Genomic DNA, 41073 nt, shown 5'->3' on the forward strand with positions numbered 1-41073 from the left:
CGGCATCGACACCTGGCTGTTCGACCTGGCCGTCTGCCTGAACGACTGGTGCATCCACCTGGCCACCGGCGAGACCGACCTGGAGCGCAGCGCCGCCTTCGTGCAGGCCTATGCCGCCGCACGCCCGCTCACCGCCGCCGAGCGCCAGCTGCTGCCGGCCATGCTGCGCGCCGGCGCCCTGCGCTTCTGGATTTCGCGGCTGTGGGACTTCCACCTGCCGCGCGAAGCCAGCATGCTGCAGCCGCACGACCCCACCCACTTCGAACGCGTGCTCAGGCAGCGCGTGCTGCACCCGCTGCACGCCGCCGAGCTGCTGGAACAGACCCCCGCATGAAACTCAATATCGTCCCCGCCCGCACCGGCCTGACCTGGGTCCGCGCCGGCCTGCGCACCTTCTGGCGCCAGCCGCTGGCGCTGGCGGGGCTGTTCTTCATGTTCATCTCGCTGATCTCGGTGGCCAGCCTGATCCCCTATGTGGGCAGCGTGCTGGCCCTGGTGCTGCTGCCCGCCGCCACCCTGGGCCTGATGGCCGCCACGCGCGAGGCCGCCCAGGGCAGGTTCCCCATGCCCTCCATCCTGATCAGCGCCTTTCGCGCCGGCCGCCTGCAGGCACGTGCCATGACCGGGCTGGGCGTCGCCTATGCCGTGGGTTTCCTGGTCGTGCTGGGCGCCTCGGCACTGGTCGACGGCGGTGCGTTTGCCCGCATGTACCTGGTGGGCGGCGAACTCACCCCTGAGCTGCTGCAGTCGGCGGCCTTCCAGAACGCCATGTGGGTGGCCATGGGCCTGTACCTGCCCTTCTCCATGCTGTTCTGGCACGCGCCCGCCCTGGTGCACTGGCACGGCGTCTCGCCGGGCAAGAGCCTGTTCTTCAGCTTCGTGGCCTGCACACGCAACTTCGGCGCGCTCTCGCTCTACGTGCTGGCCTGGATGGGCCTGTTCATGGGCGTGGGCATGGTCGTCGTGGTCCTCAGCATCATCCTGGGCCAGCCGGGTCTGGCCAACACGCTGATGCTCCCCACCGCCATGTTGCTGGCGGCCATGTTCTTCAGCTCGATCTGGTTCACCTTCAGCGACAGCTTTGTGGACGACGAAAGCGCCCCGCCTCCGGCTTGACGAAGGTCAAATAGCCGCTGTGCGCCCTGTCCTATGATGGACCGCACAAGCTGGACAGACATGGATGGCCATGTCTGGCGGCCCGGGAGTCGCGCCATGAACAGAAAACTCGTGAAATATGCAGGCCTCGCCGCCCTGCTGCTGGCCGTCGGAGCGGGCGCCTGGTGGACCACGCAGCGGCCTGACGACATCCCCGAAGGTTTTGTCCAGGGCAATGGCCGCATCGAGGCCACCGAAATCTCCATCGCCACCAAAACCGGCGGTCGCGTGGCCGACATCCGGGTCGGCGAAGGCGACTTCGTGCAGGCAGGCCAGGTGCTGGTGCGCATGGAGCTCGACAGCCTGCGTGCCCAGCGTGTAGAGGCTGTGGCCCGGCTGCAGCAGGCGCAGGAAGCCGTGGCCCAGGCGCGTGCCGCCGTGGCCCAGCGTGAAAGCGACCGCGCTTCGGCCCTGGCTGTGGTGACCCAGCGCGAAAGCGAACTCGAGGCCGCGCAGCGCCGCCTGCCGCGCTCGGAAAAACTGGCCCAGGATGGCTTCTATTCCGGCCAGGTGCTCGACGATGACCGCGCCCGCGTACGCACGCTCGATGCCGCCCTGGTGGCCGCGCGCTCGCAGGCCGAGGCCGCCAGGACCGCCATTGCCGCGGCACGCACCCAGGTCGGCGGTGCGCAGGCCAATGTGCGCGCCCTTGAAGCCACGCTGCAACGCCTGGACGTGGAGCTGGCCGAGGGCGAGCTCAAGGCCCCGCGCGATGGTCGCGTGCAGTTCCGTGTGGCCCAGCCGGGTGAAGTCATCGGCGCCGGCGCGCGCGTGCTCAACCTGCTCGACATAACCGACGTCTACATGACCTTCTTCCTGCCCGAGACCGTAGCCGGGCGCGTGGCCATCGGCAGCGAAGTGCGCCTCGTGCTCGACGTCGCCCCCGACCATGTGGTGCCCGCCAGGATCAGCTTCGTGGCCAGCAGCGCGCAGTTCACCCCCAAGACGGTGGAAACCGAGAGCGAGCGCCAGAAGCTCATGTTCCGCGTGCGGGCCCAGATCCCTCGTGAGCTGCTGCTCAAGTACCAGACCCAGGTCAAGACCGGCCTGCCCGGCGTGGCCTGGGTGCGGCTCGATCCGCAGGCCCCCTGGCCTGATCGGCTCAACCGCCAGCTGGTGCAGTAAGCAGGCACCATGCACACCGACGCCGCGCCTGGACCCGTGGTGCGCCTGCGGGACGTGGCCCTGCGCTACCGCAAGGCCACGGCACTCGACGGTGTCACGCTGGACCTGCCGGCCGGCCGCATGGTGGGCCTGATCGGCCCCGACGGCGTGGGCAAGTCCAGTCTGCTGGCCCTGGTCGCCGGCGCGCGCCGCCTGCAGAGCGGCACGGTGCAGACCCTGGGCGGCGACATGGCCCAGGCCCGGCACCGCCGCCACGTCTGCCCGCGCATCGCCTACATGCCCCAGGGCCTGGGCAAGAACCTCTACCCCACGCTCTCGGTCGAGGAGAACCTGCAGTTCTTCGCCCGACTCTTCGGCCACGGCACCGCCGAACGGCGCCGCCGCATCGACGAACTCACGCGCAGCACCGGTTTGCATCCCTTCCTGGAGCGGCCCGTGGGCAAGCTCTCGGGCGGCATGAAACAGAAGCTGGGCCTGTGCTGCGCGCTCATCCACGACCCCGACCTGCTGATCCTCGACGAGCCCACCACGGGCGTGGACCCGCTGGCGCGCGCCCAGTTCTGGACCCTGATCGCGCAGATCCGCGAGCGGCGCCCGGGCATGAGCGTGATCGTCGCCACGGCCTATATGGAAGAGGCCCAGGGCTTCGACTGGCTGGTCGCCATGAACGCCGGCCAGGTGCTGGCCACGGGCACACCGGCCGAGCTGCTGCAAGGCACCGGGCAGAACAATCTGGAAGCCGCCTTCATCGCCCTGCTGCCCGAGGAAAAACGGCGCGAGCACCGGCCGGTGCACGTGCCGCCCTTGAACGCGCAGGGTGAGGAGCACATCGCCATCGAAGCGCGCGGCCTGACCATGCGCTTCGGCGACTTCACCGCCGTGGACCAGGTGAGCTTTCGCATCCGGCGCGGCGAGATCTTCGGTTTCCTCGGCTCCAATGGCTGCGGCAAGTCCACCACCATGAAGATGCTCACCGGTCTGCTGCCGGCCAGCGAAGGCCAGGCCTGGCTCTTCGGCCAGGCCGTGGACCCGAAGGACATGGCCACGCGGCGGCGCGTGGGTTATATGTCGCAGGCCTTCTCGCTCTATGGAGAACTCACGGTGCGGCAGAACCTGGTGCTGCACGCGCGGCTCTTCCACGTGCCCGAGGCACAGATTGCGACACGCGTGGACGAGATGGCGCAGCGCTTCGACCTGCGCCAGGAACTGGACCTGCTGCCCGAGCAGCTGCCCCTGGGCATGCGTCAGCGCCTCTCGCTGGCCGTGGCCATGGTGCACCAGCCCGAGTTGCTGATCCTGGACGAACCCACCTCCGGTGTGGACCCGATCGCGCGCGACAACTTCTGGCAGCTGATGATCGAGCTGGCCCGCCGCGACGGCGTGACCATCTTCATCTCCACCCACTTCATGAACGAGGCCGAGCGCTGCGACCGCATCTCGCTCATGCACGCCGGCCGGGTGCTGGCCAGCGACACCCCGGCGCGCCTGGTTGAGCAGAAAGGCGCGACCACCCTCAACGAAGCCTTTGTGCGCTACCTTGTCGAAGCCGCCGGACCCGAGAGCGCAGCAGCGCCCCCGCTCCCCGTGGTGCCAGACAGGGCGGCGCCCGGCCACAGCCGCCGGCCCGGCTGGCGCGAAGGGCTGCGGCGCAGCCTGGGGCGCATCCACAGCTACCAGTGGCGCGAGATGCTGGAGCTGCGGCGCGACCCGGTGCGCGGCGCCATGGCCCTGCTGGGCTCGCTGCTGCTGATGTTCGTCATGGGCTACGGCCTGAGCACCGACGTGCAGGACCTGCGCTTCGCCGTGCTGGACCGCGACCAGACCCAGCTCAGCCGCGCCTACACCGACAACATCGCAGGCTCGCGCTACTTCGTCGAACAGGCCCCGCTGCGCGACGACGCCGACATGGACCGGCGCCTGCGCAACGGCGACATCACACTCGCGCTGGAAATCCCTCCGGGCTTCGCGCGCGACGTGGAACGCGGCCAGGCCGTGCAGATCGGCGCCTGGATCGACGGCGCCATGCCGCAACGCGCCGAGACCGTGCTAGGTTATGTCCAGGGCATGCACCAGCACTGGGCCCTGCAGCAGGCCCAGGCCGCCAGAGGCCAGGCCACCACCGGCTTGATGAACGTGGAGGCGCGCTTCCGCTACAACCCCGACGTCAAAAGCCTGCCCGCCATGGTGCCCGCCGTCATCCCCATGCTGCTGCTCATGCTGCAAGCCATGCTGACCGCCCTGGCCGTGGTGCGCGAGAAGGAGCTGGGCTCCATCCTCAACCTCTACGTCACCCCGGTCACACGCAGCGAGTTCCTGCTCGGCAAACAGCTGAGTTATGTGGCCCTGGCCCTGTTCAACTTTGCCCTCATGGTGCTGGCCTCGGTCACGGTCTTCGACGTGCCGGTGACGGGCAGCCTCTGGGCCCTGGCCTGGGCCGGCCTGCTCTTCAGCCTGTGCGCCACCGGCCTGGGCCTGCTGGCCTCCTCGGTCACGCGCAGCCAGATTGCTGCCATCTTCTTCACCATGGTGGGCACCATGCTGCCCACCATCCAGTTCGGTGGCCTGATGAACCCGGTCTCCTCGCTAGAAGGCGGCGCCCGCTGGATGGCCGAGGCCTACCCGGCCAGCCACATGTTCACCATCAGCCGGGGGCTCTTCAACAAGGCCCTGGACCTGGGCGACCTGCAGGCCGATTTCTGGCCCCTGCTGATCGCCGCGCCTGTGATCTTCGTCCTGGCCACGCTGCTGCTCAGAAAGCAGGAAGATTGATGATGCGACTGCATACCACCCCCGTTCAGGCTGAGCCTGCCGAAGCCCTTCGACAGGCTCAGGGCGAACGGATGAATCGGCACCCCGCATGATCATGCTGCGCCACCTGCACAACATCTTGCGCCTGGGCGTCAAGGAGCTCTGGAGCCTGTGGCGCGATCCGGCCATGCTCTTCCTCATCGTCTACACCTTCACCATCGGCGTCTACACGGCCAGCAGCGCCAACCAGGACAGCCTGCACGGCGCGCCCATCGCCATCGTGGACGAAGACGACAGCGCGCTCTCGCAGCGCATCCGCTCGGGCTTCTTCCCGCCGCAGTTCACCGCCCCGGTCGCCATCAGCCTGTCCGAGGTGGACCCCGGCCTGGACGCGGGGCGTTACACCTTCGTGCTCGTCATCCCGCCCGGCTTCCAGCGTGATGTGCTGGCCGGGCGTGCCCCGGCCGTGCAGCTCAACATCGACGCCACGCGCATGGGCCAGGCCTTCATCGGCAGCGCGGCCATCCAGCAGATCGTGCAGGGCGAGGCCAGTGAATTCGTGCAGCGCCAGCGCGGCAGCACGGCCCAGGCGGTCGAGCTCATGCCGCGCATGCGTTTCAACCCCACGCTGGACAACGCCACCTTCGGGGCGCTGATGCAGGTGGTCAACAACATCACCATGCTCTCCATCATCCTGACCGGTGCGGCCCTGATCCGCGAGCGCGAGCATGGCACCATCGAGCACCTGCTGGTCATGCCCGTGACGCCCACCGAGATCATGCTGGGCAAGGTCTGGGCCATGGCCCTGGTGGTGCTGCTCGCCGCCCTGCTCTCGATGCGCCTGATCATCCTGGGTCTGCTGGACCTCTCGGTCCAGGGCTCGCTGCCGCTGTTCTTCCTCGGCGTCACCCTGCACCTCTTTGCCACCACCTCCATGGGCATCTTCCTGGCCACCGTCACGCGCAGCATGCCGCAGTTCGCCCTGCTGATGATGCTGGTGATGCTGCCGCTGCAGATGCTCTCGGGTGGCATGACACCGCGGGAGAGCCAGCCCGCCTGGGTGCAATGGCTCATGTCGCTCTCGCCCACCACCCACTTTACCGAACTGAGCCAGGCCATCCTTTACCGCGGGGCAGGCCTGGACGTGGTCTGGCCCTGGTTCGTTGCCCTGCTGCTGATCGGCGCCGTGCTGTTCAGCCTGTCCCTGGCGCGCTTTCGCAAGACCATCGCGCAGATGGCCTGAATCGGGCAAGGTTCACTCGTGCCAGAATGACGCCCCGGCCTGCCTTGAAACCCCAGGCCCACCGATCACCAACCGGCGCGTACCAGCGTCACCGCATAAGGAAATTTCGACATGGGCGCGCAGTGGAAAGCAAAAGGCAAGGCACAGGCCGCCGATGCCAGAGGCAAGCTGTTTGGCAAACTGGCCAAGGAAATCATGGTCGCGGCGCGCGGCGGCGCCGACCCGGCACTGAACTCGCGCCTGCGACTGGTCGTCGAGCAGGCCCGCAAGGTCTCCATGCCCAAGGACACGCTGGAGCGCGCCATCAAGAAAGGCGCCGGCATCGGCGGTGATGCCGTGAACTTCGAGCACGTGATGTACGAAGGTTTTGCCCCGCACCGTGTGCCCGTGATGGTGGAATGCCTGACCGACAACGTGAACCGCACCGCCCCCGAGATGCGTGTGCTCTTCCGCAAGGGCCAGCTGGGCACCTCGGGCTCGGTGGCCTGGGACTTTGACCACGTGGGTTTGATCGAGGCCGAAGCCGCCAAGCCCGATGCCGACGTGGAACTGGCCGCCATCGAAGCCGGTGCGCAGGACTTCGAAGCCGCCGGTGAAGACGGCGTCACGACCTTCATCACCGACGCCGCCGACCTGGACCTGGTGAGCCGCGCGCTGCCGGCGCAGGGCTTTACCGTGTTGTCCGCCAAGCTGGGCTACAAACCCAAGAACCCGGTGGATCCGACCAGCCTGAGCGCAGAGCAGCTGGAAGAAGTGGAAGCCTTCCTGGCAGCCATCGACGCCAACGACGACGTTCAGAACATGTTTGTGGGCTTGGGCAGCTGATCCGCTCTGGTCTGGCGCGGCACTGCATGCCCGCTGCGGCATCAGCCATGATGCAGTACCAAGACCAGCGAGCGCGACGCCTTGCCGCGCGCGGGCCCGCAGCGTCCTATCGATCGACGACTTCTTTAGGCTGGTTGCGGTCCATCAATATTGGAGATCCGGTGACCGTTGACGCTGATACCGGACTCTGCCCAATTCTGTAGCTGGATGTCCGCAGTGCGGCCCAAAGCAGACACTTTAGCAATCGATCGCCACCACGTCATCCAACCGCAGATTTTTGCTCCGGATTATGGCAATACCCCCTAAGACCAATCCAAGACAAAGACCGAGAAGGCGTTTATTGGGTTGGAGGCGTCTTGTCATATGTGCTCCCATATCGGTAGATACGGGTTTCACCTTCTGTCGGTACGACAAACCTGTCCTCCGGAACTCCTTCTTGGGCTAGAGCTGTCTTCAAGTCAGCGGGAGGCTGATCAATCGATTCAGAAGACAACTGAAATGTTCCGAAATGCATTGCGATCGACTGCTTCGCACCCAGATCGTTATGTGCTTTCACCGCTTCAGCTGGATTCATGTGTATCGCTTGCATGAACCAACCCGGTTCGTAGGCGCCAATTCCCAACAAGGCAATGTCCGGCGCGCCCAAGCGCTCCTTGATCTCCGCAAAATGAATCGAGTAACCAGCGTCACCGCCAAAGTAGACGCGCTTCCCCCTCGCCTGAACAAGATAGCTACCCCAAAGGCTCTTCTGAAGGTCAAACAGCCCTCTTCGCGAAAAATGCTGGGTGGGGGTGAAGGTGATTTTCAGCCCCTGCCCGATTTCGATGTCTTCCCACCAGTCAAGCTCGCGGACATCTGTAAACCCGGCAGACTTCACAAGGTCCTTATCCCCAATCGGAACAAGCACCGTGGGAGAAAATTTCTCAGAGAGTCGTTTCAGCGTGTCCAAGTCCAGGTGGTCATAGTGATTGTGACTAATCAGGATCAGGTCGATCCTTGGAAGGTCGTCGAATGCAACTCCCGGATTTCGCACTCGGTCCGAACCGAGCCAGCCGAAAGAGCCAATGCGATCCGACCACACCGGATCGGTCAGGATGTTCAGACCTGCCATCTGGATCAGGAAGGTTGCATGATTCACGAATGTCACCGCGACTTCATTTGGCCCAAGTTTTTCATGGAGACGGGGAATGGCGGTGTTCTCAACCGGTCCCGGCCAGGCGCTGCGTTTTTCAGACATCATCCTGAAGGCATCTGAGATAGAGGGAGAGAACCTTTTTGGATACGTCGGGTTGAAGAAACGGCTGCCGTCGAAATGGTCAGAGACTGGACGGACCGGAGATGGCGAGCAACCCAAGAGTGCTAGCAAACTGAATACGACAATTACGACTTTCCTCAATTCATTCCCCCGGCCTTGACGTGCAAGATTTCTAAAAACAAGCGGCTAAACCTCAAGCCATCTGAGCCATGAATCACACCACCGGCGTGAGCTTCGCCACCGACAACGCCAGCCACTTGGTGCCATGACGCGGGAAGTTGATCTGCGCGCGCGCATCGTCGCCCGAGCCTTCGAGCGTGAGCACCTTGCCCTCACCGAACTTGTTGTGGAAGACCTGCATGCCCACCTTGAGGCCGGTGGCCGCCTCCTGGGCCTGCTGGACCACCTTGGTGCTCGACGCACTGGTGGCACCCGTGTCGCGGCCATAACCGCCTGAGTAGCCGCTGGTCGAGCCGCCCTGCCAGCCCTGGCCCCAGCTCTCGCGCTGGCGGTTGTAGCCTGAGGCCGGCGGCGCAAAGCCGCTGCCGAAACCCTGGTTCTTGGGCGTGATCCACTTCAGCGTTTCCTCGGGCAGCTCGTCGAAGAAGCGGCTGCGGATGTGGTACCGGGTCTGGCCGTGCAGCATGCGTGTTTGCGAGTGGCTCAGGTAGAGGCGCTGGCGCGCGCGCGTGATGGCCACGTACATCAGGCGGCGCTCTTCCTCCAGGCCGTCGAAGTCGCTCATGGAGTTCTCGTGCGGGAACAGGCCCTCTTCCATGCCGGTGATGAACACGGCGTCGAACTCCAGGCCCTTGCTGGCATGCACGGTCATGAGCTGTATGGCTTCCTGCCCTTCCTGAGCCTGGTTGTCGCCGGCTTCGAGAGCGGCGTGGGTGAGAAAAGCTGCCAAGGGCGACATCACTTCGCCGCTTTCGAAGTCCGGCGAGCCGGCCGTCTCGTTGCTCCCCCATCCCATCCCTTCCCCCGGGGGGAAGGGCGAACCCGCCTGGGCGGCGGGCGCGGGCGCACTGGCGCCCGGCGGTTCTTTGGCCTTCATGGCCTCGGCCTCGCGGCCGAAACCCTCGATGCTCACAAAACTCTCGGCCGCATTGACCAGTTCTTCCAGGTTCTCGATGCGGTCGGCGCCTTCGCGCTCGGCCTGGTAGTGCTCGACCAGGCCGCTGTGCTGCAGCACCAGTTCGATGATCTCGCGCAGGGTCAGGCCCTGGGTCTGCTCGCGCAGCACGTCGATCCTGGCGACAAAGGCGCCCAGGTTGGCGCCAGCCTTGCCCGGCAGGGCGCTCACCGCGTCGTGCAGGGAGGTGCCCGCGCTGCGCGCGGCGTCCTGCAACTGCTCGATGGAGCGCGCGCCGATGCCGCGCGGCGGGAAGTTCACCACGCGCATGAAGCTGGTGTCGTCGTTCGGGTTCTCCAGCAGACGCAGGTAAGCCAGCGCGTGCTTGATTTCGGCGCGCTCGAAGAAACGCAGGCCGCCATACACACGGTAAGGCAGGCCGGCATTGAACAGCGCCGTCTCGATCACCCGGCTCTGCGCATTGCTGCGGTAGAGCACGGCAATCTCCTTGCGGTTCATGCCTTCGCGGATGAGCTGCTTCATCTCGTCAATCATCCATTGCGCCTCGGCGAAGTCGCTCGTGGCCTCGTACACCCGCACCGGTTCGCCTGCGCCCTGGTCGGTGCGCAGGTTCTTGCCCAGGCGGTGCTTGTTGTGGCTGATCAGCGCGTTGGCCGTGTCCAGGATGTTGCTGTGGCTGCGGTAGTTCTGCTCCAGCTTGATCTGGTGCTTGACGTTGAACTCGCGCACGAAGTCGGCCATATTGCCCACACGCGCGCCGCGGAAGGCGTAAATGCTCTGGTCGTCGTCGCCCACGGCCAGCACCGCGGCGGCGCCACCGTCGTCACGCAGCGTGCCGGCCGGGCTGAAACCCGCGAGCAGCTTGATCCACGCGTACTGCAGCTTGTTGGTGTCCTGGAACTCGTCGATCAGGATGTGGCGGAAGCGCCGCTGGTAGTGCTCGCGCACGGCGTCGTGGTCGCGCAGCAGCTCGAAGCTGCGCAGCAGCAGCTCGCCGAAGTCCACCACGCCTTCGCGCTGGCACTGTTCTTCGTAGAGCTGGTAGATCTCGACCTTCTTGCGTGTGTCGGGGTCGCTGGCCTCCACCGTATTGGGGCGCAGGCCGTCTTCCTTGCAGCCACCGATGAACCAGGCCAGCTGCTTCGGCGGAAAACGCTCCTCGTCCACCTGGTACTGCTTGCACAGGCGCTTGATCGCGCTCAGCTGGTCCTGCGTGTCCAGGATCTGGAAAGTGGCCGGCAGGCCCACCGTGCGGTGATGCGCGCGCAGCAGGCGGTTGCACAGGCCGTGGAAGGTGCCGATCCACATGCCGCGCACATTGACCGGCAGCATGGAGGACAGGCGCGTCATCATCTCGCGCGCCGCCTTGTTGGTGAAGGTCACGGCCAGCAGGCCACCGGGCGAGACCTGGCCGGTCTGCAGCAGCCAGGCGATGCGCGTGGTGAGCACCCGCGTCTTGCCCGAACCGGCCCCGGCCAGGATCAGCGCGTGCTCGGGCGGCAAGGCCACGGCAGCGCGCTGCTCGGGGTTCAGGCTGGCCAGCAGCGGCGACTCAGTAGGCGCGGGGAACAGGGAAGAAGTGGAACCGGAAGGCGGCAAAACAGAGGACATGCCTCCATTGTAGGAACCCCGCTCAAACCAAGGGCGCGCGCGAAGAGCTCTTGAAATCCGCCGAGATCTTGTCGTGCAGGTCGCCCAGCGTCTGCAGCAACTCGACCTGCCGCGCCATGAGGTTCAGGAAAGCCTGGTTCGACGGTTCAGCACAGCGGAAGCGGGCCAACTCCATGAGGCGCTCGGCAAGCCGCTCCAGCTCGATGTGGATGGCACGGCTGGCAATCAGGTGCTCGTCGGTTTTCATTTTTTGAGCTTGTCTCTTCTTTGTCTCCACACAAGGCAAAGGGGCCTGAGCCCCTCGTCCTGTCCCAAATTTGGAGTGTAGTGGCGCAAGCAGCGCCAAGCGCCTGCAAGAGACTCAGGGACTTCCCCTAGAACCGGCGCCAGACTGACGCACAGCTGACTCCTGTCACATCAAACCTTGCCGAACACCAGCCGGATGGCCAGCTGGTGCAGGTGCTGCCAGGGCGCGGTCAGGTCTTCCAGCACGCTGAAGTGGTTGCGCTCGGGGATGGTCTCGCAGACCGGCACCACGGACTTGCCCCAGGCCTGCTGGATCAGCTTGTTGTGGCGAATGAACTCGGCGCTCTCCTGGGCACCGGCCACGGTGTAGAGCACACCCTTTTTGGGCGCCGGCAGCAGCGCCGGGCTGGCCAGGCGCACCTGCTCGGGCGTGAGACGCAGATCCCCCTTGAGGAAGGGCGTGTGCATGATGGGCTCCAGGTCGTACAGGCCGGAGATGGACATCGCGCCCTTCACCAGGTCGGCCGGCAGGTCCTTGGCATAGGCCGGCCAGACGCAGTCCAGCAGCATGGCGGCCAGGTGGCCACCGGCCGAATGGCCCACCAGGTAGATGCGGCTGGGGTCGCCGCCGAACTTCCTGGCGTTGCGGTACACCCAGGCCAGGGACTTGACCATCTGCAGCGTGATCTCCGGGATGGTGACGGCCGGGCACAGCGCGTAGTTGGGAATGAACACGCAGCCGCCCAGGTTCTTGAACGCCGGGGCGATGAAGGAATGATCGGACTTGTCGAGCGAACGCCAGTAGCCGCCATGGATGAAGACCACCACCGGTGCGCCCGGCTGGTTGCTGGGGAAGACATCCAGCTTTTCCATGGAGCCAGTGCCGTAGGCGATGTCGGTCTGGCACGGATGCGCCTCGCGCGCGTCCTCCGAGGCCTCGGCCCAGCGGCCAAAATGCATGGCGTGCTCCGGCACCAGGGCGCGGTTGTTGTACATGCGGTCCAGCCAGGCGGGATCGAACTTCTTCATGTCAGGGCTCCGGATGAAAGACAATGGTGCGTTTTCGCGGGGATACGGCTATCTTGGCATATCCGCAAACGCGTAGGAGGTCACAAGATGAACATCACCGTGTTGGGCACCGGCAAGATGGGCTTTCCAATGGCACGCCGCCTGTGCGAGGCCGGCCATACGGTGCACGTGTGGAACCGCTCACGCGCCAAGGCCGAAGGCCTGGCCGCCTTTGGCGCTTCGGTGCACGATACCGCCACCGGCGCCGTGCAGGGCGCGGAATTCGTCATCACCATGCTGGAACACGGCCCCGTGGTCGAGCAGGTGCTGTTCGAGGCCGGCGTGGCCGGCACCATGAAACCGGGCACCGTGCTGGTCGACATGTCCTCCATCAAACCGGCCGAGGCGCGCGCGCACGCCGAGCGCCTCGGCGGCATGGGCATCACCCACCTGGACGCCCCCGTCTCGGGCGGCACCCTGGGCGCCGAGGCTGGCACCCTGGCCATCATGGCTGGCGGCAAGCTCAGCTCCTTCGAGCGCGCCAAGCCGGTCTTCGCCCCCCTCGGCCGCGCCACCCTGGTGGGCCCCAGCGGCTCGGGCCAGCTGGCCAAGCTGGCCAACCAGATGATCGTGGGCATCACCATCGGCGCCGTGGCCGAGGCCCTGCTGCTGTGCCAGAAGGGCGGCGCCGACCCGGCCAAGGTGAAGGAGGCCATCAGCGGCGGTTTTGCCGACAGCCGCATCCTGCAGGTGCACGGCCAGCGCATGGTGGAGCGCGACTTCGCCCCGCGCGCCCTCATGACGGTGCAGCTCAAGGATATGCGCAACGCGCTGGACACCGCCAGCGGCCTGGGTTTCACGGCCCCGATCACGGCGCTGCTGGAGCAGCTGTATGCCGAAGGCGTGGCCCACGGCCTGAACGAGCTGGACCAGTCCGGCCTGTTCGTGGAACTGGCGCAGCGCAACGGGATGAAGTGAGGCACGCGTCGCCCCGAGCCTTTAACGGAAAAGCCGGCAAGGCAAACAAAGAGCCCGGCATGCCGGGCTCTTTCTGTTCAGGGACGCAAACGACTTACTCCGCCAGCATGTCCGACCCATTGCGGATGCGGTGCATGGTGGCAATCGGCACGGTCCAGACGATGCCGTCGCCAATCTGGCCGGTGCTGCAGATCTCGATGATGATGTTGCGGATCTCCTCCACCATGCCGTCGTCGGCCAGCACGGTCACCATGACCTTGGGGGTGTAGTCGGTCAGCTCCTCCTTCACGGTGCGCTTGCCCACGGCGGCCGGGGCGGTGAAGCCCTCGGCCTTGGTGAGCGTGAGGCCCGGGAAGTTGGGGATGCCGCGCAGTGCCTCGCGCAGCAGGGGCAGGCGGTTGGGGCGCACGATGGCGCGAATTTCCATCATCTGTTTCATGTCGTATTTCCTCAGGCTTCCAGCGTAGGCTCATCGAACCAGCGGTACAGGGCGGGCAGCACCACCAGCGTGAGCAAAGTAGACGAGATCAGGCCGCCGATGACCACGATGGCCAGCGGCTTCTGCACCTCGGAACCCGGCCCGCTGGCGAACAGGAAGGGCACCAGACCCAGCAGGGCCACGGTGGCCGTCATCATGACCGGGCGGAAGCGCGCCACGCAGCCTTCGCGCACGGCCTGCGCCACGGCCATGCCGTCATCGCGCAGGCGCCGGATGTAGCTCACCAGCACCACGCCGTTGAGCACGGCAATGCCCCACAGCGCGATGAAACCCACCGAGGCCGGCACGCTGAGGTATTCGCGCGTGACGGCCAGGCCGATCAGGCCGCCGATGGAGGCGAAGGGCAGCACCAGGATGATGAGCGAGGCCAGCTTGAGCGACTTGAACAGCATGAAAAGCAGGAAGAAGATGGCCGCGATCGTGATGGGCACGATGACGGTCAGCGTGGCCATGGCGCGCTCCATGTTCTCGAACTGGCCGCCGAAGACGAAATAGAAGCCCTCGGGCAGCCTGATGTCGCTGGCGATGCGCTGCTCCACCTCCTGCACGAAACCACCCAGGTCGCGGCCTTCGACGTTGGCACCCACCACCACGCGGCGCTTGGCGCTTTCGCGGCTGATCTGGGCCGGGCCGTCGCGCAGCTCGATCTTCGCCACCGAATCCAGCGGCACCAGGGCGCCGTCGGGCGCGCGCAGCAGCAGCTTGCGGATGGTCTCGACGGAGTTGCGCGCCTCCTCGGGGAAACGCACGGCGATGCCGAAACGACGCTCGCCTTCGTAGAGCTGGCTGACTTCCTTGCCGCCGACGGCGGTCTCGATCAGGTTGTGCACCTCGGCCACGTTGATGCCGTGGCGGGCGATGGCCTTGCGGTCGATGTCGATGGTCAGGGCCTGCTGGCCCGAGAGCCGTTCGATGCGGATGTCGCGTGCGCCGGGCACGCTGCGCAACAGCCGCGCGACCTGCTCCGACACCGTGCGCAGCTCGCCCAGGTCGTCACCGAAGATCTTGATGGCCAGCTGCGAACGCACACCCGTGACCATCTCGTCGACCCGCTCGGAGATGGGCTGCGAGAGCACGATCTGCACGCCGGGGATGGTGGACAGGCGCTTGCGGATGTCCTCGTCGATCTCGTCCTGGGTGCGCTCGGACTTGGGATCGAGCAGCACGATGGGGTCGGACTCGTTGGGGCCGGCCGGGTCGGCCGGCGATTCGCCGCGGCCCAGCTTGGAGACCACCAGGCGCACGCCCGGCACCTCGGCTATGGTCTTCATGGCGGCCATCTCCAGGCGGATGGATTCGTCCAGCGAGATGCTGGGCACACGGTTGATCTGCGGTGTCAGTGCGCCCTCCTTCATGGTCGGCATGAAGGACTTGCCCAGGAAGGGGAACAGTGCCAGCGAGGCCAGCAGCAGGCCCACGGCGGCGGCCAGCGTGGCCTTCTGGTTGACCAGGGCGCGGTCCAGCAGCTTGAGGTAGGCGCCCTTGAGCACGGCGATCACCTTGGTGTCGTGGTCGGCGCCGCCCTTGAGGATGTAGGAGCACAGCACCGGCGACAGGATCAGCGAGACCAGCAGGGACACGCCCAGCGCGATCACGATGGTCAGGGCCAGCGGCGCGAACATCTTGCCTTCGATACCCTGCAGCGTCATCAGCGGCAGGAACACCAGCATGATGATGACGATGCCGAACACCGTGGGCGTGGCCACCTCCTGCGTGGCGTCCAGGATCAGGCGGATGCGGGGCGTCTCGGGCCGGGCCTGGCCCAGGCGGTGGAAGACGTTTTCCACCACCACCACGGTGGCATCCACCATCAGGCCGATGGCAATGGCCAGGCCCCCCAGCGACATCAGGTTGGCCGAGATGCCATAGCGGTTCATCATGATGAAGGTGGTCAGCGGCGCGATGATGAGCGTGGCCACCACGATCAGGCTGGAGCGCACGTCGCCCAGGAAGATGAAGAGGATGACCACCACCAGGAAGATGCCCTCGATCAGCACCTTGCCCACCGTCCACAGGGCGGAATCGACCAGTTCGGTGCGGTCGTAGTAGGGCACGATCTGCAGGTCGCCGGGCAGCATGCCCTTGCTGTTGATCTCGGCCACGCGTTGTTTCACGCGTGTCACGATCTCCTTGGCATTGCCCGCGCGCATCATGAGCACGATGCCCGAGACCGATTCGGTGTAGCCGCCCTTGATGATGGCGCCCTGGCGCACCTCGTGGCCGATGGTCACCTCGGCCAGGTCGCGCACATAGAGCGGCACGCCGTTCTTCTCGCGCACCACGATGTTGCCGATGTCCTCCAGCGTGCGGATCAGGCCCACGCCGCGGATCAGGTACTGCTCGGAGCGCTGCGGCAGGATGCCGCCGCTGGCATTGGCATTGTTCTTGGCCACGGCCTCGTAGACCTGCTCGATGCTGATGTTGTGGTGCAACAGGCGCTCGGGTTTGGCCAGCACCTGGTACTGGCGCACGTAACCGCCCTGCGAGTTGATCTCGGCCACGCCGGGGATGGAGCGCAGCATGGGGCGCACCACCCAGTCCTGCACGATGCGGCGTTCGGCCAGCTCGGTCGGGGTGAGCGCGCGCTGCCCGTCATCGGGGTGGTCCAGGGTGTACTGGTAGACCTCGCCCAGGCCGGTGGACACCGGACCCAGCACGGGGGTGATGCCCGTGGGCATGCGCGGCGTGACCTCGATCAGGCGTTCGAGCACGAGCTGGCGCGCGAAATAGACATTGGTGGCGTCGGTGAACACCAGGGTGATGATGGACAGGCCGCTCTTGTTGAGCGAGCGCATTTCCACCAGGCCCGGCAGGCCGGTCATGGCGATCTCCAGCGGCACGGTGACGAAGCGCTCGATCTCCTCGGGCGAGCGGCCGGTGGCCTCGGTGGCAATCTGCACCTGGACGTTGGTCACGTCGGGGAAAGCGTCGACCGACAGGCGCGTGGCTTCGCGCACGCCAAAGGCGCACAGCACCAGGGCGAGCACGACCACCAGCAGCCGCTGGCTGAGCGCGGCGCGGATCAAAGAGGTGAGCATGGCTTATTCCAGTTCCGCGCGCTTGCGCTCGTTGTTCAGGTGAAAGGCGCCGTCCACCACCACGGGCGTGCCTTCGGCCGGGCCCTTGAGCAACGGGCGCAGGCCGTTCGATGCGGGCCCCAGGTCCACTGGCGTGAGGCGGAACTGGCCGGCCGAGAGCTGCACGAAGACGTGGTCGCGGTCGTTGTCTCGCACCACGGCGGCCTCGGGCACGGCCAGTTGCTGGCGTGCCTGGCCGATGATGCGCAGCGTGGCCAGCATCTGGGGTTTCAGCGCGCGGTCCGTGTTGTCGACCTGGGTGCGCACGACCAGGGTGCGCGTGTCGGGCGAGATGGTGTCGCTCACGAAAACGACCTTGCCGTTGAAACGGCGCTGGCCCAGGGCGGGCACCGAGATCTCGACCTTCTGTCCCAAAACGACCGAGGCGGCATCCTGTTCGGGCATGGCCCCCACGACCCAGACATTGGAGAGGTCGGCCAGGGTGAAGAGCGGGTCGCCCGGCTGGGCCACCTGGCCCTGGCTGATCTTGCGTTCGATCACCACGCCCGAACGCGTGGCGATGATGCCCGCGTAGGAGTTGAGCTGTCCTTTTTCGCGCAGGCGCTCGATGTAACCCTCCGGCATGCCCAGCAGCATGAGCTGGTCGGCAGAGGCGCGCAGTTCGGCGCGGGCGATGGAGAGTTCGGCCTCGCGGCGCTGCAACTCGGCCGAGCCGATCACGTCGGCCTGGATCAGTTGCCGGGCACGCTCGACCGCACGCTCGGCCTGGGTGCTGGCCGAGCTGGCGCGCAGATAGGCCAGCTGGGCATTGGTCAGCTCCGGGCTGGTCACGCGCGCCAGCACCTGGCCGGCCTTGACGCGGGCGCCGACCTCGGCAAAGACTTCGGTGACCCGGCCCGTGACCGAGGCGCCGATGCGGGTGACCAGCTGTTCGTTGGCTTCGATGCGGCCCGGCACATCGCGCTCGATGCTGACGGCTTGCAGGGCCAGCGGCGCCGCCCTGAAGTTGCGCGCCATCTCGGCGCTGACCACGACCAGGTTGGGATCGGCGGCCGGCACGGCCGCGGCCTTCGTGTCCTGGCCCTTGCCGCAGCCGGCCAGCACGGACGCCGCCAGCAAGGCGGCCAGCAGGGCCGGGCGGAAGTTCATGTGTTTGTCGTTCATGGTGTGGAGTCCGATGGAATCAGGGTTGGGCGGCGTCGCGCCCGGTCAGGAGGTCGATTTCGATGACGGCGGCCTGCTGCTGGAAGCGCGCCTGCAGCAGGTCGGCGCGCACGACGCGCAGCACACGCTGCGCGTCGAGCACGTCGAGGATGCCGCGCTCGCCAAAACGGTAGGCCGCCTGCGCCACGCGCAGCGCGGCTTCGGCGTCGCGGATGGCGCCGGTGCCCAGGGCCTCGACGCGCAGGCGCGCCATCTCCAGCGTCATGACGGCAGCGTCGAGCTGCAGCTGCAGCTCGACCTGGCGGCCCTCGAGGCGGGTGCGCGCACGCAGCTGCTCGGCCTGCGCCTCGTCGCGCGGGCCGCGCTTCTGGTCGAACAGGGGCACCTGGATGCTGGCGCCCACGATGTTCTGGCGGTTGTCGGGCTCGCGCGTGTCGGTGTAGCGCAGCTCCACGCCGGGCCAGCGGCTGGCGCCCGCCTCGCGTACGCGCGCCTGCTGGCGCTCCTGCTCGGCGCGCAGGGCCTGCAGCTCGGGGTTGTGCGCCAGCATCAGCTCACGCAGCAGACTGGGGTTGAGCGGCGGCAGGGTGTCGCCCAGGTCGGCGTTCAGGCTCCAGCCCGCGGGCAGCTGGCCGGCGGCGAGCTGGTTGAGGCGGATGCGTGCCTGCTCCACGGCCAGCTGGGCGCTTTGCTGGCGCTGGCGCGCGCTGATGAACTCGGCCTCGGCCTTGATGATTTCGTAGCGCGCGGCCTCGCCGCTGTCCACGCGCACGCGCACGCGTTCACGCGTCTGCTCCAGCAGGGTCAGTTCGTCGGCCGCGGCGCGGGCCTCTTCGATGCGCAGCAGCAGTTCGTAGGCGCGCACGCGCACCTGCGCCACCACCTCGCTGCGTGTCATGCCCACCTGGGCCTCGCTGCTGCGCAGGCCCTGCTCGGCCGCGTCGACGCGCGCGCTGCGCAGCCAGGGGTTCTCGATCATCTGCGAGACCCCCCAGGCGCTGACGTTGCCGCTGCTGCCGCCATTGCCGGGGCGAAAACGGCCGTCACCGAATTCGAGGCGCGGGTTGGGCAGGGCGCCGGCCGTGCGGATACCCGCCTGGGCCTGTTCGCGCGAACGCTGCGACATCTGCAAGCTGGGGTTGTGCGTGAGCACGATGTTCACCAGCTCGCCCAGGCCATAGGCCGGGCCAGACGCTGCCGCGGCGCTGGCGGGGGGCGTGGACGGCGCCGCCGTCTGCGCCATCAGGCTGGTCAAGGGCCCGAGCAACAGGCCGCCCACCCAGAGACGCAAGGTCGTCGATTTCATCAAAGGAATCCTCGGAAAATTTGGCTGGCGCGAGCCGACCCGGGCCTTTGCCCATGGCCGGTCGCGTCACCTACGGAACAGGAGTGCGAGAGCGTCAGCCCAGGCGGGCTGGCGGGCGCAGCAGGGGCTGCGGCTCGGTCTGCGGGAGCGCGGGCTGGGGGCCCTGCATCGGCACGGACTGCGCGGCGAGCTGCCACACCGGCTGGCGAGGCAGCACTTCCAGGTCCGCCACCTCATTGAGCACGCGCTCGACCGGCGTGCTCTTCACGCTCGCCGGCTTGCGACAGACCATGTCGGCACCTGGCGTGACCGCGCTGTCCAGCACGGCTTCGGCATCGTCCGGCAGCAGGTTGAAGCCGGCCAGTTCACTGCCCGCGCCGGGCAGCGGCATGGCGTGGGCCTGGCTCCAGGACCACAGCCAACCGCCCGCCAGCAAGAGGAAAGCCAGCACGCGCAGCAACCCCAGCCGGCGCGGGGCCGGACGTGAAATCGCGAGGGGTTGGCGGTGCATGGCGGGTTTCCTGTGGGTCAAGACATGCGCTTGATCTGCAAGAATTAGGCCACATCCGGGTTTTCCCGAAGAGGCGAAGGGACATGCCCTGCGCCTTCAGACCCCCAGATAACGATGCCAGAGGCCCGGATCGGCGGCCAGCTCGGCCGAAGGCCCCGCCCAGACCACCCGGCCGCGTTCGATGATGGTGTGACGATCCGCCAATTGGATGAGTCGCTGCACGTACTTGTCGATCACCAGGATGCTCTGGCCCTGCGCGCGCAATTGGTCCAGGCAGGCCCAGATCTGTTCGCGGATCAGCGGCGCCAGGCCCTCGCTGGCCTCGTCCAGGATCAGCAGCTGCGGGTTGGTCATCAGCGCGCGGCCGATGGCCAGCATCTGCTGCTCGCCACCCGAGAGCTGGTTGCCCATGTGGCGCCGGCGCCCCGGCAAGGCGGGGAAGAGTTCATAGACGCGCTCCAGCGTCCAGGGCTGGGCGGAAGCGCGGCGATCGGCCGCGAAGGCGCGCAGATTCTCCTCGACCGTCAGGTTGGGGAAGATCTGCCGGCCCTCGGGCACCAGGGCCAGGCCCATGCGCGCGATGCGGTCCGGGCTGAGGCCGTCGATGCGTTCACCGAGGAAACGCACCACGCCTGTGCGCGGCGGCGTCAGCCCCAGGATGGAGCGCACGGTGGTGGTCTTGCCCATGCCATTGCGGCCCAGCAGGGTGGCCACGCCCCCTGCCTCGACCGTGAAGCTGATGCCGAACAGCACCTGGCTGGGGCCGTAGGCGGTCTGCAGATCGGTGACTTCGAGCAGCGCGCTCATACCCGCCCCCAGCGCCGCAAGGCACGCCACTCCAGCCACAGGACCAGGAGGGTGAGCAGGAGGATGACCCCGCCGTGCCACTCCATGGCGCGCTGCGCCTCGCGGGCCGCCGCCTCGTAGCTGGCCTTGAACTCGGCATGGACCCGGTGCACGGGACCGCAGTGCAGCTCCCAGATGCGGAAACGTTCGTCCGACACCCAACGCATGGGCACACCCAGCACATAACCCATGCAGCCCGGCAGGCTGTCCCGCTCCCCGGCTTCGTCCAGCGGCGTGTGCGCCGTCGCGAGCAGGGCCGCCGACACCGGGAACTCCATGCTGCGCTGCGTCTCGTCGGCCAGCCGCACCTGCAGATGCGGCACACGCTCCCGCAGCTGCAGCACCTCGACCGGCATCTGCACCAGTTGCCCGGCTTCGGGCACCGGGTTGAACTGGTCCACGCACAGGAGATAACCCAGATGCAGCTGCAGCAGGAGACCAACGAGGAGGGTCAGGGGATGGAAACGCCACCAGGCGCGAACGGTGCGCGCCGCAGGCGGGACCATGGGTGTCGGGGCCGGGTGCAGCATCAGGCGCCCGCCTCGACTTCGTCGCCCAGGTAGGCCCGCCGTACCTCGGCATCGGCGCGGATGAGGTCTGGTGCCCCGCTGGCGATGACGCGACCAGCGACGAGCACCGAGATGGTGTCGGCCAGGCGGAACACCGCGTCCATGTCGTGCTCCACCAGCAGCAGGGTCAGCTGACCGCGCAGGCCCAGGAGCAGGGCCACCATGCGCTCGGACTCCTCGGGCCCCATGCCGGCCATGGGCTCGTCCAGCAGCAGCAGCTTGGCGCCGGTGGCCAGCGCGATGCCCACCTCCAGCTGGCGCTGCTCGCCGTGCGAAAGCGCGCCGGCCAGCTGGGCCAGCCGCTGGCCCAGGCCCACACGCTCCAGCACGGCCACAGCCTGCGCATGACGTTGCGCCTCGGCGCGTGCCGCGGCCCAGAAACGCAGGCTGCTGCCGCTGCGCGCCTGCAGGGCCAGGGCCACGTTGTCCAGCACCGAGAGGCGATGGAAGATGCTGGTGATCTGGTAGGACCGGGCCAGACCGCGATGCACGCGCTCGTGCATGGACAGCGGCGTGATGTCGGCCCCGTCGAAAGTGATGGACCCGGCGTCGGGTGCCAGCGCACCCGAGAGCTGCTGGATCAGTGTGGTCTTGCCCGCACCGTTGGGGCCGATGAGGGCGTGGATCTCGCCGGCGCGCACGCTCAGGTCGAGCTGGTCCGTGGCCACGAGGCCGCCATAACGCTTGAGCAGTCCACGAACCTGCAGCAAGTTCGGCGCCCCCACGCTTGCCACTTCGTGTGCTGCGCTGCCCCCCGAGGGGGCCTTCGCGTCTTGGGGCGGCCCGGCGACGCTCATGCTCATGCCCGCTCCTTGCGCTTGAGCAGGCTCATCAAGCCATTGGGCGCGGCCAGCACCACAGCCAGCAAGGCGGCCCCCAGCACGAACTGCCAGTAGATGGTGTAGTGGCTCAGCACCTCTTCGAGCAGCAGGAAGACCACGGCGCCGATCACGCCCCCCCACAGATGCCCCACCCCACCGAGGATGACCATGACCATGAGCAGGCCGGACTGGCCCCACTGCATCATGGACGGGCTGACAAAACCACCGAGGCTGGCCAGCAGCGCGCCGGCCAGGCCGGCCAGGGCCCCGGCCATGACAAAAGCGACGAGCCGGTGGCCGTAGACCGCGAACCCCACGGCCTCCATGCGCTGCTCGTTCTCGCGCATGGCCAGCAGGGCGTGGCCGAAGCGCGCGTTGAGCAGGCGCCAGACGAACAGCAGGGCCAGCGTCACCAGGACCAGCGTGGCCCAGTAGAAGGTGCGCTCGTTGGCCAGGTCCAGCCCCGCGCCCAGGGTGCCGCGCGCGGCCAGCGAGAGGCCGTCGTCACCGCCGTAGGCCTTGGTGGACAGCGCCAGGTAATAGAGCATCTGCGCAAAGGCCAGCGTGATCATGATGAAGTAGACCCCGCGCGTGCGCAGGCTGACGGCGCCGATCAGCGCCGCGAAGAGCGCTGACACCAGCATCGCAGCAGGCCACAGCAGCCAGGCCGAGGTCACCCCGGCCTGCAGCAGCACGCCGGCCGTGTAGGCCCCCACCCCCACAAAGGCCGCGTGGCCGAAGCTGACCAAACCGCCGAAACCGAGGATGAGGTTGAGGCTGGTGGCGGCCAGCGCAAAGATCAGGATGCGCGCAGCCAGGCCCAGGTAGAAGTCGCCACCGACCAGCGGCGTGATCAGCGGCAGGGCCAGCAACAGCGCGAAGAGTGGCAGGGCCCAGCGCCAGCCCAGGGCGTGGTCGAGCAGACCGCGTTGCGGCACGTGATGCACGACAGGATCAGCCATGGGCAGGGAAAAGACCGCGCGGCTTGAAGAACAGCACGGCGGCCATCAGCACGTAGATCAGGATGGAGGCCACGGCCGGGCCGGCATTGTCGGCCGCGGCGGGGCCGAGCACGGCGCCGAAGAGCAGCGGGATCAGCGCGCGCCCCGCGGTATCCACCACCCCCACCAGCAGGGCACCGAGCAGCGCACCGCGCACCGAGCCGATGCCGCCGATGACGATGACCACAAAGGCCAGGATCAGGATGCTCTCGCCCATGCCCACCTGCACCGCCAGCAGCGGCCCCAGCAGACCACCGGCCACGGCGCACAGCGCCGCGCCCAGGCCGAAAAGCGCGGTGAACAAGGCACGCACCGGCACGCCCATGGCCAGGGCCATCTCGCGATTGGAGGCGCCCGCGCGCAGCTGCATGCCGATGCGCGTGCGCGTGATCAGCCCCCACAGGCCCGCGGCCACGAGCAGGCCCACACCGATGATGAGCAGGCGGTAGGCCGGGTAATAAAAGCCGCTGAACAGCTCCACCGGGCCGGCCAGCGCGTCCGGCGGGCTCAGCATCACCGGCTGCGAACCCCAGATGAAACGCACCGCCTCATTGCACATGAGCAGGATGGCGAAGGTGCCCAGCACCTGCGAGAGATGGTCACGCGTGTAGAGACGGCGCAGCACGGTGAGTTCGAGCAGCACACCGAAGAGCGCCGCGCCGACCACACCCGCGCCCAGCCCGATCCAGAAGGAGCCGCTGGCCGTGGTGGCCGCAGCCACCAGGTAGGCGCCCACCATGTAGAGCGAGCCGTGGGCCAGGTTGATCATGTCCATGATGCCGAAGACCAGGGTGAGCCCGGCCGCCAGCAGAAAGAGCATGAGCCCGAACTGCAGGCCGTTGAGGGCCTGCTCCAGGATGAGAATGCCGGTCATCACCTGCAGGAATACGTCGCCCGGATCAGAGCCCCGGCATCTTGCAGTTGGCAGCGTAGGCGTCGGCGTGGTTCTTGAAGATGGTGCCGATGGTGCGGTTGGTCACGCGGCCCTTGCTGTCGCTGGTGATGACACGCAGGTAATAGTCCTGGATGGGGAACTGGTTGCTGTTGAACTTGAAGCCACCGCGCACGGAATCGAACCTGGCGGCCTTGAGTGCCTTGTGCACGGCGGCCTTGTCATCCAGCTTGCCCTTGCTGTCGCGCACGGCTGCACCGATCAGCTGCGCCGCGTCGTAACCCTGCGAGGCGTAGAGCGTGGGCAGGCGGCCGTATTCCTTCTCGAAGGCGGCCACGAAGGCCTTGTTGGCGGCATTGTCCAGGTCATGCGCCCACTGCGAGCTGTTGAACATGCCCAGCATGGGGTTGCCCACGGCCTTGATCACGTCCTCGTCGCCCGAGAAGCCGGGGCCGAAGAGCGTCATGTCCTTGGACAGGCCGGCACCCACGAACTGCTTGATGAAGTTGATGCCCAGGCCACCGGGCAGGAAGATGTAGACCGCGTCGGGCTTGGCGGCGCGCAGCTTGGACAGCTCGCTGCCGTAGTCCAGCAGGTTCAACGGCGTGTAGCTCTCGGAGACGATCTCGCCGCCCTTGTAATAACGCTTGAAGCCGGCCAGCGCGTCCTTGCCCGCAGGGTAGTTGGGGGCGATCAGCGCCACGCGCTTGAAGCCCTTGTCGGAGACGGTCTTGCCCACGGCCTCGTGCTGGTTGTCGTTCTGGTAGGAAGCGCTGAAGAAATAGGGGTTGCACTGCTCGCCCGCGAGCTGCGAGGGGCCGGCGTTGGCGCTGATGTAGAAGGTCTTGGCCGCGAAGGTGGGTGCACCTGCGGCCAGCATGACGTTGGAGAAGACGATGCCGGTCATGAAATCCACCTTGTCGCGCTTGACCAGGCGGTCCGCCGTCTGGCGGCCCACGTCGGGGCTGGCCTGGTCGTCGGCGACGATCACCTCGGCCGGCAGACCGCCGAGCTTGCCACCATTCAGCTTGACCGCTAGCTGGAAACCGTCGCGGATGTCGATGCCCAGGCCGGCGCCCGGGCCGGACAGCGTGGACAGCAGGCCGATCTTGACGTTGTCGGCCGCCAGGGCCGGCAGGGCCAGCACGGCAGAAACGGTGGCCGTGAATAAGCTGCGGCGCAGCAGGGCAAAGGGCAGGTTGGGTTTCATGGTCTTTCCTGTTCGGGGTGATGCTGCGGAAATGGGCTGCCAGAATGATAGCGTCCCGAACCTGGAGCTTAGTGCATGAACCTCACCCGCCGAAAACTCAGCCTGGCCCTGCTGGCCCTGCCCGCCGGCTGCGCCTACCAGCCCCTGGCCGGGCTGCGCACCGAAGTGGCCGCACCACCCGCCCAGCCCGTCGGCCTGCGCCCACCGGCTGCGGGCCAGCGCTGGACCTACCGCAAGTACAACGGCTACAACAGCGCCCTGCTCGCCACGGAGACCCACGAGGTGACAGCCCTGGAGCCGCGGGTGCGCATCCGCATCCGCAGCGATGCCGCTGACGCAGCCGAGCAGGAGGAACTGCAGCAGCCCTGGGGCCAGGTGCTGCGCGAGTTTGCCCGGGACGATGTGCTCAACTACGAGCAGGCCATGCCCCTGTGGCCGGCCGACCTGAGCCCGGGCAGCCTCAGCGTGCACCGCACCACCTACCGCATCGACAACGATTCCTTCCGCTACTGGATCACCCAGCACACCACGGTGCAGGGCTGGGAACGCGTGGCCTTGGCCAGCGGCCCCCGGCTGGCCCTGCGCATCGAAAAACTCATACGCCTGCAGCACCGCGACATCTCACGCGCAGAAACCATCCGGCGTGACACCCTGTGGCTGGCACCGGAAATCGGTCGCTGGGTGGCGCGCGAAACGACCGGCGACTACCGCCTCTCCACCGGCCGGGGCTTCAGCTGGCAGCGCGAAGACTGGCACCGCTGGGAACTGACCGCCTGGGCTTGAATGTGCCCCTGGCGGGAGCGGCCAGGGATGGCTAGAATTTCTTCACGTGTGGGGGGGTAGCTCAGCTGGGAGAGCGTCGCGTTCGCAATGCGAAGGTCGGGAGTTCGATCCTCCTCCTCTCCACCACACCATCCAGCGGATGCCCCGGCCTTGATGTCCCGTAAAGCATAAAGCGGCCTTGTGGCCGCTTTATGCTTTAGTTCCCGTTTGGACACATTTTGCTTTAGCGGGATTGGCGCAGTAGACTGAAAAGATTTTCTTGTTGCCAAGCAAGCCTTGCCAAGGGTCGCACAGGCATATCAAGGGTCGAGAAGAGATACCCTCCTTGGCTCTTTTGCTTGGCCTTTTTCCATGCACGCCAACCCGACTCGGGAGGCAACACTACTGCCTTGGTTTCCCCCTTATGGGTATACCTCCAGACTTCGGTATATTGAGCCTTGGAGGAAAAAATGGCCAAGAAAAAAGACGCCGGGGCAGGTACCCTGGTACTGGTCGGGATTGTTCTCGTGGTCCTGGCATCCATCCCCAAAGAGGTCTGGATAGGAATCGGCGTTCTCGTCGTAATCGGTGTCGCGGTCTACTTCTATAAGAAGTCCAACCAGTCCCCAGACCAAGTCGACCAGCCGCCTCACCAGCGCGACTACACGCAAAGACAAGACCCAACCGAGGACAGACCCGTCTCCATGGGGATTCATGCCCTCTCGGAAGGCAGCAGCGCTTTCAAAGTCCCGGCCAAGCCCAAGGGCCTAGGTCCAGCCAACTGGCTGAAGCCAGAGGAGTCGGTCGCGGTGGCCGGCGCGAATCTCACTGGCGGGATGCTGTATGTCGGGACATCCCTGCCGACCCCTTATGGCCATAACGACCCCTGCCTGATTGACCCCAACAAATCTGTTTCTGCCCGCGGTGACTTCACAGAGCCCTTGGACGGGTACTGGCCTAGCTACTCTGAAATCCCCAAGGAAGCTCGCAGGGCCTACCTCGACTGGTTGGTTGACGGAAGGAAGCATCCCGAAGCCGCCATTGGCTATGTCTTCTTGTACTTCTACGGACTGGAACGCCGTGCAATTATCGACGCGGCTAAAGACCCGTCAGTTGAAGAAGACTGGCCCCTGATTGGAAAGGAGGTCAGGAGGCTGTTGAAAATCTATGGTGAATCGTCATCTTCTTTCAAACGATACGCCTCGGAGCTCCTGAGCTGGCTTGATGTATCAAGCTACAAGTCGGACCTTTATCTTGCTCCTGTTCCGGCATTCGAAAAAACGTGGGAACTCCCTTCTTACATCCGCTTGGCTCTCGGTCGAGCAGCATTGGACGGAGTTCCTATTCCTCCTGCGCTGGCATTGGCCTGGGCCAAACTGGACCCTACCATCTCACTTCGAACACCGGCAATTCGATGCCCAGATGAGTTCGACAAGCTCTTCTTGCTCAAGTACACGCAGGAATTTGGGGCGGGACTGACGCTTCCTCGGAATAAGACCAAGCTCAAATTGGTCTACCGTCCAGCTTCGGCGGGGTTCCGAGGCTATAACGAAATCAAGCTCACTTTCGGGGATACACCTGATGTCACAGTGCTGACGGCACCCGTTGGAAAACTGCGTCAGCTCGTCGACAAGACGACCGAGGAGCTCAGCTCTTACAGCCGCTTTGTTGGCAAGAACCCCAGCCAACGCAACAGCCTAGAGGGCTTGCTTCAATTGCCAGTCACACTATGGCCAGACAAACCCAAAGCGGCGCTAGATGGTTTGACAAAACGAATGGGCGCAGGCTTGCTCGCTATGCCGTTCCAGGAACTGCTGACCACCTTTGAAGCCCAAGGTGTGCCGTCCAAAGACAAGGTCACGGGTTTTGCCAGAGCACTGGAGTCTCTGAACATTGGGATGGAGCCTGACGTCCTCAATGGTGCCAAGCCTCCCAAGCTAGATGAGAAGGTGGTTTTGTTTGCTCACCACCCCGTCGAGCCTCTCGTCAGAAACTCTCCTGCCTACCAAGCCGCTCTACTGACCCTGCAACTCTCTGCCGCTGTTGCGACCGCTGATGGCGACTTCTCGGCCCAGGAAATGGCCCACCTTAGGACCCAGATTCAGTCCTGGAGCCACCTGACGCCAGGCCACTTGCAGCGCCTGATGGCGCACTTGCGACTATTGATTGACACCCCAGTGTCATTGCCTGCTTTGAAGAAAAAGCTGGAACCTCTGGAGCTCTCTGCCCGGGAAGCAATCGCCTCGTTCATGGCGACACTTGCTCAAGCTGACGGTACCGTCACTCCTGACGAAGTGAAGATGCTGGAGAAGGTCTATCAGGCACTTGGGGTCGAGCCCAAGAAGGTTTTCAGCGACGTCCATGCAGCTGCTGCAGGCAGCGCCGTTGCAAAGCCCGAGGAAGCTGGCTTCAAGCTGGACCCCGCACGTATTGCCGCTCTGCAGAAGGACACCGAAAGAGTCTCCGCACTCTTGTCCAATATCTTCAAGGAAGACGAAGTCATTGCGCCTGTGGCACCAGAGCCGGAAGCCGAACAGGAAGAGACCTCCAGCGGGTCCGGTCTTCTTGGTCTGGACGAAGCACACAGCTCATTGGCTCGGCTGCTTTTGTCCCGCCCTGAGTGGAGCCGTCAGGAGCTACTGGATGTCGCAGCTGACCTTGACCTGATGCTGGATGGGGCCTTGGAACGTATCAACGACGCCTCGTTTGACGCACACGACATGGCACTCACCGAAGGCGAAGACCCGATAACGGTAAACACCGAAGTCCTTGAGAAAATCGAAGCATGACAACACCTATCCGCCCCAAAGACCGAGATGCAGTCATCCAGTCCCTTCGTGCTGGTGTTGTGCCGCGTACAGGGCAGCACTTGATTCAGGTCGGTCGCACCCGAGAGATTGAGACCTTAGTGAGCGACATCGACCGGATTACAGATAGCGGCTCTGGCTTCCGCATCGTCATCGGCGAATACGGCGCAGGTAAAACCTTCTTCTTGAACCTTGTTCGTGCCGTAGCGCTAGAGAAGAAACTGGTCGTTGCCAATGCCGACCTGAATCCTGACCGACGTCTTCATGCCAGCGGTGGCCAGGCACGTTCCCTGTATGCGGAACTCATGCGCAATCTTGCTACCCGAACCAAGCCTGAGGGCGGAGCATTGGCTGGCATAGTTGAGAAATTCATTGCAACCAGCAAAACGGAAGCGAAAGCCGCGGGGACATCAACTGAAGCAGTCATCCGCCAAAAGCTGGAACAGCTCACCGAGCTGGTGAACGGCTATGACTTTGCTGATGTCATTGCGGCTTACTGCCGCGGCGTTGAAGAAGACAACGAACAACTCAAGTCTGATGCAATTCGATGGCTACGCGGTGAGTTCTCGACGAAAACGGACGCCAAGCAGGCTTTGGGAGTTCGCACCATCGTGGATGACGCTGCCGTCTACGACCAGCTCAAGCTGATGGCTCGGTTTGTCCGGTTGGCTGGGTTCTCCGGGCTGTTGGTCAGCCTAGACGAGCTGGTCAACCTCTACAAGCTTGCCAACACCCAGGCTCGCAATGCGAACTATGAGCAGATTCTTCGCATCCTGAACGACTCACTGCAGGGCTCAGCTGTTGGGCTGGGCTTTGTCCTGGGAGGAACCCCTGAGTTCCTGCTCGATACACGTCGGGGCCTTTACAGCTACCCGGCCTTGCAGAGCCGATTGGCTCAAAACACCTTTGCTGCGGGAGGTCTCGTTGATTTCAGCGGCCCGGTTGTCCGACTCTCCAGCCTCACGCCCGAAGATTTCTACGTGCTTCTCCAAAAAGTGCGGCATGTCTACGCTTCGGGCGACATCGGCAAGTACCTCTTACCGGACAACGGCATCTACAGCTTCATGGAGCACTGTTCCAACCGAATTGGCGATGCGTACTTCAGGACTCCCCGAACCACCATCACATCCTTTGTGAATCTGTTGGCTGTTCTCGAACAGAACCCGGGGATTGAGTGGACCTCGTTGCTTGGAGGCCTTGAGGTAGCGGCGGATACAGGTGGCGCGACAGACCTCGCCGTCGACGAAGACGAAGACTTGGCTTCGTTCAAGCTGTAATCGACCTCAGTGAATGGCAGAGAACAGCTCCTCGTTCTTTTTGCTGGATGAACGTATCCAGCGATTCATTTGGGCTGAAGGCTGGGAAGAGCTCAGGGACGCGCAAGAGGCGGCCATTCCTCTTATTGTTAAGGCTGACCGGGACGTCATCATTGCTGCGGCTACAGCAGCGGGTAAAACAGAAGCAGCTTTTTTCCCAGCACTGACTCGGCTCATGCAGCAGTCTCCTGAGGGGCTCGTGGTCTACATCAGCCCCCTCAAGGCCCTCATCAACGACCAGTTTGGTCGACTTGACCGGCTCTGCGAGAACCTTGAGATTCCGGTCTGGCCCTGGCATGGAGATATTTCGTCTACCAGTAAAGCTAAATTTCTAACCAAACGCCACGGTGTCTTGCTCATCACGCCGGAGTCCCTGGAAGCACTGCTGTGCAATCGAGGCTCATCAGTAGCCGCCATCTTCCAGAACGCCAGCTACTTCGTCGTTGACGAGTTGCACGCCTTCATTGGCTCAGAGCGAGGCAAGCAACTGCAATCCCTGATGCATCGCATTGAACAGTCTCTGGGCAGAACCGTGCCGCGCATTGGCCTGTCGGCCACCCTTGGAGACATGCGCTTAGCCGCAGATTTCCTCCGGCCCGGCAAAGGCCCAACGGTGGCCATGGTGGAATCTAAGTCGTCGGGAATCGAGCTCAAAGTGCTCGTCAAAGGCTACGTCGAGCCGTTGGTTCTTGATGAGTCGGGGGATGACGAAGATGCCGCCGAGCCGACTACACCTGCTCAAGTCGGCGCACACCTGTTCAGAGTTCTGCGAGGCTCCAACAACCTGGTGTTTCCCAATTCCCGCAGGGAAGTCGAGCGGTACACCCACCTGCTCAACAAGCTTTGCGAACAAAATCAGGTCCCGAATGAGTTCTGGCCTCATCACGGCAGTCTGTCCAAGGAAATCCGGACCGAAACTGAGGCCGCGCTAAAGCAAAAGGAATATCCTGCAACCGCCATCTGTACGAACACCTTAGAGCTTGGCATTGACATCGGGTCGGTCAAGAGCGTTGCTCAGGTAGGCTCTCCGCCGTCCGTGGCCAGTTTGAGGCAGCGACTGGGGCGTTCTGGACGTAGGAAGGGCGAAGCAGCCATCCTGCGGGGGTATTGCATTGAGGACGAGGTAGGTCCAGCGGCTTCGCTAGATGACAAGCTCAGGCTCGGGACGGTTCAGATGGCCGCCATGGTCTTGTTGCTCCTGGAAAACTGGTTCGAACCGCCCAGTACCAAGGGGCTGCACCTCTCAACGCTTATCCAGCAAATCCTGTCTTCCATTGCCCAGACCGGGGGCAGTACAGCTGGTGAGCTCTACGATTTGCTTTGTGCTCTCAATACGCCCTTCGCTGGCGTAACGAAAGCGGAGTTTGTTGAGCTTCTCAGGCACTTGGGGCAGAAAGACATGCTGCTTCAGGACTCCTCAGGAACTTTGCTTCACGGTGGTCTGGGTGAAAAGTTCGTCAACCACTACACCTTCTATGCTGCGTTTGCCTCCGACGAAGAGTTCCGCGTTGTTGCCGGAGGAAAAACCCTTGGCACCATCCCTGTAGCGATGATGCTCACACCAGGCCAACGCATCCTTTTTGCCGGTCGGACGTGGCGAGTGGACGAGGTCGACGAAGAGCAAAAGACCATCTACGTCACTCGGACCTCAGGTGGCGTCCCACCGCTCTTCTCGGGCGGCGTTGGACGAACTCATACGCGGGTAAGGCAAGAGATGCGGGAACTGCTGGAATCACGGGACGTCCCGGCATTCTTGGATGAAACCGCCAGGCAGCTTTTAGCAGAAGCGCGAGACTTTTATAGTCGGATGGGGTTGGAGCACACGGTGGTGCTGGACCAAGGGCGTGAGGTCCTTCTCCTGACATGGCTGGGGGATGCAGCAAACGAGGCTATCGCGTGCTTGCTTATTCGACGCGGATACACCGCAACCCCATCCGGTCCCGGTGTGGAAGTCATCAAGACGGGAAACTCGACCGAGGATATTGTTGATGCTTTGATTGACGCAGGCATCGACGAACCTCCGCCCCTGGAGACTCTCCTGTCGGACGTACGCAATCTGCGACGCGAGAAGTGGGACTGGGCTTTGCCCGATGGCCTGATGCGAAAGGCTTACGCTAGCCAGTATTTAAATCTGGAGGAAGCGCTGAACTGGGCGCGACATATAGGTGCGATAACAGACAAATGAGCGCGGCTGTACAAGGAATTGCTTTGTGATTTCACCAGTGTTTTTCGAGGCAGAACGCCAAAAGTTTTTCAGGCCACTGAACAGCTCCCGTCGGGAGGTGATTGTCGCTTGCCTGCGCGCTTTGTTTGAACGGCTTCACGGTCCAGCAGCCGATTATTCCCACAACCTGAACCGCGAGTCGCTGCGCGAATTGATGCTCCCAGTCGTAAGGGAGTACCAAGACAAAGTGACATTAGACGAAGGAGAGGACGAGTTCAATTCTCCGGAGTCCAGCGACCCGGCAGTTCTCACCAACATGGTCATCCGTGCCCTGCTTGCGGATGGGTGGCTTGAGCAGTTCGCTGACCGTAATGGCCTCGTCACCGCATTTCGGCTTTCACGGCCCGGCAAGTTATTTGCCGAAGCCCTGTGGTCTTTGGATAGGCCCAGCCGTAGTCGGCAACGAAACATGCGTGGGTGCCGCAATGCTCTGGAAGCAGCGCTCAGTGAAAGAGGAGACGCTCATGACTTGGTTGACGCCTACGAGTACGCCGAAAAGGTCATCGAAGACCTCACTGACGGCATCGACTACCTGCAGCAGCGCATCCGTGACCTGATGAGGGAGGCCACGCTCCATTCCCAATGGGATGATTTCGTAGAGTTCCTCGAACGCTTTCAACGCGATTACTCCAAACAACTGACTGCGGACAGCGCCACGCTTAATCGTCAATCAATTCGCCAAAAAATTGAAGCCCTGCGCGTCAGCCTCTCTGACGTCAAGTTCAAACGCATGGAGCAACAGCTCCATGACATTGCACAGTGGGCAGTCAAAGAACATACCGGAACAGCAGTATTTGACTGGCTCCTTGACCGTATCGACGACCTGGTGAACGCAGCGTGCGAAACGAAGCAACCCACCTTCGTGAAAGCGATGGACACCTACATCCGTCGAGTAACGGGTTTGGTTCAGCAGTCCATGATGGTGCAAGTGGGCCACGGAAGGCACGCTTACCTCAATGCCGTAAGGCGCCTTTCTGGGATGAACGTGGCCAGCCAGGACAGACTGCTGAGGGACATCGGAAACAGGATTGCGTCATCGGAAGTGCGCTTGCTAGACCCTGCCAACTTCAAGCTGAGGACGGTATCCCAGCGTCGCAAGGCCTCCACCATTTCTGTCCAACCACGCGCAAGTCGCGAAGCTCGCCTTATGGCGGCTATGAACCGGGCTGAGTCAGAGGCATTTTCACTCCCCAACGAGGAGATTGCCAACAAGCTCAGGGCCGACCTTCGGCTCTATCGTCACCCTGTTCGGCTGTCCTCCCTTACACCCGACACCGCACGCGACCTCATTGGCGTGTTGCAGGCTGTCGAAGCCGCCAGAAATACCAAAGGCTCAGACCTTGTGGCCACGAAGTTGCCTCAACGCATTGAGAACGAGTACTACCGCGGATACGACTACGAAATTGCCTTCAAGAGAGAAGAATGAGCCTCACCACTGAACTGAGAGAGCGTCTTGCCGATGCAAACCTGTCCATGGAGCGATTCCGTGAAATCGCTACCAGACTTCTGGCCTATGGCGTCATGGTTCGAGACGAGGACAAGACCGAGCAACTCCTCTATGACGATGCGCGCCGTATCGAATCCGCGCTGTCCGAGTACTTCGAGATTATTGGGCTCAACTTGCACCACGACATTAACGCCCAGTTCTTCAGGTTATACGCTCCAGGAGCCATTGCTGACGGCGTTGTATCTGACGACCTGACACCGGTGCCGTCGCTTCGCGCTCAGCTTTCAAGTGACTTCGTGGCAGCCGCGCTTGCCCTGCGATTTCTCTACCAAGAGAAGCTCAACCAGGGCTTGATTGACCAGCAGGCCGAAGTCATGGTGAACTTTGAAGACCTCGCCGTAACCCTCAAGTCCCAGATTAAACGCGAGTTCCCTGCAAGCAAGGAAGACCGGATGGGCTTGCTTCGGGAATTGAGGCGCCACCGAATTATTTACTACCTCTCGTCGTTCTCCATCGACGACGAGGACGCCTACCTCGTCATCCGACCCACAATTTTGGGCATCGTCAGCAACGAAGCGCTTGCGGCTGCCCTTGACGCAGACGGAGCGATTGAACCCGCGGCGCAAGCCCAGGAGCCCCAGGAATGAAACTCGACAAACTCGTGCTTATCAACTGGGGACAGCTGCGCCCCGGTGACTTTGAGTTGGGAGACATGACTCTGCTCAGCGGAGAATCCGGTTCTGGAAAGACCACTCTGATTGACGCCCTGCAGACGATTATGACTGGCGCCAACAAGAACATTCTTGTCTACAACGCTGGACAGGATGAAGTTTCTCAGGGCCAGAAGCGTGGCAAGACCAAGCGCACGATGGAGTCCTACATCGTGGGAGCCGATTACAGCAACTTCTCACGCCCTAACGGGGCTCAGGGCTACATGGCCGCCGTTTTCCGACCCGGCGAGGGCGAAGACAACCTGAAGCCGTTTACAGCATTGGTGGCGGCTGCGGCCCGCGTCGAAGGCAACAGCGACTCTCGTCAAGCTCGACTCGAAAGCATTGCGCTCGCCATCGTCGATGATGCGGCTCTCACGTACGAAGACTTCATGAAGGACGTCGACTCAGGTGAATGCGTCGAAGTTGACCGCGTGGTCAAGCACCTTGGAGTCAAGTACCAACGAGTGCACGACTTCAACGACAAGAAGTCCGACTACCTTTCTGCTTTGTATGGCCGATTCCGAGGCCGCTCCAGCGTTACTCGCGACGAAGCCACGAGCGCTGCCCGCGCATTCGCTCAGTCGATTGCTTACAAGCCCATTGGCTCAGTTCATGAACTGGTCCGCGACGAAATTCTCTCCTTTGACGAAAAGCAGCTGCAGCAGGAAATCGACAACATCAGTGGTCTGATGCGAAAGGTCAGCAATCTGCGCCAGGAGAGCATCCGACTTGAACAAAACGCCGAACGGTTAGCTGGGCTGCAAAAGTCCTTGCTGGCCACCAGCGCGGCATATGAAGCGTCGGTACAACACGACATGTTCATTGCCAAGTTGGCATTGCGGCGTGATGCCGACTCCGTTGCAGAAAAGCAGAAGCAAATTGGCGACTGGGAGAAGCGCAGCGAAGATTTAAATATCGACATGGTCGGCTGGAAGGAAAGAGTACAGGCCTTGGACGGTCAGCGCATTGCTTTGGCGGCACGACTTCAAGGTATCCCTGCCCATGCAAAGAAGAAGGAGCTGGAAGAGGAATTAGCGGAAGCTGACAGGGTCGCACGGGCGACCTTGAACACCCTGTACGCAGCTCTGACATCCGCAGCCCTTCTGGAGAATCGTGCGAAAGACTTGATTTCTCGCGCAATCCCTGAAGAAGCAAAAAACCTTGATGCCGCGGTTTCTCGTATTGCGTACGTGCTTGGCAATACGGACTTCTCTCGCCTTCATGCGTGTCACGACCTAGTTGTCGACATCCTACCCAAACCTGACCTGAACGTAGAGCAGCTCTATGGCTTGGTTCGCGCTTTCCAGGGGGCTAACGAAGGGGTTGAATCTCTGCTGGACGCCATGATTGGCGCCGACCAGAGTGTGTCCTTGGCGGTTGCATCGGATTCAGTGCTCATTGCAAAGCAAAAGGAAGAGGCAGCCGGGAGAATTAGCGACCTGGAGCAACGTAAGGGACGACTTTCCCGGGGACAGGTCGAGTACCCTCGGGCTACAGATGTCGCTGTCAGATTGCTCAAAGAAACCTACCCTGAGAGCAACGCCCAAGTTCTGTGCGATTTGGTCGAGCCCAAGGGCGAGAAATGGCAGAAGGCTATCGAAGGGTACTTGGACGGTGCTCGTTTTAACATCATTGTAGGAACGGAATGGGAGTCCCGTGCCATCAACCTTCTGCGCTCAAAGAACATCCCCGCCAAGATTATTCAGGGAGCTCTTTGCCTCAGGCATGCTGAAGGAAAGCACCCTCCCGCAGATTCCATCGTTCACGAGCTGAAGTCCGCCAACCCCATCGCGTGGGCCTACCTCATTGACCAATACGGCCCCGTGGTCAAGGTTAAGGACGCCGAGGAGCTCCGCAGCACCCCGCGAGGGTTGACTGTGGACGGAAAAGGCTCAGCGGGTCGTACGATGTTCACGTGCGACGTACGTGAATGTGTCTTTGGCCAAAAATCCCGTCAAGACGCGCTTGCCCGAGTAATTCAAGAGCTCGAAAACGCGACTCCAGGGGTTACCAAACTGACCGCCGTTGTAACCCAACTTGAAAGCGTCAAGCAAGCTCTGCAGGGGCTGAGCCGCCCCACGTTTGACGCCGCCCCCTTGCAAGGCAGCGCTCACACGATTGACCAGTGTACTCAGACCCTTCGCACCCTGGATTTGCATGAGATAACTGACCTCGAGGCGGAGCTCCATGGGATTGAGCAGCAAATCCTTGAATACGGTAAGAAAAATGATGCGGCAGTGGGCGAGCGAGCGACTCTTGCCGGCCAGGTAAAGACGGCCAAGGGCCTGATACAAGTCATCGAAGGGCAAAAGCTTGCCCGACTGGAGGCTGTTGAAGCCCAAATCAAGCGGATGAAGCACTTGGTGGAGTCCAATGCTGAATTGAGCTACACCAAGCTCTCTTCTGAGATTGACCAGCGAATCGAGAATTTCAAGGGTACGTTAGAGGCTGCTATTGCAGCAGGTGCGGCCAATAAGGCAGATGGGTTGCTCAGCCAAGCCCGTGAAGCCTTGTACGACTACAACACAGTGGCTAAGTCGGATGAGAAGTTCTCAACCACTCTGACCTTCAGCCACGCCGCAGACTCGTTTGAGGTCAACTATGCCCCGTTGATTTCTCTTGAGAAAGAAGTTTCGCAAGCCCTTATTGGACTTCGGAAAATCGGTTTGTACAACAACCGTATTGAACTCGACAAAGCTGAGAAGTCATTTCATGATGTCTTTACCAAGCAGTTCTGTGTGGAAATCAACAGCCGCGTTGTCGACGGTGTGCGCGACCTGCGCCAACTCAACAATGAGCTCAAAAATCTCAAATTCGGGTCTGACAGCTTCACCATTGACTGGAGCAAATGGGAGCCCGAGTTCGAGGAGTATCTGAGCTTCTTTGAAGCGGTAACCCGTCTTGCAGATTCAGCCGAGCCAATGGACCTCTTCGGCGAGACTCAGCTGAGCCCTAAGCACACTGAGATTCGCGACAAGCTGGTCAAGCTTCTGCTTGACGATGACCAGGAGCGTGCTGCCAAAGAGCTTATGCGTATCGCCGACTATCGCAACTATCGTCGCTACGACATCCTGAACACGCCTGCCACGGGCAATGTGGTCAAGCTATCCGAATGGGGCACTGGCTCTGGCGGTCAGCTAGAGACGCCGGCTTACATCGTGCGTGCTGCTGTCGTGACCAATCGACTGAAGATGTTTGAGAAAGGGGCCAGTCTGAAATTGCTGGCCAGCGATGAGTCTTTCTCTCGCATGGATGAGAAGCGCGCTCGCGCCGTTCTGGGATTCCTGCGGGACAACCTGGATTTGCAGGTCATCAGCGCCATGCCAACCATGAAGGTGGGTGCTCTGCGCGATGAGTTCTCCCGTGAGTATTGCTTTACCCGTTTGCAACCGGTTGAGAACGGCGAGCTGAACTTCATCACCGAGTCCGACGAACGCATATTCAAGTCGGACAAAATGCGCGAACTTTGGACTCGCCAGCGACAGCTGGCCCGCGAAAAGGCCAAGCAGCTTTTTGACCAAGAGAACCCGGAACCGGAGTCCCAAGAATCGGCATCCGAGACACCTGTACCATGAGTAACGCGCCAACCTGGGTCAGTAGCCCTGCTGTGCAGGCCCTCCTGAACAAACTCGTCGACCGACTCGATAGAGCCGAGGCACGCGGTAGCGCATCGGCCCAAACTGTTGCGCTCAACGCCACAACTTGGCCTGCGCTTTACAACGCGCGGTTCGAGTCCGACAAGGAACACCTTTGGGAACAGTTTCTCAAGCTGGTGGAACTGGGTTGGCTTCAGGTAACCCCTGAGTCGGCTCGTCGTTCTGTTGCGGGTTACGACCAACAACCTCGCGTCAAGGTCCTGAGCATTGACGCTGTCCGAAACGCCGTCAACCGCCCGGAGCGCATAAAGTCTGCGACTGAACGATGGCGCGAAGCGATTGAGCAGCATCTGGATGCCTCCCCTACAGCCAAAGCGGCGGCGGGCGGATATTGCATTGAACTGCCTGACCGCGACATGTCTGATATTGTTCGCCAGCTCAACGGTCTCAAAGAGCTCGCCACCTCGAACTTGATGCTACGCGAGGTCTCATCCAGGCTCTTTTGGGGGATGTCCAAGATTCTGGATAACCGTACTGGTCTGGTCGCGGCTGTGTTGGCGCTGGACGAGTGTCCATTCTCAGAGTCCCCAATTCAATTGCAGGTCTACCTTCCCAAGGGTGGGTTTGATGCCGTGCTTTTTATTGAGAACCAGATGAGCTTCGAACAAGCCATTCGCTCGACCTCGTCAGCGTTCGGTAGGCTTGCTCTTGTCTACGCCTCTGGATTCAAGGGAAGCGCCACTCGACTGCGAGCACGCGAAACGGTGTCCCTGTACTTCTCCCATAAAGGGGAATTAGGCGGTCCCGGCCAAGCCGATTTTGAGAGTTGGCTATTCACCCCCGATTCTTCTCGAGCTGTCTATTTCTGGGGCGACTTGGATTGGTCGGGGATGCGAATTTTGTCTGCACTGAAAGGAACGTTCCCCCAGTTGGAAGCATGGCACCCCGGCTACAGCCTTATGCTAGCTAGTCTGGTGGCAGGCTTGGGGCATTCCCCTGAAGCTGCAGATAAGAGAGGGCAGAAGTCCATCCAAACAGTGGGATGTGGCTACGCTGACGGCATTCTCATACCGGCACTCGAGAAGCACTCGAAGTTCGTTGACCAAGAGATGCATGTGCTCTGAGTTGACTCGGCATATTGAGCGATTCAACAACTCGTATCGACCTCAAAAGCTTCGCTAAGAATTAGTACTGCCTGTATCTTCCAAATAGCAAACTGCCTTGTGGGGCCTTACCCCAGCCAGCAACACAGGAAGAGCCTGAGCTCATCACCCTGGACGACAACCTCATCGACAACCCAGCTCGGACCTCCGTGCACAAGGTCCGCGGCGACAGCATGAAGGACGCCGGCATCTTTGACGGTGACTTGGTCGTTGTCGAGCACAACAGCCCCACCGCCGCCTGCGACATCATCGTGGCCGTCGTCGACGGGGAGTTCACAGTCAAGTCCCTGCGCCAGACTTGCGCAGGGACGTACTACCTCGAGGCGGCCAACCCGGCCTTCGAGCCCATCCACCCCACCAACTCCCTTGAGCTCATGGGTGGCCATTCCTGCCATTAAGGCAGAGATGGTGCTGATTCAATCAGTGTCTAGCGATGAGTGGTGGGAAGGTGTGACCGTTCCCATGTTGGAGGCAGTGCGCAAGCGTCTGCGCGCCTTGGTGAAGTTGATTTCCAAAGGGCAAAAGAAGATTGCTGACACGAACTTCGAAGACGAGAGTGGCGAGCTGACCGAGGTGCAGCTGCCGCAGGTGTCCAGCGTCACCACCGTCTTCATTCATATTGGTCGTATGTTGCTGACAGCAGGTCCGCCGCTATCAACTCCTCGACCGCATCTACCTGCTGCCGGTCTTGTTCTAACTGCGAGGCTGACCGTCCCGGTTGTATTGCCGCCCAACTTTTGAAGTTGATGAAAGACAGCGGATTCAGGACACGCATCAAGCCCATCCGACCAGTCCTGGTAAAAACCACCTGCTCCGAAGAGTTGAGCTGTAGCCCTCCGGAATCAACCGCCCTCAGTAGCAGGGCTTCAAGGCCACGTTGCTCATACCAGTTGAATTTGGTACTCGGCGACCGTTTGAATCGTGCGCCTGCTATCACTAGGTAAGCGTGTACCGCTTCAAATCCGAGCACAAGGCGCTCTTCGTCAGCTAAAGCCCAGTCGTCAAGCAGCCCGACCATCTTGAGACTTGTCTCCCCCAATCGGACTGCTCGATTGAGACGCTCCGCCTCTTCCAACACCTTGGTGAGCGAATTGAGCCGCGCCCGCAACTGACCACTGTTTTCCTCGCGAAGCGCCTTTCGAACGCGGACAACCTCTCTGAACAGCGAACTTCCGTCGATGGCCTGCCTGAAGCCAATGTCGCTCCAGGTTTCGAACTGCGTCACGTCAATCCTTCTTGTTCCTCGGCCAGCGTTTTAATTCGGACGCACATCCATCGCGCTTCTGGCCAGGTCACCTTCCATCCCTCCCACTCCTGGGCTTCCAGCCATTGCTGCAATTTGTTGACGTAATCGTCCAGGTCCGCGACTCGGCCCTCCCGCATTCGCTTGACCGTCTTTACTACGAGCTGTTGGACGAGGTCCTCGCATACCAACCAACGACGGTAGATTTCCTCTTCGTCAACTTCAGCACTGAATCGGTCGCCCACCTTAGTTACCAAAAGCTTGGGCTGTACGCCACTGGCGCCTCCTGGTGCACTCTCTCGAGGGAAATCTGCTGGTGCTTTCTCGACTCCATCCACACGATGCTCCTTGTTTTCTGATGGCGAGAGACGGTAGCACTCATTCCGCAGGTCGCACTTGACAAAACGGCCTATCGCTGTCTACCAAGGGAAAGTCCTAATCAAAATTTTTGGGCCAGTTCGCGCTCACGCTTCAAATGCAGCGGCGCCGTATCCAAGTTGAGTTGCCAGTCAGGGGCTCCCGTAAAGAGCTTGCCGAATCTTGACGCCCCCCAAGTTTTGCTTATTTCTGCGGCCATATGGGCTGCTGCCGGTTTCAAAGACACTTTGTTAAGGTGGTCGATGAAACCGGAGGTGGTGTATGGAAACGAGAAGGA

The 41073-nt window shown here is 62.9% G+C and carries 34 protein-coding genes and 1 tRNA gene (1 of these 35 running past the window's edge); 17 read left to right on the forward strand and 18 right to left on the reverse strand.

All coding sequences use genetic code 11. The annotated features are described in order from the left end of the window. The 6 genes from AC1RRP_RS05675 to AC1RRP_RS05700 form a co-directional block, all read left to right on the forward strand. On the forward strand, nucleotides 1-334 hold the end of the coding sequence (locus tag AC1RRP_RS05675; RefSeq protein ID WP_493034108.1) for a homoserine kinase. The gene continues 656 nt to the left of window position 1, outside the view; 334 of the gene's 990 nt are visible here — the last part of the coding sequence; its start codon lies beyond the left edge, outside the window; it ends in the stop codon at nucleotides 332-334. Further along, nucleotides 331-1116, forward strand: coding sequence for a BPSS1780 family membrane protein (locus AC1RRP_RS05680; protein WP_493034109.1), 786 nt, complete (start codon nucleotides 331-333; stop codon nucleotides 1114-1116). The genes AC1RRP_RS05675 and AC1RRP_RS05680 overlap by 4 nt, the downstream gene beginning before the upstream one ends. A gap of 96 nt (nucleotides 1117-1212) precedes the next feature. Further along, entirely contained in the window at nucleotides 1213-2280 is a 1068-nt protein-coding gene (locus tag AC1RRP_RS05685) for an HlyD family secretion protein (protein ID WP_493034111.1), read from the forward strand. A 9-nt stretch (nucleotides 2281-2289) separates the two neighbouring features. Then, nucleotides 2290-5049: a ribosome-associated ATPase/putative transporter RbbA gene (rbbA, locus tag AC1RRP_RS05690; protein WP_493034113.1), complete on the forward strand. Its 2760-nt coding sequence runs from the start codon at nucleotides 2290-2292 to the stop codon at nucleotides 5047-5049. 91 nt (nucleotides 5050-5140) lie between these two features. Then, nucleotides 5141-6271, forward strand: a complete 1131-nt coding sequence (locus AC1RRP_RS05695; protein ID WP_493034181.1) for an ABC transporter permease — start codon at nucleotides 5141-5143, stop codon at nucleotides 6269-6271. A gap of 111 nt (nucleotides 6272-6382) precedes the next feature. Continuing rightward, entirely contained in the window at nucleotides 6383-7096 is a 714-nt protein-coding gene (locus tag AC1RRP_RS05700) for a YebC/PmpR family DNA-binding transcriptional regulator (protein ID WP_493034115.1), read from the forward strand. Nucleotides 7097-7433: 337 nt separating this feature from the next. Here AC1RRP_RS05700 and AC1RRP_RS05705 read toward each other — a convergent pair whose 3' ends face one another. The 4 genes from AC1RRP_RS05705 to AC1RRP_RS05720 form a co-directional block, all read right to left on the reverse strand. Next, nucleotides 7434-8336 (reverse strand): MBL fold metallo-hydrolase, encoded by a 903-nt coding sequence (locus AC1RRP_RS05705; RefSeq protein WP_493034116.1) that lies wholly within the window; start codon nucleotides 8334-8336, stop codon nucleotides 7434-7436. A 229-nt stretch (nucleotides 8337-8565) separates the two neighbouring features. Beyond that, complete coding sequence (locus tag AC1RRP_RS05710; RefSeq protein ID WP_493034118.1) at nucleotides 8566-11058, reverse strand: UvrD-helicase domain-containing protein; 2493 nt, start codon at nucleotides 11056-11058, stop codon at nucleotides 8566-8568. 22 nt (nucleotides 11059-11080) lie between these two features. Further along, entirely contained in the window at nucleotides 11081-11305 is a 225-nt protein-coding gene (locus tag AC1RRP_RS05715; RefSeq protein ID WP_493034120.1) for a hypothetical protein, read from the reverse strand. 170 nt (nucleotides 11306-11475) lie between these two features. Next, complete coding sequence (locus AC1RRP_RS05720; RefSeq protein WP_493034121.1) at nucleotides 11476-12333, reverse strand: alpha/beta hydrolase; 858 nt, start codon at nucleotides 12331-12333, stop codon at nucleotides 11476-11478. Nucleotides 12334-12420: 87 nt separating this feature from the next. Here AC1RRP_RS05720 and AC1RRP_RS05725 point away from each other — a divergent pair, with 87 nt between their 5' ends. After that, nucleotides 12421-13290: an NAD(P)-dependent oxidoreductase gene (locus tag AC1RRP_RS05725; protein WP_493034122.1), complete on the forward strand. Its 870-nt coding sequence runs from the start codon at nucleotides 12421-12423 to the stop codon at nucleotides 13288-13290. A 94-nt stretch (nucleotides 13291-13384) separates the two neighbouring features. Here the strand turns inward: AC1RRP_RS05725 and AC1RRP_RS05730 are convergent, their stop codons facing one another. From AC1RRP_RS05730 to AC1RRP_RS05780, 11 genes are all read right to left on the reverse strand, one after another. After that, nucleotides 13385-13729 carry a P-II family nitrogen regulator gene (locus tag AC1RRP_RS05730; RefSeq protein ID WP_240480796.1) on the reverse strand — a complete coding sequence of 115 codons (345 nt, stop codon included), beginning with the start codon at nucleotides 13727-13729 and terminating at the stop codon, nucleotides 13385-13387. 11 nt (nucleotides 13730-13740) lie between these two features. Then, complete coding sequence (locus AC1RRP_RS05735) at nucleotides 13741-16827, reverse strand: efflux RND transporter permease subunit (protein ID WP_493034124.1); 3087 nt, start codon at nucleotides 16825-16827, stop codon at nucleotides 13741-13743. 3 nt (nucleotides 16828-16830) lie between these two features. Then, on the reverse strand, nucleotides 16831-17991 hold the full coding sequence (locus tag AC1RRP_RS05740) for an efflux RND transporter periplasmic adaptor subunit (RefSeq protein WP_493034129.1): 1161 nt from the start codon (nucleotides 17989-17991) through the stop codon (nucleotides 16831-16833). A 19-nt stretch (nucleotides 17992-18010) separates the two neighbouring features. Beyond that, nucleotides 18011-19297, reverse strand: coding sequence for a TolC family protein (locus tag AC1RRP_RS05745; protein WP_493034130.1), 1287 nt, complete (start codon nucleotides 19295-19297; stop codon nucleotides 18011-18013). 94 nt (nucleotides 19298-19391) lie between these two features. Further along, nucleotides 19392-19808, reverse strand: a complete 417-nt coding sequence (locus tag AC1RRP_RS05750; protein ID WP_493034132.1) for a hypothetical protein — start codon at nucleotides 19806-19808, stop codon at nucleotides 19392-19394. Nucleotides 19809-19904: 96 nt separating this feature from the next. Further along, nucleotides 19905-20615 carry an ABC transporter ATP-binding protein gene (locus tag AC1RRP_RS05755; protein WP_493034134.1) on the reverse strand — a complete coding sequence of 237 codons (711 nt, stop codon included), beginning with the start codon at nucleotides 20613-20615 and terminating at the stop codon, nucleotides 19905-19907. Continuing rightward, nucleotides 20612-21184 (reverse strand): hypothetical protein, encoded by a 573-nt coding sequence (locus AC1RRP_RS05760; RefSeq protein ID WP_493034136.1) that lies wholly within the window; start codon nucleotides 21182-21184, stop codon nucleotides 20612-20614. The genes AC1RRP_RS05755 and AC1RRP_RS05760 overlap by 4 nt, the downstream gene beginning before the upstream one ends. Then, on the reverse strand, nucleotides 21184-21948 hold the full coding sequence (locus tag AC1RRP_RS05765) for an ABC transporter ATP-binding protein (RefSeq protein ID WP_493034184.1): 765 nt from the start codon (nucleotides 21946-21948) through the stop codon (nucleotides 21184-21186). The genes AC1RRP_RS05760 and AC1RRP_RS05765 overlap by 1 nt, the downstream gene beginning before the upstream one ends. A 74-nt stretch (nucleotides 21949-22022) precedes the next feature. Next, nucleotides 22023-23006: a branched-chain amino acid ABC transporter permease gene (locus tag AC1RRP_RS05770; RefSeq protein WP_493034138.1), complete on the reverse strand. Its 984-nt coding sequence runs from the start codon at nucleotides 23004-23006 to the stop codon at nucleotides 22023-22025. Further along, nucleotides 22999-23919 carry a branched-chain amino acid ABC transporter permease gene (locus tag AC1RRP_RS05775; RefSeq protein ID WP_493034140.1) on the reverse strand — a complete coding sequence of 307 codons (921 nt, stop codon included), beginning with the start codon at nucleotides 23917-23919 and terminating at the stop codon, nucleotides 22999-23001. Before AC1RRP_RS05775 ends, AC1RRP_RS05770 begins: the two co-directional genes overlap by 8 nt. A gap of 25 nt (nucleotides 23920-23944) precedes the next feature. Next, a complete protein-coding gene (locus AC1RRP_RS05780; RefSeq protein ID WP_493034142.1) occupies nucleotides 23945-25147 on the reverse strand; it encodes an ABC transporter substrate-binding protein in 1203 nt (400 codons plus the stop codon). Nucleotides 25148-25222: 75 nt separating this feature from the next. Here AC1RRP_RS05780 and AC1RRP_RS05785 point away from each other — a divergent pair, with 75 nt between their 5' ends. The 10 genes from AC1RRP_RS05785 to AC1RRP_RS05830 all read left to right on the forward strand — a co-directional run bounded on the left by AC1RRP_RS05785 (nucleotide 25223) and on the right by AC1RRP_RS05830 (nucleotide 39573). Next, entirely contained in the window at nucleotides 25223-25930 is a 708-nt protein-coding gene (locus tag AC1RRP_RS05785) for a hypothetical protein (RefSeq protein WP_493034144.1), read from the forward strand. A gap of 50 nt (nucleotides 25931-25980) precedes the next feature. Continuing rightward, nucleotides 25981-26056: transfer RNA gene (locus AC1RRP_RS05790), tRNA-Ala, on the forward strand. 323 nt (nucleotides 26057-26379) lie between these two features. After that, nucleotides 26380-28698 (forward strand): tellurite resistance TerB family protein, encoded by a 2319-nt coding sequence (locus AC1RRP_RS05795; RefSeq protein WP_493034146.1) that lies wholly within the window; start codon nucleotides 26380-26382, stop codon nucleotides 28696-28698. Beyond that, a complete protein-coding gene (locus AC1RRP_RS05800) occupies nucleotides 28695-29993 on the forward strand; it encodes an ATP-binding protein (protein ID WP_493034148.1) in 1299 nt (432 codons plus the stop codon). Before AC1RRP_RS05795 ends, AC1RRP_RS05800 begins: the two co-directional genes overlap by 4 nt. Nucleotides 29994-30006: 13 nt before the next feature. Then, a complete protein-coding gene (locus AC1RRP_RS05805; protein ID WP_493034150.1) occupies nucleotides 30007-32217 on the forward strand; it encodes a DEAD/DEAH box helicase in 2211 nt (736 codons plus the stop codon). Between the two features lie 25 nt (nucleotides 32218-32242). Next, nucleotides 32243-33682, forward strand: a complete 1440-nt coding sequence (locus AC1RRP_RS05810) for a Wadjet anti-phage system protein JetA family protein (protein ID WP_493034152.1) — start codon at nucleotides 32243-32245, stop codon at nucleotides 33680-33682. After that, nucleotides 33679-34350, forward strand: coding sequence for a DUF4194 domain-containing protein (locus AC1RRP_RS05815; protein WP_493034154.1), 672 nt, complete (start codon nucleotides 33679-33681; stop codon nucleotides 34348-34350). The genes AC1RRP_RS05810 and AC1RRP_RS05815 overlap by 4 nt, the downstream gene beginning before the upstream one ends. Further along, nucleotides 34347-37991, forward strand: coding sequence for an SbcC/MukB-like Walker B domain-containing protein (locus tag AC1RRP_RS05820; protein WP_493034155.1), 3645 nt, complete (start codon nucleotides 34347-34349; stop codon nucleotides 37989-37991). The genes AC1RRP_RS05815 and AC1RRP_RS05820 overlap by 4 nt, the downstream gene beginning before the upstream one ends. Further along, on the forward strand, nucleotides 37988-39136 hold the full coding sequence (locus tag AC1RRP_RS05825; protein WP_493034157.1) for a Wadjet anti-phage system protein JetD domain-containing protein: 1149 nt from the start codon (nucleotides 37988-37990) through the stop codon (nucleotides 39134-39136). The genes AC1RRP_RS05820 and AC1RRP_RS05825 overlap by 4 nt, the downstream gene beginning before the upstream one ends. A 164-nt stretch (nucleotides 39137-39300) precedes the next feature. Beyond that, a complete protein-coding gene (locus AC1RRP_RS05830) occupies nucleotides 39301-39573 on the forward strand; it encodes a LexA family protein (protein ID WP_493034186.1) in 273 nt (90 codons plus the stop codon). 212 nt (nucleotides 39574-39785) lie between these two features. Here AC1RRP_RS05830 and AC1RRP_RS05835 read toward each other — a convergent pair whose 3' ends face one another. The 3 genes from AC1RRP_RS05835 to AC1RRP_RS05845 all read right to left on the reverse strand — a co-directional run. Continuing rightward, nucleotides 39786-40400 (reverse strand): GSU2403 family nucleotidyltransferase fold protein, encoded by a 615-nt coding sequence (locus AC1RRP_RS05835; protein WP_493034159.1) that lies wholly within the window; start codon nucleotides 40398-40400, stop codon nucleotides 39786-39788. After that, the gene (locus AC1RRP_RS05840; RefSeq protein ID WP_493034161.1) at nucleotides 40397-40756 is read right to left on the reverse strand and encodes a hypothetical protein; all 360 of its coding nucleotides are present in this window, start codon (nucleotides 40754-40756) and stop codon (nucleotides 40397-40399) included. The genes AC1RRP_RS05835 and AC1RRP_RS05840 overlap by 4 nt, the downstream gene beginning before the upstream one ends. Nucleotides 40757-40857: 101 nt before the next feature. Continuing rightward, a partial coding sequence (locus AC1RRP_RS05845) for a hypothetical protein (protein WP_493034163.1) occupies nucleotides 40858-41073 on the reverse strand: 216 nt, incomplete at its 5' end.

The sequence above is a fragment of the Hylemonella sp. GW821-FHT12C09 genome, assembly GCF_058807395.1.

Coding starts and splice junctions, on each gene's coding strand:
- AC1RRP_RS05680 (WP_493034109.1), top strand. CDS start 331: ATGAAACTCAATATCGTCCCCGCCCGCACCGGCCTGACCTGGGTCCGC.
- AC1RRP_RS05685 (WP_493034111.1), top strand. CDS start 1,213: ATGAACAGAAAACTCGTGAAATATGCAGGCCTCGCCGCCCTGCTGCTG.
- rbbA (WP_493034113.1), top strand. CDS start 2,290: ATGCACACCGACGCCGCGCCTGGACCCGTGGTGCGCCTGCGGGACGTG.
- AC1RRP_RS05700 (WP_493034115.1), top strand. CDS start 6,383: ATGGGCGCGCAGTGGAAAGCAAAAGGCAAGGCACAGGCCGCCGATGCC.
- AC1RRP_RS05705 (WP_493034116.1), bottom strand. CDS start 8,336: ATGATGTCTGAAAAACGCAGCGCCTGGCCGGGACCGGTTGAGAACACC.
- AC1RRP_RS05710 (WP_493034118.1), bottom strand. CDS start 11,058: ATGTCCTCTGTTTTGCCGCCTTCCGGTTCCACTTCTTCCCTGTTCCCC.
- AC1RRP_RS05715 (WP_493034120.1), bottom strand. CDS start 11,305: ATGAAAACCGACGAGCACCTGATTGCCAGCCGTGCCATCCACATCGAG.
- AC1RRP_RS05720 (WP_493034121.1), bottom strand. CDS start 12,333: ATGAAGAAGTTCGATCCCGCCTGGCTGGACCGCATGTACAACAACCGC.
- AC1RRP_RS05725 (WP_493034122.1), top strand. CDS start 12,421: ATGAACATCACCGTGTTGGGCACCGGCAAGATGGGCTTTCCAATGGCA.
- AC1RRP_RS05730 (WP_240480796.1), bottom strand. CDS start 13,729: ATGAAACAGATGATGGAAATTCGCGCCATCGTGCGCCCCAACCGCCTG.
- AC1RRP_RS05735 (WP_493034124.1), bottom strand. CDS start 16,827: ATGCTCACCTCTTTGATCCGCGCCGCGCTCAGCCAGCGGCTGCTGGTG.
- AC1RRP_RS05740 (WP_493034129.1), bottom strand. CDS start 17,991: ATGAACGACAAACACATGAACTTCCGCCCGGCCCTGCTGGCCGCCTTG.
- AC1RRP_RS05745 (WP_493034130.1), bottom strand. CDS start 19,297: ATGAAATCGACGACCTTGCGTCTCTGGGTGGGCGGCCTGTTGCTCGGG.
- AC1RRP_RS05750 (WP_493034132.1), bottom strand. CDS start 19,808: ATGCACCGCCAACCCCTCGCGATTTCACGTCCGGCCCCGCGCCGGCTG.
- AC1RRP_RS05755 (WP_493034134.1), bottom strand. CDS start 20,615: ATGAGCGCGCTGCTCGAAGTCACCGATCTGCAGACCGCCTACGGCCCC.
- AC1RRP_RS05760 (WP_493034136.1), bottom strand. CDS start 21,184: ATGCTGCACCCGGCCCCGACACCCATGGTCCCGCCTGCGGCGCGCACC.
- AC1RRP_RS05770 (WP_493034138.1), bottom strand. CDS start 23,006: ATGGCTGATCCTGTCGTGCATCACGTGCCGCAACGCGGTCTGCTCGAC.
- AC1RRP_RS05775 (WP_493034140.1), bottom strand. CDS start 23,919: ATGACCGGCATTCTCATCCTGGAGCAGGCCCTCAACGGCCTGCAGTTC.
- AC1RRP_RS05780 (WP_493034142.1), bottom strand. CDS start 25,147: ATGAAACCCAACCTGCCCTTTGCCCTGCTGCGCCGCAGCTTATTCACG.
- AC1RRP_RS05785 (WP_493034144.1), top strand. CDS start 25,223: ATGAACCTCACCCGCCGAAAACTCAGCCTGGCCCTGCTGGCCCTGCCC.
- AC1RRP_RS05795 (WP_493034146.1), top strand. CDS start 26,380: ATGGCCAAGAAAAAAGACGCCGGGGCAGGTACCCTGGTACTGGTCGGG.
- AC1RRP_RS05800 (WP_493034148.1), top strand. CDS start 28,695: ATGACAACACCTATCCGCCCCAAAGACCGAGATGCAGTCATCCAGTCC.
- AC1RRP_RS05805 (WP_493034150.1), top strand. CDS start 30,007: ATGGCAGAGAACAGCTCCTCGTTCTTTTTGCTGGATGAACGTATCCAG.
- AC1RRP_RS05815 (WP_493034154.1), top strand. CDS start 33,679: ATGAGCCTCACCACTGAACTGAGAGAGCGTCTTGCCGATGCAAACCTG.
- AC1RRP_RS05820 (WP_493034155.1), top strand. CDS start 34,347: ATGAAACTCGACAAACTCGTGCTTATCAACTGGGGACAGCTGCGCCCC.
- AC1RRP_RS05825 (WP_493034157.1), top strand. CDS start 37,988: ATGAGTAACGCGCCAACCTGGGTCAGTAGCCCTGCTGTGCAGGCCCTC.